The following is a 57671-nucleotide window of genomic DNA, read 5'->3' on the forward strand; positions in this document are numbered from 1 at the left end:
TTGGATTTCCTGGATTTAACAATGGACCAAGTGTATTAAAAATAGTTCTAACTCCTAATTCTCTTCTTGTCAAAGATATACTTTTCAATATAGGGTGAAATATAGGAGCATGTAAATAACAAATTCCTGCTTTATCTAATTGATTTTTTAAACTTTCTTCTTTGTTAGTAAAATGATATCCTAATCCTTTTAATATATTTGAAGATCCAGTTGTAGAGGAAGAACTATAACTTCCATGTTTAATTACTTTTTCTCCTGCTCCCGCTACTATAAAACATGCTAAAGTAGAAATGTTAAAAGTATTTTTTCCATCTCCACCTGTTCCTACAATATCAATAGCATTAAACTCTGTCAAATTGATTTTGATAGAGAGTTCCATCATGGCTTGTCTAAACCCTGCGATTTCTTCTAAAGTGGGATATCTCATATTATATATAGTAGTTATAGCTATTGCTTGAGTTTTATTAATATTGCCTTCTGATAATTCTATAAAAAGATTCTTAGCCTCCTGTTTTGTTAATTTTTTTTCTAAAAAAAGTTTTTCTAATATTTTATTCATAGTTTATTAAAATTCAACCAATTATCTATTATTTTTTCTCCATATGGGGTTAAAATAGATTCTGGATGAAATTGAACTCCACGTACGTCATAAAATTTATGACGTAAAGCCATAATTTCTCCTTTATTTCCTATAGCTGTAATTTGAAGATCTTCAGGAAAATTTTTTGGAGATATAATCCAAGAATGATAACGTCCAACTTTAATTTCTTTAGGTAATTGTTGAAACAAAATTTCTTGTGGATCTACAATTTTAATTAAACTGGAAATTCCATGATAAACTTTTTTTGTATTCAAAAGAGTGGCTCCAAATACTTCTCCAATTGCTTGTTGTCCTAAACAAACTCCAAAAATACTTTTAGTAGAAGCAAAAGTTTTTACTAAAGGTTTCAAAATATGTGCTTCATCAGGTATTCCTGGACCTGGAGAAAGAATAATTTTATTATATTTTTCTATATCCGAAAGTTTAATCTCATTATTTCTGGATACTTGTATAGGATTTTTTGTTAATTTCTTTACAGTATAAACAAGATTATAAGTAAAAGAATCATAATTATCTAATATCAATATTTTGTTGTTCATAATTCTTCATATATTTTTAGCTAATTCTATAGCTTTAAATAAAGCCATTAGCTTATTATTCACTTCTTCTAATTCTTTTTCTTCTTTAGAATCAGAAACAACACCTGCACCAGCTTGAAAAAATAGAATATTATTTTGACTCACAAAAGAACGAATCACTATAGCCGTATTAATACAAGAATTTTTTAATCCAAAAAAACCAATTGCTCCTCCGTACACTCCTCTATGTTGATTTTCAATTTTGTCAATTAATTCCATTGCTTTATATTTTGGAGCGCCAGAAAGTGTTCCTGCAGGAAAAGTATCTCCAAATACTTTTATAATTGATATATTTTTTTCCAACTTACCGGATACTTTAGACACCATGTGTAATACATGAGAAAAAAATTGAATTTCTTTAAATTCTTCTACTTTTACATGAGAAGAATTTTTACTAAGATCATTTCTTGCTAAATCTACTAACATGATATGTTCTGAATTTTCTTTTGGATTACTTATAAGATTTTCGGATAATTTTTTGTCCTTATTTTCATCTCCTGATCTTCGTATTGTTCCTGCTATTGGATTAATATAGGCTATTTGTTTATTATTTATAATGAGTTGTGATTCTGGAGAAGACCCAAATAATTTATAATTTCCATAATCGAAATAAAAAAGATATGGAGAAGGATTTATAAACCGTAAAGCGCGATATACATTAAATTCATCTCCTTTAAATTTTTGTTGAAATTGTCGAGATAATACTATTTGAAAAACATCTCCACGCAAACAAGCTTTTATGCCTAAAGACACCATTTTTTTGTACTCTACATCTGTTACATTTGAAATACGATTTCCAACAGATTGAAATGGAAAAGAAGGAAAGTTTTTCTTTTTTATTAATTCTATCAATTGATTGATGTAAGTTTTCTTTTCAATATCAGAAAATTGATGTTCAATTAAATATATTTCATGATGAAAATGATGGAATACTATCAAATTTCTATAAAAACCAAATCGTATTTGCGGAAGATTATATACTTCTTTTAGTTCAGCATGAAATTGAATATTTTCAAAATATTGTATACTATCATAAGATATGTATCCATATAAACCTGAGTAAGAAATAATCATGTTTTCACTTTCAAATTTTTGAAAAAAATCTTCAATTAAAATTTGTATATCTAATTTATCGTTTATAAAAATATGTTTTTGAACACAATTAGGATATGATATTCGCAATACGTTTTTATCTAAAATAAGTTCAGAAATAGGATTAACACAAAGAATAGAAGAATTATTTTTTGAAATTGGATGATCAGAAGATTCTAATAGTAATGTATTAGGAAAAATATCTCTTAGTTTTAAATATAATTCTATTGGTGTAGTACTATCAGCCAAAATTTTTTTTCGAATAGTTCTAAAATTAAATTTAAACATGGTTTATGGTATTTTGACGTGATAAAAAAAGGCCGTCACAAAGACAAGCCTTAGAAATATTGTTGATACAATCAATACTTAATTCTTATTTAACTTAATTAATTGTTAATTGAAGTATTTCATTTTTTTTATAGACAATGATATTTATATCATGCAAATATAAATAAATTTTTTTTCTATTTTAGACATTTAATTATAATTATAAATAGTGCAATTTATAATTCAATTTTATATTTATATATATGAAAATATTCATTTTGACTTTTTTTCTTTTTATATACAATAATAATATGAATATGGAAGAAAACAGGATGAAAAAACCCATGGATGAAAAAAAATTTGTATATAATAATATAAATAATATAAATGATGAAAAAAAAACAGAAGATGTAAAATTTTATGATCCCACTTATAAAGATTACAAATTTTGGACAGAAGAAAAAAGTATAAAAAAAAATTTTTTAGAAAAATCTTTCTCTATAAAAAACTATTATTCTCACAACTTTTTTAAAAATGATTATGTCGGATTATTTTTCAGTAATGGAAAAGATTTGTTTATTTATAATAACAGATATGAAAAATTCATGAAAGAAAATTTTAATGAAAATATGCCTAAAAAAATGCTTTTTTTTCAAGATCCTTTTTTTTACCGTGAAAAAATTAAATATTTTGATGTTAAAACTCCTATTTCAGAAATTTTTTATATAAGTGATTTTTCAAAAAAAGAAAAAACATTAGGTGGTTTTTTTTCTCAAAGTTTTGATGAAAAAACTAATTATTCTATGGAATGGAGAAGTTTTCATTTGAAAAATGAGTTTGACTTAAAAAAAAGTAAAAATTTAGTATTAACTACTTTTAATTATCAAGATTATGATAATTATCAATTATGGGGACATTATCTTTATCAAAAATTTGAAACAAAAGAAAAAGAAGAAATCAAAAAATGGGATATTAGAAATTATAAAAAAATTTTTTTATATCATAAAAAATTAATTCATAGTAGGTTTTATATAAATTTTGTTAAAAAAGTTTTCTTTGTTAAAGAAAAAGAAAGATCGTTGTTTTTGAAAACTTATATAGAATACGAAAAATATTATAAGGATCATTTCCCTCTTTTTCCTCTTTATCTTTATCCTTATTATAATTCTTATAAGAATAAATTTCAATATTTTCATAAAAAAATAAATCATTTATACTTAAGAAATGGTTTATTTTTAATTTTTAATCAAAAAAAAATTAATATAGAAGTAGGATCTATTTTTGATAAAATACATTATCAATTATTTAACAATAATAATAGCAGTTATCAAAACAAGGATATCAATAGTTTATCAATACAAACAAAAATGAATTATCCTATTAATAATATTTTTGAATTTGATTCAAACGGAAGATGGATTGTAGAAAACAATAATATTAAGAAATCTTATTTTAAAGTTAATATTATGTTAAATTCATTTTTATTTTCAAAATTTCGATTTTTAACTCGATTAAGCATCAATAAAAATGATAATGGTATTTATAATAATTTTGTTCCTTTTCATATTTTTTTAAAAAAAAATCAAGATTGTTATAATAATGGACGAAATAATATGTTTTTATTTGGAATAGAAAAAACAATGGATTTTTCTTTAAGTTCTTACGATAATGATAAACATTATGTTTCTTTTTATATATCTAATATATCTAAAAGATTAAATCATTCTTTTAAAAATCAAGAAGAAGAAATGAAAAAATTTCTATATCGTAAGTATATCCAGTTATATGGATTTAAAATTAAAACTACATATGATATATGGAAATTTCATTTAAGTAATATTTTATTATATCATAAATGGAATTCTAATCCATTAATTTTTTCTATTCCAAATTTTTTATCTAGAATTACAATATTTTATAATGATAATTACTTTCATAAAGCCTTATTTATACAAACAGGTTTTTCTTTTCATCATTTCAGTAAATTTTTTTATCAAAAAATTTCTTATCCTTTTAATTTTCAACCTTTTTCTTTTTTTGAAAAAGAGTGTATCCCTAATAAAATTATTGGAGGAACTCCTTTTTTAGATTTTTTTTTTAATTTTAAAATATATAGAACTATATTTTACTTAAGTGTCCAAAACATAGGATTATTTAACATTGATAATTCTCATAATATATTTATTAAAACTGGTTTTTTGTGGAATCTTTTTACTTGATTCAAAAAATTTATCTATAAAAACGTAATTTTATTTTAAAAATGAAAAAGTTTTTTTATTTCGTATTATTTTTTCTGTTTATGCCATTTTTTTCTTTAGTAAAAGGAAATAAAAAAGAAATAGAAAAAGAAAATGTAATTGAATATGTTAAAAAATATGCTGTTTTTGCTATTGAAGAGATGGAAAAATTTGGAATTCCAGCTAGTATTAAATTGGGTCAAGGAATTTTAGAATCTTCTAGTGGAAATAGTTCTTTATCTAAAGCTACAAATAATCATTTTGGAATTAAATGTGGTAAAAATTGGACAGGTAATGTTTATTATCATGACGACGATGTTCCAAAAGAATGTTTTCGTAAATATAATTCTGTGCAGGAATCTTTTCATGATCATTCTAAATTTTTGCAGCAACCTCGTTATTCTAAATTATTTATTCTTAAAAAAAATGATTATCAAGCTTGGGCTGAAGAGCTGAAAAAAGCAGGTTATGCCACGTCTTTTAATTATGCAAATTTATTAGTTAATCAAATTGAAAAATATTATTTATGGAAGTTTGATAAAAATACTCCTTATAATATAGAAAAAAGAATTAATCAGTATTTGAATTATATAATGAAAGAAAATAAAGATTCTTTTTTTAAGGTTTTTTGTAAAAAACTATATTTTTTTATAAAAAGTTTTTTACTCAATCAAATAAAGTCATCTAGAAAGAATTAAAATTTGTTGAATATGAACCCTGATAATTTAAGGTATAGTAAAAATCATGAATGGATAAGTATACCAAATGAAAAAAATAAAGCTTATGTAGGTATTACTCATTTTGCTCAAAATGAGTTGGGAGATATCGTTTATTTAGATATAGAAGATTCTATAATAGGAAAAAAAATGAAATTAGACAATTCATTTGGAACAATAGAAGCAGTAAAAACTGTTTCAGATTTGTTTATGCCTGTTTCGGGTTTTATTCTTGAAATAAACAAAAAATTATTATCAAAACCAGAATTAATTAATAAAAGTTTTTATAGTGAAGGATGGATTATCCGAATAGAAATTTTAGATCTAAAAGAATATAATAAATTAATGTCTTCAACAGAATATAAAAAACATATACAACAGGAATCCAACTAAACTAACTAATTGGTAAAATTAAAAATATGAAAAATAAGAAAATTTTTGATTTTCTTGATGATGAAAAAATTGCAAATAAAATAATTGATTTTAATCATAAAAACATTACTAGAGTTCGTTTTTTAATTCCTTCTATTCATTGTAGTTCTTGTGTTTTAATTTTGGAAAGATTATCTAAAATATATAAAAATATTTTTGATTCTACTGTTGATTTTTCCAATAAAAAAATTTGGATCACATTTAATAACGTTGAATTTAAACTGAGCGATATAGCTAAATTACTTGATGACATAGGATATAGCCCTTCTATAAATTTTGAATTGATAGAAAACAAAAAAAATAACACGATTTTATTCGGTAGAAAATTAATAGGAAAATTATCTATTTCTTTTTTTTGTTTTGGAAATATTATGCTTTTAGCTATACCAGAATATGTTGGAGCTAGACAAGACATATGGTTTATGGAAAATCGTAATTTTTTTCGTTATTTAATGTTAATTTTATCTTTACCTATAGTAATTTTTTCTTTTGTTGATCATATCAAATATGCTGTATTAGGATTAAAAAAGCATATTTTGAATATGAATGTTCCAATTTCCATTGGAATATTAGTGCTTTTTTTATGGAGTTGTTATGAAATTTTTTTTGACTTAGGTTCGGGATATTTTGATAGTCTTTCTAGTTTTTCATTATTTCTACTTATGAGTAGAATATTTCAAATATATACTCACAATGAAATTTTATCTTTCGATAAAAATTATAAGTATTTTTATCCAGTTTTAATTACAAAAATACATAAAAATGAAAAAGAAGAAAAAATTTTTCTTTCTTCTTTGAAGAAAGGAGATGTGATTATTATTAAAAATGAAGAAGTTATTCCTGCTGATTCTATGTTAATGAAAGGAAACGCTGTGTTAGATAATAGTTTTATTACAGGAGAATCTTATTTGATCAATAAAAAAATAGGAGAACGAATCTATGCTGGATCTAGACAAAAAGGAGAAGCTATTATTATAAAGGTGATCAAAAACGTAGATCATAGTTATTTAAGTATATTATGGAATAAAAATAAATCTCATCGAGATTGTAATAAAAAATTATTTTATTTAAATTCAATATCTACTAAATTTAGTCAGTATTTTACTCCTATTATTTTGATGATTTCGATTGTAACTGGAATATTTTGGTCTTTTGGGAATGATGTTTCAAAAATTTTTCAGACAGTTTTTTCTGTTTTGATTATTACTTGTCCTTGTGCATTAGTTCTTTCTACTCCATTAATTTTTGGAAATATTATACGTTTTTTTTCCAAAAAAGGTTTCTATGTTAAAGATATTTATACGATGGAAAAAATTTCTTCAGCTGGAACTTTAATTTTTGATAAAACTGGAACTATAACTGATCCCAATAAAGAAAAGATTTTTTTTGTAGGAAAAAGAAAGATGAAATATGAAGAAAAAAAAATTATAGCTTCTTTATTAAAAAATTCAAATCATCCCTTAAGTCAAAGAATATTATCAGAACTATCTATAAAAGATTTTTATTTAATCAAAAATTTTAGAGAAATCATAGGTAAAGGATTAGAAGGGATCATAAAAGACATACCGGTTAAAATTGGTTCTCAAAAATATTTAGGCGTTACAAAAAAAATAATTAATGAAGAAATCAATCAAACAACAGTTTTTATTTCTATAAATAATAAATTTATAGGTTATTTTTTATTTAGAAATTTCTATCGTGAAGGAATAAAAAAAATATTTCAGGATTTGAAAGAATATAAAATTCTTATTCTTTCTGGAGATCACAATGATTTAGAAAAAAAGTATTTAAAATCAATCTTACCAAAATCAAGTAAAATTTTTTTTAGTCAAAGTCCGGAAGACAAATTAGATTATGTTAAAAAATTACAAAAAAAAGGAGAAAAAATTATGATGTTTGGAGATGGAATTAATGATTGTGCTGCCTTAAATCAAAGTGAAGTAGGAGTTTCTGTGTCGGAAAATCCAACTAACTTTTTTCCAAGTTGTGATGCTTTTATACAATATAATTCTTTGAATAAAATTTTTTTATTCTTGAAAATATCTAAAATATCTGCCAAATTAGTTTTCATAAATTTTATGATTAGTTTATTTTATAATAGCATAGGAATCTTTTTTGCAGTGACTGGTCATTTAAAACCTTTTATAGCAGCTATTTTAATGCCTTTAAGTTCTTTTTCTGTAATTTTTTTTTCTGTTATATCTACTTGGATAGTTTCACGAAGATTAATATTTTTTTTATTTGTTTTGTTATGGATATATTAATTATTATGATATTATCTAGTATTTTTCTGGGAGCATTTTTTCTTATACTTTTCTTAATTGCTGTTTATTCCGGACAATTTGATGATTATGAATCTCCTGGGATTAGAATTTTAATTGATGATTTTGAAAAAAATTAAATTTTTTGATGAAATTAAAAACATATTATTATAATAACAGTATTGTCAAAGCTTTTTTATATGCTACAATATTTTGGGCTTTTATTGGATTTTTAGCTGGATTGTTTGTAGCTCTATTATTATTTTTTCCTGAAATTCCTGAACTAATTTTTGGTAATAATTTGAAAAATTCTCAAGGAGTCATGGGTTTTGGTCGATGGAGAATGTTACATACAAGTACAGCTGTTTTTGCTTTTGTAGGAAATATTATTTTTACAGGTTACTATTATTCTTTACAACGTTTGTTAAAAACAAGAATTTTTAGTGATATTCTTAGTTGGATTCATTTTTGGGGATGGCAAATATTTATTATTTCTACTTGGATCACTTTTTTATTAGGAATTAATACGAGTAAAGAATACGCTGAACACGAATGGCCTATAGATATAGGAGTATTTATTATTTGGATTATTTATGGAATAAATATGATCGGAAGTATTCTGAAAAGAAAAATTAAACACTTATATGTTAGTGTTTGGTTTTTATTAGGTACATGGGTTGCTGTGGGTATGTTGCATGTATTTAACAATCTTGAATTACCTATCTCTCTTTTATCTTTTAAAAGTTATTCTTTATATGCTGGAGTACAAGATGCTTTAATGCAATGGTGGTATGGACATAATGCCGTAGCATTTATTTTAACGACACCTATACTAGGATTAATGTATTATTTTGTTCCAAAAGCATCTAATCAACCTATTTTTTCTTATAAACTTTCCATTATACATTTTTGGTCATTAATATTTATATACATTTGGGCAGGCCCTCATCATCTAATGTATACATCTCTTCCTAATTGGGCTCAAATGTTGGGTACTATTTTTTCAATTATGTTAATCGCTCCTTCTTGGGGTGGAATGCTGAATGGATTACTAACTTTAAGAGGAGCTTGGGATCAAATGAAAACAAATCCTACTTTGAAATTTTTTGTAGTTGGAATTACTTGTTATGGAATGGCTACTTTTGAAGGTCCTATGTTAGCAACTAAAACTTTAAATTCCATAGGACATTTTACAGATTGGGTCATTGCTCATGTTCATTTAGGTACTTTAGGATGGAATGGATTTATGGCTTTTGGAATTATGTATTGGTTGACTCAAAAAATATGGAATACCAAATTATATTCTATATCATTAGCGAATATTCATTTTTGGTTAGGTGTTCTGGGTATTATTTTATATATTTTTCCCATGTATTTTGGATCTATTATACAATCTATCATGTGGAAAAAATTTAATCCTGATGGAACTTTAGCTTATAAAAATTTTTTAGATTCTGTTTTATCTATCATTCCATTTTATAAAATAAGATTTGTGGGTGGAATGATTTACTTTTTAGGTTTTGTTTTAATGATTTATAATATTTTTAAAACAATTCAACAAGGTTATTCATTAAATAATGAAGAATTTAAATGCGATCCACATTATGGTATAAAAGAGGAAATGGAAACATTTCATGGTTGGCTAGAAAAAAAACCAATACAATTTACTATTCTTTCTTTTATAGCAGTAGCTATTGGAGGATTTATAGAAATTATACCGACTTTAGTCATTAAATCTAATGTTCCTACTATTCATAATGTTAAACCTTACAAAGCCTTAGAATTAGAAGGAAGAGATTTATTTGTTAGGGAAGGGTGTAATGCTTGTCACAGTGCACAAGTTCGTCCATTTAGAGATGAGGTAGTCCGTTATGGAGAATATTCTAAAGCTGGTGAATTTGTATATGATCACCCATTTCTTTGGGGGTCTAAACGAACAGGACCTGATTTAGCTAGAGAAGGTGGTAAAAATCCTAATTCTTGGCATTTTAATCATATGTATAATCCTAGATCTACATCTCCTGGCTCTATTATGCCAAGATATCCTTGGTTAATTTATAATAAATTGGATAGATCTAATACAGAAAAAAAAATGCAAGCAATGGTAAAACTAGGAGTTCCATATACATTGGAATATATAAAAAATGTTAATCAAGATATGGATCGTCAAGCGAATAATATTGTATATGATATTTATAAAGAGTATCCAAATTTAAAAAAAGAAATAGATAAACAAAAAAAAATAGAAAAAGAAAAATTTATTCCATTGGAAAAAAGAGAAATTATAGCCCTTATTGCTTATTTACAGCGATTAGGAACAGATATAAAATCTTAATAATAGTTTTTTAAAAATGTAGATATAAAAAAAATTCATGATAAGTTTTTTAAAGCAATATTTTATAGGAGAAAAGAATATAGGGATTTTTCAATCTTTTATGTTAATTTTATTCTTATTGGCATTTTTTTTTGTAATATTTTTTGTGTTATCAAAATCTAAAAAATATTATAATAAAATAAGTTTAATTCCTTTAGAAGTAGAAGAATTAGAAAAAAATGATAAAAAAAGGAAAAGTTATGAGATCTAAAATTCCTTCTTTTATTATGATTCCTTCACTTTTATCTGTTATAATATTCATGTTTTATGTTTTTTTTGTAAGTTATAATCATATATATTATTTGGTCCATCCTATTACTATATTTTTTTTCATTATGATTACGGCATTACTATATGTTTTAGAATCTATTAATAATTTAATTTATAAAAGAAAATTACAATTTCTTTCAAAAGAAGAAAGAATAAAAATATTTAAAGAAAATGAAGGAAATTATTTTTATAGACTTTACAAATTTATATTTTACGATTTAAAAAAAATTAATCATGATGGAGTTAAAAAAATAGATCATGGGTTTGATGGAATAATAGAATTAGATAACAAATTACCTATGTGGTGGGTTCATCTTTTTTATCTTACAATTGTTTTTTCTGCAATTTATTTTTTTTCTTATTTATTAATAGATTTTTCTAATCCTTATAAAGAATATGATATTGCTTATAAAGATCAATTAAAAAAAATTGAAATTTTTGAAAAAAATACCCCACAAGTAACTATAGAAAATGCGTGTTTTAAAGAAAATTTAGTAAATCGTGGAAAAGTTCTTTTTGAGGAAAATTGCGCTACTTGTCATCAATCAGATGGGAGTGGAAATATAGGACCGAATTTGACAGATGATTATTGGATTAACAAAAAAGAAAAAGATTTATTTAAAAATATATTTTATGTCATATGGAATGGAAGCGATAATAATCCAACTATGCGGGCTTTTGGTCTATCAGGAGAAATTAAAGGAAATGATATTGAAAAAATATCCAGTTATGTTTATTTTATCAATCAAAAATCTAAAAAACCTTTAAGAGGAAAAGATCCTCAAGGAATAAAAATAACAGAATGGAGTAAGATATAATTGATTCTTTCATTATAATTTTTATATTTTAAGCTTAAAATTTTTTTTATGAGAATAAAATTCAATTGGGATATTGGAATCATGTTATCTTTAGTTATTTTTATAATTTTTATTAGTTACATTGCTTTTTTTTTTCCACATGTAGGAAGTCAACTTGTTTCGGATCGATATTATGAAGAAGAAATGAAATACCAAGAAATTATAAATGAGAAAAAAAATGTATTGAAACTTCCTGGAAAAATAAAAGTTTTAATTTTATATTCTGGAATTGAGATAATATTTCCTCCTATTAACAATGATATTCATGGTTTTTTTACTTTATTTAGATCTTCTTCTAAAGATTTAGATTTTACGCGATCTTTCAAAATATTGAAATCCTCCAAAAAAATATTATTGATTCCTAAAAAACTTTTAAAAAAAGGACTTTATAGACTGATAATCAGATGGAAAACAGATAAAAAATATTTTTTTGAAAAAGATATTTTTTGGAATCAATTAAATATTTTTTATTTGTTTTCATTTTTAATTTAAAATATAATGAGAAAAAACATAAGTAATTTTCGTGAAGAATCTTTAAATTATCATAGTCAATTTCCTTCTGGAAAAATACAAATTACTCCTACAAAAAAATATAGCAGTCAGAGAGATCTGTCTCTTGCCTATTCTCCAGGAGTTGCTGAACCTTGTAAGGAAATAGCTCGTTCTTCTATTGAAGTATATAAATATACATCTAAAGGAAATCTTGTAGCAGTAATAACTAATGGATCTGCTGTATTAGGTCTTGGTGATATCGGAGCATTAGCCTCTAAACCTGTTATGGAAGGGAAAGCTCTTTTATTCAAAATATTTTCCGGTATTGATGTTTTTGATATAGAAATAGATGCATCTGATCCAGAAAAATTTATAGAAACAGTAAAAGCAATTGCTCCTACTTTTGGCGGAATTAATTTAGAAGATATAAAAGCTCCAGAAGCTTTTGAAATAGAGAGAAGACTGAAAAAAGAACTTAATATTCCTGTTATGCATGATGACCAACATGGAACAGCTATTATTTCAGGAGCGGCACTACTTAACGCTATTACTTATGTAAATAAAAAAATTCATGAAATTAAAATGGTTGTTAACGGAGCTGGTGCTGCAGCTATTTCTTGCGCAAGAACATACAAACAACTAGGAGTTAAACCTGAAAATATTCTTATGTTTGATAGTAAGGGATTGTTACATGTTTCAAGAAAAGATTTGAATAAAGAAAAAAGAGAATTTTCCGTGAATATTGATCCAATTAAAAAATTGGACCAGGCCATTAATAATACAGATGTTTTTATAGGGTTATCTATAGGAGGAATATTAACTCCTAATATGTTAAAAAGTATGGCTAAAAATCCCATAGTATTTGCTATGGCAAATCCCGATCCAGAAATAGATTACAACTTAGCTATAAAAGTACGTCCAGATGTTATTATGGCGACAGGAAGAAGCGATTATCCCAATCAAGTAAATAATGTATTAGGATTTCCTTATATATTTAGAGGAGCATTAGATGTTCATGCTAATGTTATCAATGATGAAATGAAACTTGCTGCAGTATATGCTATTGCTTCTTTAGCAAAAGAACCTGTTCCAGAACAGGTAAATATTGTTTATAATAAAAAAAATATTTCTTTTGGAAAAGAATATATCATTCCAAAACCTTTTGACAACCGTTTAATAACTCGTGTAGCTCCTGCTGTAGCAAAAGCAGCAATGGATTCTGGAGTAGCGAAAAATCCTATTTTAGATTGGAAAATCTATCAAGAAAAACTACTAGATAGAATGGGATATGAAAGTAAAATGCTTAGAATGATTCAAAATCGAGCACGTACAAATCCTAAAAAAATTGTTTTTTGTAATGGGGAAGAATACGATATTCTGAAATCTGTTCAAATTCTTCATGAAGAAGGAATTATTTCTATTCCTATAGTTTTAGGAAATGAAGATAGGATTAAACGTTTAATTCATGAAAATAATTTAAATATTGAATTAGAAATCGTAGATCCAGAAAAAAATATAAAAGAAGTAGAAGAATTTTCTAAAATTCTTTGGAAAAGAAGAAATAGAAAAGGTTTAACATTGTATGATTCAAAAATTCGTATGCGAACTAATGATCATTTTGGAGCTATGATGGTAGATCAAGGAAAAGCAGATGCCGTAATTACAGGATATTCTAGAAGTTTTTCATTAAGTTTACGTCCTATGTTAGAGGTGATTGGAAAAGATGATTTTGTTCATAAAACAGCAGGAATGATGATTTTATTAACAAAACGTGGTCCTCTATTTTTAGCAGATACAGCTGTAATTCCAGATCCAACAACTGAAGAATTGGCTAGAATTGCTTTAATGGCTTCTCATGTGGTTAAAAGTTTTGACATTGAACCACGTATCGCTATGTTATCTTTTCAAAATTTTTCATCTAATTCAAAAACATCTTCTAAAGTTTCTAAAACAGTAGCTTTTTTACATAAAAAATATCCAAATCTAATAGTAGATGGGGAAGTCCAACCTGATTTTGCTTTGAATGAATTTTTATTGTCTAGAAAATTTCCTTTTTCAAAACTTGTTAAAAAAAGAGCAAATATTTTTATTTTTCCAAATTTAGAATCAGGAAATTTAACTTATAAATTTATTAGAGGATTAGGAGATGTTCAAACTATTGGTCCTGTTATGTTGGGGATGCGGAAACCAGCACATGTTATGCAAATGCAATCTAGCATAGAAGAAATAGTCCATTTAGCAACTTTAGCTGTAATAGATGCACAAATTAGAAAAAATTAAAAATCATGTTTTAAAAATACTTTTTTTCCAAAAAGAATTCGCACTTTTTTTTCAAAAAAAATGGGAATAGAACTAGATGTATAAAAAATAGGAAATCTATTCCAAGTAGAAATAGGATGAAAGCATAATAATTTTTTTTCATTTAATTTTTCTTTTATTTCCTGCGCCACTATTTTTGGTATATCAATTAAATGAACTTTTCCATGATAAAAATTATCTATTTCTTCTTTCAAGAAAAAATAATGAGTACAAGCTAATAATATTGCATCAATTGATTTTAAATGATTTAAATAATTTTTTATAATAGGATTTATTTTTTTCATTTTCCAACCATTTTCTATAATGGGAGCTAATAAAGGTGTAGACATTTGAACTACATCTAAATGATGATAGTATTCTTTTATTTTTTTTGTATAAAAATTGGAATGTATAGTAGCAGACGTTGCAATTATTCCTATTCTTTTATAAGAAAGAAGAACTGTATTTTTTACTACAGGATCTATGACATTAAATATTAATATTTTTCTATGAAATTTTTTTATGATCATATCCAAAGCATTAGATGCAATAGAATTACATGCGATCACTAAAGCTTTACACTTTTTTTCATAAAGAAAAGAAGCTATTTTCATAGAATTTTTTCTAATAAAATCTTTAGATTTTTCTCCATAAGGCATATTTTTAGTATCTCCAAAATAAATAAAATTTTCATTAGGCATTTGAATTTTAATTTCTTTAGCTATAATAAGTCCGCCAATTCCAGAGTCAAATATTCCTATTGGAGAAAATAGACTTGTTTTCATATATATAAATGAATTATAAAAGCTAATACAGACAAAAAAAATTGTATGAAGTATAATATAATTTTATAGTTTTACTGTAAAATTCAATACAATTCTAAAAAATCGTAAATATTTTTTACGCACTATTCCATGATGGAATAAATTTTTTTTTAAAAAAATAAAAAAATCATATAATTAATGATAAATTTTTAATAAAAAATTTCATAAACACATAAACAATTAATTAAAAATTAATTTTTTTTCAATTTTTTTTTTAAATCTTGCAGCTTTATTCATGTGTATAATATTTTTTTTTGCTAATTTATCTATCATGGAAATAACAATAGAATATTGTTTCTTATTTTTTTTATCCATTAATAATTTTTTTATAGCTGTCTTGGTACTTTTATATACATATTTGTTACGTAATCGTCTAATATGATTTTGTCTGATTCTTTTTAAAGAAGATAAATGATTAGCCATGCTATATAATTATAGCCCATAGGGGAATCGAACCCCTCTTTCCAGGATGAAAACCTGACGTCCTAACCAATAGACGAATGGGCCTCTCATCAAAAATTAATGACACAAATTAAATTTTTTTTATATTTAATACAAGTAATACAAGTATTTTGTTTACATTTGATTTTTTCTTTTTTTATCGATATTTGTTTTAAACAAGAAAAAAAAAGTTTATCATAAATTCTAAAATTGTTTTACTTATAATTTTTTATTATCATCTTATTTCTATTTCATTGTATGGAAAATTACATAGAAATGGAAATATGGAATGCTATGAAAGAATTTATTTCAGAAAAAAAAAGCAATATAAAAATAAAAATTACTTTCAATTAATAAATCAAAAACTCTGTTTTAAAAAACAGACGGAATGTATTATAGAAAATGCTATAAATTATATAAATACTCCATATAGATATGGAGGGACCAACAAATCTGGAATAGATTGTTCTGCTTTTATCAAAAATATTTTTGCTTCTTATCAGATATTTTTACCACGTATTTCTTACCATCAAGCTAAAAAAGGTTTTTTCGTTCCCAAAGAAAAAATAGAAAAAGGAGACTTATTATTTTTTGCTACAGGAACATCTAAAAAAATCAATCATGTAGGAATGGTGATCCATACTAACAATAACAATAATAACATATTTTTTATTCATGCATCTACATCCAATGGGGTAATCATATCACAACTATATCAAAAATATTGGAATCATCGATTCATTACGGCAAGAAGAATTCTTTATCCTTCATAATATGAAATTAAAAAACCTAAAGATTCTAAGTCTTTCCAAAAATTAGGATATGATTTTTCTACAACATTTGGATTTTCTATTTTTATAAAATCAGAGCATAATCCAAATGTAGAAAAAGACATAGCCATTCTATGATCTTGATAAGTTTTAATAGGGATAAAAGAATCAATTTTTTTTCTATAAAAATCTGTTATTTCTAAACAAGAATCTGTAATTTTTATTATCACTCCAAATTTTAAAAGCTCTTCTTTTAATGCTTGTAATCTATCTGTTTCTTTAATTTTCAATGTTTCTAAACCTTTTAAACTACATTTAATTCCAATTGTAGAACAAGTAACAACGATAGTTTGAGCAAGATCTGGTGTTTTATTTAAATCTAATTCAATAAATTTTGGGAATAAAAAATGTAATTTTTTCTTTAATGTTATCACATTTTTATCAAAAACGGTCGATATTCCAAAATATTTATCATATATATAAGAAACTTCTTTATCCCCTTGTAAACTCGTATTATTATATGAACGTAAAATGACATAACTTTTTTTTGCTATAGCAGCCATAGAATAATAATAAGAAGCAGAACTCCAATCTGACTCTACATAAAAATATTTTTTTCCTTTATTTTTTATGGGATAAATATGGATAATTCTTTCACCTTTCCAATCCGCTTTTATTCCAGCTATAGTCAGCAAATCGAAAGTCATTTTTATATAAGGAATAGATGTAATATTTCCTTTTAAAAAAATTTTTAAACCCATTTTAAATTTACCGGCTATTAACATCAGAGAACTTATATACTGACTACTAATTTTCGCATTCATATCTATTTCTCCTCCTAAAATTTTTTTACCAAAAATTTTTATTGGAGGAAAACCTTTTTTTTCCAAATAATAAATTTCGGATCCTAGCTTTCTTAAAGCTTCTACGAGTATAAAAATTGGTCTTTCTTTCATTCGATTTGATCCTGTTAATATTATTTTTTTTTCTTCTTGTATAGAAAAATAAGAGGTTAAAAAACGCATAGCTGTTCCAGCATGATGAATATCTAATATATTAGAAGTACTAATTAAACTTTCTTTTAATACTTCTGTATCTTCACAATTAGAAATATTTTCAATATGAATATCATCTTTATAAAGTGCTTTTAAAATTAAAAGACGGTTAGATATACTTTTAGATCCCGTTATTGATATAGAACCATATAAAGAATTTCTATTTTTGGAAACATTAATATAAGAAGACATATTTTTATTTTAATTTTTTATTATCATGATGTCTGTCATGATCCCTAATTTCCTTTTTTTTTAATTTTTTATGAAAGGATTCTTCCAAATTAATTCCAGTTTGATTTGCTAAACAAGCTATAATAAACAATACATCTGATAATTCTTCTCCAAGATCTTCATTTTTTTTACAATTTTTTTTTTTCGATTGTTCTCCATAATTTCTAGCAATGATTCTAGAAACTTCACCGACTTCTTCAGACAAAAGAATTGTGTTAGTCAATACATCAAAATAACGAATTCCATGATTCATTATCCAATTATGAACGATTTTTTGTAAATTATTGATTTCCAAAATTTATTTTTTTTTCTTCAAAACAAATTGAACATGATTTATAATAGAATAACGATCAATATTATATTTTTTTAAAAGTTCCATAGGTTTTCCACTTTCTCCAAAAGTATCGTTTACAGCTACTAAACTTTGATGGATAGACCATTTTTTAGTGGTCAATACTCTAGCTATACTTTCTCCTAATCCTCCCCAATAATTGTGCTCTTCTGCAGTAACAATACATTTTGTTTTATTAATAGATTTCAAGATAGTATCCTCATCTAATGGTTTTATCGTATGAATATTAATTACTTCACATTCTATCCCTTTTTTTTCGTATAAAATTTTAGATGCTTCTAAAGACTCCCATACTAAATGTCCTGTACTAACAATGGTCACATCTTTTCCTTCTGTCAAGACTACAGCTTTTCCAATTTCAAATATTTGATCTTGATCTGTAAAATTAGCTACAGCAGGACGACCAAAACGTAAATATACTGGACCTAAGTAATTCGAAATAGCTAAAGTTGCTGCATAAGTCTGATTGTAATCACAAGTATTAATCACAGTCATACCAGGTAGCATCTTCATCATTCCTATATCTTCTAAACTTTGATGTGTCGCTCCATCTTCTCCTAGAGTTAATCCAGAATGAGATGCACATATTTTTACATTTTTGTAAGAATAAGCAACAGATTGACGAATCTGATCGTAAACACGAGATGTTGCAAAATTAGCAAACGTACCTGCAAATGGAATATATTCTCCTATGCTCAATCCAGCTGCTATCCCTATCATATTTGCTTCAGCTATTCCTATCTGAAAAAATCTTTCAGGAAATTCTTTAGAAAACTGATCCATAAATAAAGAGGTCGTCAAATCTGCACATAATGCAACCACTTTATTATTTTTTCTACCAAGCAAAGTTAAAGCTTTACCAAAACCAGCTCTAGTTTCTTTAAATCCTTTATTTTCATATTGTTTCATATAAATAAAATTATAATGGAAAATCCCCTAAATAAGTTTCAGGAAGTTGATATAAAGCTTTTTTTAATTCTTCTTCATTAGGGGATTTTCCATGCCATGCATTATTTCCAACCATAAAATCGACACCATATCCCATTTTAGTATATAATATGATTAAAATAGGCTTTCCTTTTCCAGTTTCATTTTTAGCTTTTTTTAAAATATTAATCACTTTTTCAATATTATTTCCTTCTAATTCTTCTAAAACTTTCCAATCAAAGGATTCAAATTTTTTTTTCAAATTACCTAGAGGTAATACTTCATCTGTAGTTCCATCTATTTGGACTCCGTTGTAATCTACCGTAGCAATATAATTATCTATTTTTCTAGAACCAGCATATAAAACCGCTTCCCAAATTTGTCCTTCATTTAACTCTCCATCTCCATGTAAACTATAAATAATACTACGAAATTCTTTGTTAAGTTTTTTTGATAAAGCAGCTCCAATGGATACAGACATTCCTTGTCCTAAGGATCCGGAAGAAATTCGGATTCCAGGTAGCCCTTCATGTACAGTAGGATGTCCTTGTAAACGAGAATTTAATTTTCTAAAAGAAGACAATTCTTTAATAGAAAAAAATCCAGAACGAGCTAATATACTATAGTAAACAGGAGATATATGTCCATTAGATAAGAAAAAAAGATCTTCTTTTTTTCCATTCATAGAAAATTTATTTGGATTATAACGCATAATTTTTTTATATAACGCTACAAAATATTCTGTACATCCCAAAGATCCACCAGGATGTCCAGATTTTGCATTATTTATCATACGTAAAATATCTCTCCTTACTTGAATACACAAATCTTTTAAATAATAACGTTTATTCATTTTTTCAGTTAGTTTTGTATATTTTTGTATTTTTGTTTGATTACTTCAATTTCACAATTCACAAAAATAATAATTAATTATGAGTATTCTAAATAGAAAAGCAAGATTTAGATATGATTTTATTGAATATTATATAGCTGGAATCCAATTGTTTGGAACGGAAGTAAAATCGATACGACAAAATAAAGCCAATATAATGGAAAGTTTCTGTCAAATGAAACATGGAGAATTGTATTCTATAAATATGTATATAGCTGAATATAAATTTGGAACAAATTGGAATCATTCAAGCAGAAGAGAAAGAAAATTATTATTGAAAAAAAAAGAATTAATGAAAATTAATAAAAAATTAAAGAATACAGGTTTAACTTTAATTCCCATAGAATTATTTTTTAATGATAAAGGATATATAAAAATGAAAATAGCTTTAGCTAAAGGAAAAAAAATATATGACAAACGTGAATCTTTGCGAAAAAAAGATTTTCTTAGAGAAGTTAAGAGATCTTTAAAATTTAAAAATCGTATTTGATTTTAAAATCAAATATTTATATTTGTTTAGATTTAAAGAAATTATAGTTTTATGAAAAACGTCAATTTTTTTATTGTTATTTTATTTACTTTTTTTTCGTCTGTATTTTCCCAGAATTCGAAAGAAAAATGGTATATCCGAATAGGAGCACATGATGTTAATTATTATCCTACTAAGTCCCCTTTTAAAGATTTTTTTCTTAAACGGAATAATAATTTCATCCCCATTATTTCTAGTATAGAATTAGAACATAAAATAATGAAACATATAGGTTTATATTTAGATGCTTCATTAGGAGTAATTGACAATACGAGATGGAGAGTAGAAAATGATTTATTTGTAAAGATAAGTCCTGGAATTAGTTTATACATTTTTCCTTATCATAAAATTGATCCTTATTTAAGGTTTGGAGGAGGATATCACAAATTCAGTGATTATCTAAACAGAGAGTTAAAAGTTTCAGATGAAAAATATTTTAGAACGAATAGAAATAATTTTTTACTATTAGATGGTGGATTAGGTCTAAATTTTTGGCTATTTTCCAATTTGGGATTAAATTTAGAAAGTACTTATAATCATGTATTTGCCAAAGAATCCGGAGATTTTTTAAATTTTTGGAAACATAATATAGGATTAGTTTTTCGTTTTGGAAATATAAAAATTAGTCATGATCATAAAATCTTGATAGATGCAGATAAAAATTCTTCTTTTGTTCCTTTTTCTTCTGAAGAAAAAGAAAAAAACGGAATCAACGAAGAAAAAAAAGAAAATAAAATTTGTTGTCATCAAAAAAAGGATCAAGATCAAGAAGATCAAGAAGATTCAGATCATGATGGAATTTTAGATAAAGAAGATTTGTGTCCAGATCAATTTGGAAAAAAAGAAAATAAAGGATGTCCTGATACAGATTCAGACAATATTCCAGATCATGAAGATCAATGTCCAAATCAATTTGGAAAAAAAGAAAATAAAGGATGTCCTGATGTAGTCTTTCTCCCTATTTTATTTGATTTAGGAAAATTTTCATTATCTTATCGTTCCTTAATAAGGATTAATGAAATTGCTGAAATCATGATAAATAGTTTTCCTAATTCTAAATTTTATATAGATGGATATGCAGATGCTCATGGAAAACCTTATTATAATAAAATTTTATCTATAAAAAGAGCACATTCTGTGTTTAAAGTTTTAGTATCTAAAGGAATAGATTCTTCTAGAATTGAAGTTAGAGGATTTGGAGTCGGAAAGAAAAAAGGACGACGTGTTGAAATCACAATACGAAAATCATAACAAAAAAAAGTCTCTAATTAAGAGACTTTTTTTTTATTAGTAGTATGAAAAGATATATATACACTCACTTGATAAAGTATTAGAAGAGGAATTAAAACGATGATTGTACTTAAAATATCTCCAGGAGTTATAGCAGAAGATATAACTAACATAATCAAAAAAGCATGTTTTCTATATTTTTTTAAAAATGAGTAGGATATTAATTCCATTTTAGCAAGAAAAAATATGAAAAATGGAAATAAAAAAAGAATGCCCATAGAAAGGACTGAATGTACAATTAAAGAGATATAATCTGATAAATCGAATATATTTTTTGGAATATGACTGATTTTAAAAGAATATCCAAAATGAATTAAGAATGGACATAATATAAAGTAACCGAATAAAATTCCTAATAAAAAAAGAAAAGTGCCCATGAAAAGTATCCATATAGAATATTTTTTCTCTGCATCCGAAAGAGCCGGTTTTATAAATTTCCAGAATTCATAAAAAATATAAGGAAAAGACAAAATTACCCCTCCTATAAAACAAGTCCATACATAAATATGGAATTGCCCAAATATTTGTCTATTCTGTATCTCTAAATTTTTATATAAAAAAGAAACAGAATTTAAATGCATACCTAAAAAAGAAAAGGAATTGACTATTTTGTAAAATATACGATAAGTGATAAAATTTGTTTTTGCTGGACCAAAAATAATGCAGTCAAATATAATATTTCTATTGTTCATTAAAATAATCATTGAAATGATTATAGCACAAATACAATGAATTATATGTTTTCTTAATTCTTCAATATGTTTCCAAAACGGCATTTTATTTTCGTTCATCCATAAATCAAATTTTATAAAATAATACTTATTTTCGATAAAAACTGTAATTTTTGTTTTTATGTTAAATTTAATATAAAATGAAATGTGGAATTATCGGTCTTCCAAATACGGGAAAATCAACATTTTTTAATCTAATTTCTAACTCTAAAGCTTTATCAGAAAATTTTCCTTTTAGTACTATAAAACCTAATTATGGAATCGCAAAAATTCCGGATAAAAAACTCTACGAACTAAAAAAAATTATTAATCCTGTAAAAATTATTCCATCCGAAATAAAAATAGTAGATATAGCTGGATTAATTAAAGGATCTCATAAGGGAGAAGGTTTAGGAAATAGATTTTTATCTCAAATTCGTGAAACAAATGTCATTATACACATAATCCGTTTTTTCCACGATATAAATATTCTTCATGTAGAAGGGACTGTAAATCCTATTAGGGATAAAGAAATTATTGATATGGAATTACAGTTTAAAGATTTAGAAACGATAGAAAAAAGATTAAAAAAAATTAATAAATATCCATGTATACTGAAAAAAATTCTTTCTTTTTTAAAAGAAGGAAAAAATATCAGAATGTTTCCATTTCAAAAAGATGATAAAGAATATATAAAAGATTTACAGTTATTAACGGTTAAACCTGTTATTTATGTATGTAATATAGATGATGAGTTTAATATAAAAACTAATATACATATAGAAAATATGAAAAAAATGATACAAATAGAGAATTCGACTTTGGTAAAGTTATCATTGAAAAAAAAAAATTGTCTAGTAATAAATCAAGTACTGAAAAAAATATACAAATTATTAAGTTTACAAAGTTTTTTTACGATAGGAAAAAAAGAAATTAGATCTTGGACGATCCCCAATCCATGTACGGCTTATAATGCTTCTTCAGTTATTCATACAGATTTTAAAAAAGGATTTATTAGAGCAAAAATTATTCATTATGATGATTTTATCAAATATGGTTCTGAAGAAAATGTGAAAAAAGCAGGAAAAATATTCTTAGCAGGAAGAAATCATCTCATTCAAGATGGAGACATCATTCATTTCCGATTTAACCAATAAAAAATTGATTATTCATTGCTAGTAAAGTTTCATAAATTAGTGATACAGTTAATTCTACATCTTTTTTATGAACCATTTCTACTGTAGTGTGCATATATTTAAGAGGAATGGAAATTAAAGCAGACAATACCCCCTTATTGGAATAAGCAAAAGCTTCTGTATCTGTTCCCGTGTATCTAGATGATACTAAACGTTGAAAATATATTTTTTTACTGTTAGCAGTATTAATAATCAATTCTCTAATATTTTTATGTATTGAAGGAGCATATCCAATAACAGGACCTAATCCACATTTAATATCACCTTGTATTTTTTTATCAATCATAGGACTACAAGTATCATGTGTTACATCTGTAACAATAGCTACATTAGGTTGTATAGTTTGAGATATCATTTTAGCTCCTTTTAGCCCAACTTCTTCTTGAACTGAATTTACTATATATAATCCAAATTTTAAATCAATACTATTTTCTATTAGCATTTTTGCTACTTCTGCTATAATAAAACCTCCTATTTTATTATCTAATGCTCTAGATACAAAATAATTATGATTCATAATAAAGAACTGATCAGGATAAGTAATGACGCACCCTACATGAACACCCATATTAATTGCTTCTGTTTTATTGGAAACACCAATATCTACAAATATATTATCTACATTAGGAGATTTTTCTTCTGAAGATTTTCTTGTATGAATTGCAGGCCATCCAAATACTCCATGTACAAATCCTTTTTCCGTGTGAATAATGATTCTTTTAGATGGAGCAATTTGGTGATCAGATCCTCCATTACGAGAAACATATATTATTCCTTCTTCTGTGATATAATTAACGGACCATGATATTTCATCAACATGAGCTTCAATAATTAATTTATACGTAGAATCAGGATTAATGATTCCTACTGCTGTTCCATATAAATCTGTTTGTATTTTTTCTACATAAGGACTAATATGATTGATCCATATTTTCTGTCCTTCCCTTTCGTCTCCTGTTGGAGAAAATTCATTTAAATATTTTTCAAGAAATTTAATAGAATCACTATTCATTGAATAATTAATCATTATTTATATTTTTTTTTAAATCAGAATATATCCTTTAAATATAAATTTAACATTTCCGGTCAAGTAAACGTTTTGATATTCATTTTTCGTTTTTGTCAATGAAACCCATAATTTTCCTCCAAGAGTTTGAACTAAAATTTTCTCCACATGATTTTTAATTTTATTTGTTTCACATGCGGCAATGACAGAGGCAACAACTCCTGTTCCACAAGATAAAGTCTCGTCTTCCACTCCTCTTTCGTAAGTACGAACTTGTAACATATTGTTTTCAAGTATTTTTACAAAATTCACATTGACTCCTTTTTCACAATAATCTTTTTGAAATCTAATTTTTTTACCTTCTTTATATACGTTTTTTTCTTTTATATTTTCTACAAATTGAACATGATGCGGAGATCCTGTATTTATAAATACATATTTTGGATGAATTTCTATTGTCTTTTTATCTATATTAAGCATATTTATAGAAACTAAATTATCTATGATAAATCCATCATGATATCCATCTACAGCTCGAAAATGAATTTTATTTATTCCTAATCTATTAGCAGCAAAAGAAATAGCGCATCTTCCCCCATTTCCACACATTGTGCTTTCTTTTCCATCTGAATTACAATATTTCATATAAAAATGACTTTCATCATTTTCATCATCATTTTGAATCAAAATAATTCCATCGGCTCCAACTCCAAAATGTCTATCACACAATTTTTTGAATAAAAAAGAATTTCCTATTTTATCTTGTTTTTGTCTAGAATCTATAATAATGAAATCATTTCCCGTTCCTTGATATTTATAAAAATTCAATTCCATAACAACGAAGTTAATATTATTTTTATAACTGTGAAATTATTAATTTACATATATTTGTTTTGTTTGTTTAAATAAAATTGTTTAAAACACATATTAAAGTATGAAGAAAATAGTTTTTTATATTGTGCTAAGCAGTATTATGAGTTCAATCATAACTATTGCTGCATATAAACAATACACTAATAAAGAAGAGCCTTTAGTTTTTCCATATTCATCATCGAAAACAAGGTTATCCTCATTAGGTTCAGGTTCTTCATCATTGGTCAGTTCTGCAGGATTTCCTGATTTTACTAGAGTTGTATCCAAAACCATACATGCAGTAGTCAATGTAAAAAATTATTCAAAAAAATATAACAATCAATTTGATCCATTTGATTTCTTTTTCGGATTTCCTGATGATTTTGGAAATAATAGAGGGAGAAAACCTCAAAAAAATGATATTCCTGGACTTCATGGATCTGGAGTCATCATATCTCCTGATGGATATATTGTAACTAATAATCATGTTATAAAAGATGCAGAAAAAATAGAAATTACTTTGAGCGATCAAAGAACTTATAAAGCAAAATTAATAGGAACAGATCCTAATACTGATATCGCTTTATTAAAAATTAATGAAAAAAATTTACCTTTCATTTATTTTTCTGATTCTAATAAAGTACAAGTAGGAGAATGGGTTCTAGCTATAGGAAATCCTTTTGATTTAAATTCTACTGTAACAGCTGGAATTATTAGCGCTAAAAATAGAAGTTTGGGAATATTAAGAGGAGAAACCTCTTCCGCCATTGAATCTTTTTTTCAAACAGATGCCGCTGTAAATCCTGGAAATAGTGGAGGAGCATTAATTAATACTAATGGAGAATTGATTGGAATTAATACAGCCATTTCTTCAGCTTCAGGTAATTTTATAGGATATAGTTTTGCTGCTCCTTCTAACTTAGTAGCAAAAGTGATCCAAGATATCAAAAAATATGGAACCGTACAACGTGCATATTTAGGAGTGAGAGGAATGGATCTTTCTAAAACAGAATATTTGAAAGCTTATAATAAAGAAACACATCAAAGTATAAAATCACAACAGGGTTTTTTAATAGGAGAAGTATTTGAAAAAAGTGGAGCATCAGATGCCGGACTTAAAAAAGGAGACATCATAAAAAGCATAGATGAAAAACCGATACAAAATCTTGCCGATTTGTCATTTATTGTGGGAACAAAATATCCAGGAGATAAAGTAAAAGTGAATATAATACGAAACAGACAGAAAAAAACTTTTCATGTTATTTTAAAAGATTTACAAGGAAGAACAAAAATAAGAACTAAGGAAGAAATTACTCCATCTGAATTATTAGGGGCGATATTTGAACCACTAAGTCAAGAATGTAAAAAAGATTTTGGAATAGGTTATGGAATTAGAATCATAGAAATAAAAACAGGTCGTTTAAGTGCTATAGGGCTGGAAGAAGGAGACATCATTTTATCTATTAATGGAGAAAAAATGAAAAAACCTAATGACGTTGATCGAGTTTTAAAAAAATACTCAGGAGATGTGACCATAAAATCTATTAAACAAAACGGACAAGTATACATAGCAGGATTTGAAATGAATTAATTGATATTTCTATTCCAATAAAATAACATTGTAATTATTCCATAAATCACATTAGGAAGCCAAACAGCTAAGTAAGAAGGGATATAATCCTTGGTGGAATATATTTTTGTAATTTCTATAAAAAAAATATAAAAAAAAGCTAATGCAATTCCTATAATCATATTATAAGCAATTTCTCCTTTTTTTCTTTTTGTAGATATAGATAATCCCAAAATGGTAAATATGAAAGTAGAAAAGGGCAAACTTGTTCTTTGATAATATTCATTTAAATGCATATTTATATTTCTTTTGTTTTTTTCTACATCAATAAATTTTTTCAATTCATGAATATTCATAGTTTCTGCTATGTATTCCTCTGGTAAAAGTTGTTCAGGAGTTATGGGTAATTTTATAATCTTATAATCTCCTTTAATAAAAAAATCATGATTTTTTTTGATTATAGTTTCTCTGTAATCAAATAAAATATATATTTTATGTTTTTTAGACCAAAAAATGTTTCTACATTTTAAAATGTACGCTAATTTATTTTCATTGAATTTTTGATATACACATTCTTTTCCTATATTTTCTCTTTTTGAAAAATTTCGAATAAAAATATATTCATTTTTTGAAATTTGAGCGCTTATTGTTTGATTATTTTCATATTTATTTTTATATTTTGGACTCAAAAGATATTGATAATGGAATTGATTTTTTTTTTTGTTAGCTATAGGTAAAAAATAATAATTTGTTATTAAAGCTACAATTCCTATCATAATAGATGATATCAAATAAGGAAGAGCCAATCTTCTAAAACTGATCCCACTTGATAAAATAGCTGTGATTTCTGAATTATGGTTTAATTTAGATGTGAAAAAAATAACAGATAAAAAAACGGAAATAGGAGAAAAAGTGTTAATTAACCATATGGACCAAAAAGGATAATAAAAAATTAAAGCCTCTTTAATTGATCCTTGATTATTTTCTAAACGATGCATACGTTGTGAAATATCTATAATCACAGACAGAAATTGTAGCGAAAGAGTAATAAATATAAAAGTCTCAATGAAATTACGAATAATATAACGATCAATAATTTTCATGTTATAAACGTTTTTTTAACAAAGGAATCATATATTTTTTCCAATGAAAAAAATTATTGTGCATAATATGTATTTTTGCTTCTTGAATAAGATGAAAATAAAAAGAAAGATTATGAATAGAAGCGATTTCTTTTGCTAAATTATCTCTAGATAAAAAAAGGTGTCTTACATAAGATTTACTATATAATTGATCTACGTAAGAATTTCCAAATTCATCTAAACAAGAATAATCTTTTTCCCATTTTTTATTTTTTATATTTATGATTCCCTTCCATGTAAATAGCATTCCATGACGTCCATTTCTTGTCGGTAAAACACAATCGAACATATCTATACCGAGAGCGATTCCTTCTAAAAGATCTACAGGATTCCCTATTCCCATTAAATACCTAGGTTTTTTTTTAGGTAAAATATCTGTTACTAAATTAGTAATACTATGTGTTTGTTCTTTTTCTTCTCCTAAACTTAATCCACCTATAGCGTAACCTTCCGCTTCTAACAAAGAAATCTCTTCTGCAGAATATTTTCTTAAATCCGTATAAATACTTCCTTGTATAATCGGAAAAAAACTTTGTTGATAATTATATATTTCTGGATTATTTTGTAAATAGGAATAACATTTTTTTAACCAATGATGTGTTTTTTTTACCGATTTTTTCGCTTCTGTATGACTGCAGGGAAAGGGGGGGCAATCGTCAAAAGCCATAATAATGTCTCCACCTATAAAACGTTGAATTTCCATAGATTTCTCAGGAGAAAAAAAATGATAAGATCCGTTTATAATAGATTTAAATACAACTCCATCTTCAGTTATTTTATTTAATTTTCTCATGGAAAAAATTTGAAATCCTCCACTATCTGTTAATATAGATTCCTTCCAATTCAGAAAAGAATGAATTCCTCCTGCTTTATGTAATACTTCAATACCTGGCTGAAAATGTAAATGATAAGCGTTTCCAAGAATGATTTTAGATATTTTATAAAGTTCATGTATTGGAACAGATTTAACATAACCTTTTGAAGCTACTGGCATAAAAATAGGGGTTTCTATTTTACCGTGATCTGTTTCTAAAATTCCTATTCTTGCTTTGGAATGGCAATCCGTTTTAATTAAGTTAAATTTCATTTGAACAATTTTGAAAATTTCAACGATATATGCAAAAATATAGTTCTTATAAAACATAATTTCGTTAAAAAATGAATAATCAATCCCATCATAAATCAGTTCTTACAAAAGAAAGTATAGAAAATTTAATTACAGATCAAAATGGTATTTATGTAGATGCCACATTTGGAGGGGGAGGCCATTCTTATGCTATTTTAAAAAAATTAAATAAAAAAGCAACCTTGATCGCTTTGGATCAGGATAAAGAATCCATAAAAAAAAATTGGATTGAAGATAAACGTTTCCATTTATTTCACAATAATTTTATTCATATACGTGATATTTTGAATCGAAATCATATTGGTAAAGTATCGGGAATATTAGCGGATTTAGGAATTTCTTCTTTACAAATAGATAATCCTGAAAGAGGATTTTCGAATCAATTAAATTGTATTTTAGATATGAGAATGAACCAGGAATCTTCTTATTCTGCTCAAAATGTCATAAATGAATGTTCAAGGGAAGAGTTATTTCATATATTTTATGAATATGGAGAATTTAAAAATGCAAAAAAAATTGTAGATAAAATATTTAAAAAACGTTTTAAAAAAAATATTACAACGACTTCGGATTTAATTCATCTTTTTTTTATAAAAGGATCTTTTAAAAAGAGAAAAAAATTTTTTGCTAGACTTTTTCAGTCTATACGAATAGAAGTTAATAATGAAATAAATATTTTAAAGAATTTTTTATTAGAATCTTCTAGGATTTTATTCCCAGGAGGAAGAATTGCTATGATTTCGTATCATTCTATAGAAGATAGAATCATTAAATATTTTTTTAAAAAGGGAATTATAATAAATAAAAAAAAATTAAAAACTCTTCCATTTAGAATGATACATAAAAAAGTAATCAAACCAAATATTCAAGAAATCATAAATAATCCACGATCTAGAAGCGCTAAATTAAGAATTGCAGAAAAAAACTTGTAAAAAAATGAAAATAAATATACAAGATATTCTAAAAGGAAAATTTTTAGTAAAAGAAGACGCTTATCGTAGTTGGAATTTTATTGTTTTTATTACTGTATTATCTTTAATAAGCATTACCAGTTCACATATGATGGACCGAAAAATTAGAAAAATAACTAAAATTAGTGAAGAAATAAAAGAATTAAAATCTGAATATGCAGATATTCATAGCAAATGTATGAAAATGCAATTAGCCTCTTTTATAAAAAAAAAATTAGTTAATGGATTAAAAAATTTAGAATCTCCTCCATACGAATTAGTCATAGAAAATAAAAAAAATATGGATAAAACACAAGAAAATAAATAATGAAAGAAAAAAGATATATTTTATTATATAAATCTTATTTAATTGGTTTTTTATTCACATTTATTGCCGCATTAATTATTTTCAATTTATTATATATTCAAAATTATTCAGAAGGATACAAAAAATATGTCATAGAAAAAACGATTCGAACCAATTTAATTAAGGCTAAACGTGGAAACATTTATGCGTCAGATAATAGTATATTAGCGATGTCTGTTATAAGATATGACATTCACATTGATTTTAGGTCTATATCTGAAAAATTATTTCAAGAAAATATTTATTCTTTATGTAATTCTTTAGAAAATTTATTTAAAAAACCAAAATTTTTTTTCTATAAAAAATTTCAATATGAGAAAAAAAAGGGAAATAGATATTTTTTATTATCGAAAAATTTAGATTATCCACATTTTAAAATATTACGAAATTTTCCTATTTTCAATAAAGGACAAATACGAGGCGGTTTCATTGTTGAGAAAAAGATATGTCGAATTTCCACATTGGAAAATATTGGAAAAAGAACATTAGGATATGATGATCATAGAGGAAAAGCAGGATTAGAAGGAGCTTTTAGTAAATATTTGAAAGGGAGAGATGGAAAAAGATTAGAACAACGTATTAGTTTTAAAATATGGAAACCATTGAAATCAGAAAATGAGATCCATCCAGAAGATGGAAAAGATGTTTATTCTACTATAAATATATATTTACAAGACATAGCCTACCATGCATTACTTCAAGAATTATCCATATCTAAAGCAGATCATGGATGTGTGATTTTAATGGATATAAAAAGTGGAGAAATTCCTGCTATGATCAATTTGGAAAAAACTAAACAAAATACTTATGAAGATTTAAGAAATTTTGCCGTATGGGAAGGAAATGAACCTGGATCGACTTTTAAAACGATGGCTATTCTTGCTGCTTTAGAAGACAAAAAAATAGATGTTGATATGATCGTTAATACTAAAGGCGGAGTTATGAAATTAAAAGGAAAAAAAATACGCGATAGTCATTACAATGGATATGTTAAAATGAATCCAAAGCAAATTTTAGAATTATCTTCAAACGTAGGCATTGCAAAAATTATTTATGAAAATTATAAAGAAAATCCGGAAAAATTCATAGAACACTTACGAAAATGGAAATTGGATAGAAAAATCGGGATAGACATTCCAGGGGAAAGCATGCCTTTTATCCCAAGTCCTGGAAAAAAAAATTGGAGTAGCATAACCTTGCCATGGATGACTTTTGGATATAATATTAAACTAACTCCTTTACAAATACTTACTTTTTATAATGCTATTGCAAATCAAGGTAAAATGATAAAACCTCTATTTATTCGAGCAATAAAACATCATGGAAAAAATATAAAAAAATATACCAAACCTATCGTTATGAATCCTTCTATAGCTGGAAAATCTTCTTTAATTAAAATTCAAAATATGTTAGAAGGAGTTGTCAAAAATGGAACAGCTAAAAAATATTATAATCCAGAATATCCTTATGCAGGAAAAACGGGAACAACACAGTTAAATTACTGGAAGAAGGGGACTCCTGTTTCTTATAATAGTTCTTTTGTAGGATATTTTCCTGCTAAAAATCCTAAATATTCTTGTATAGTAGTCATTTCAAAACCAGAAAAAGGATACTACGGAATTGAAGTAGCCGTTCCTGTATTTGACCAAATAGCTAAATCTATTTATACCAGAATAGGAAGAAAAACATTTTTAAAAAATAGAAAAAACCAAGAAGATTTACTAAATAAAATTATGAAGTCAAAAAATTTTTTTATTGACAAATGGATCATGCCTAATGTAATGTCTGTTCCTGGAAAAGAAATCATCCCTATATTGGAAAATAGGGGGTTTCATATTCAATATGAAGGGATAGGAAAAGTGGTGACTCAATCTGTTCTTCCAGGAAGAAAATTGAAAAAAAATCAGATTATATTTTTGAAATTAGAAGAATGAAAAAATTCTTAAAAGATGTTCTGAAAAAAGTACATGTGTTAAAAATGATAGGAAAAAATACTTCTAAATTTATAGAAGGAATTTCTATAGATTCAAAAATAGTACAATCTAATATGATTTTTGTAGCCAAAAAAGGAAAAATAACAGATGGACACAAATTTATTGTAGATGCAATCCAAAAAGGTGCCAATACTATAATTTGTGAAAACAGTCCTTTTTTCATTCATCAACATATAACCTATGTTCTGGTTAAAGATTGCATGGAAGCTTTAGGGATTATTTCATCTAATTTTTATGATCATCCTACAAAAAAAATTAAATTAATAGGAATAACCGGGACAAATGGAAAAACCTCTGTAGCTACGATACTTCATCAGTTATTTTCTAAAATGGGAGAAAAAAATATTCTTATTTCTACTATGGGAATCAAAATATTATCTAGAAAATATCCGACGACACATACAACTCCAAATATTATTGAAATTAATAAATATTTAAACATTTCAATCCAAAAAGGATGCAAATACGCTTTTATGGAAGTAAGCTCACATGGAATATATCAAAAAAGAATAGCAGGATTATTATTCGAAGGAGGAATTTTTACTAATATTACACATGATCACTTAGATTATCATAAATCTTTTGATCATTATTTATATACTAAAAAATTTTTTTTTGAAAATTTGTCTAAAAAAGCTTTTGCATTAATTAATTTAGATGATGAAAATTCGCATAAAATAATAAAAAAAATTTTAGCGAAAACCTATTTTTATGGTATAAAAAAAAATGCCAATTTTAAAATTAAAATTTTGAAAGAAAATATGAATGGAAATCAATTACTAATTAATGGTCATAAAATTTTTACCCATTTAATAGGAAGATTTAATATTTATAATTTATTAGCCAGTTACGCGACAGCAATTTTATTAGGAATAAATAAAAATGATATTCTGAAAAAAATAAAAGATATTAAACCTATAAAAGGTCGTTTTGAGCAATTTATATCCCGTTCTGGTATTCAAATTATTATAGATTATGCCCATAATCCAGATGGATTAAAATCTATTTTTAATACTCTTAAAATAATAAAAAAAAATGATGAAAAATTAATTTGTGTCATAGGTTGTGGAGGAAATAGAGATGTAAAAAAACGTTCTTTAATGGGTAAAATTGTTTATGAAACATGTGATATATCTATTTTTACATCTGATAATCCTAGATATGAAAATCTGAACAAAATATTCAATGATATGAAAAACTTTAAATCATATATAAAAAAAAAATCTATTTTAACTTTTGTTAATCGAAAAAAAGCTATTCAAACTGCAATCCAAATTGCCAAAAAAAAAGATATTATTTTAATAGCAGGAAAAGGACATGAAACTTTTCAAGAAATCAAAGGAATACGTTATTCTTTTAACGATATGAAAATCGCTAAAAATTTATTAAAAACTTACAACAAGTAAGAAATAAGATGATTTATTTTTTTATTTTTTTTAAATCCATAATTGCTATCTCTTTTTTTATCAATATAAATTCTGTTTATTCCAGAGCGATTATAGCTTTTTTTTTATCGTTTTGTATAGCTTTGATTTTGTATCAAAAAATTATATGTTTGAACCGAAAAAATAGCATTATAGGAGAAAAAATACGAGATCTTGGACTTTTTGGTCAAAAAGAAAAAGAAGGGACCCCAACCATGGGTGGTATCGTCATGATATTTTCCACATTAATTTCTACAATATTTTTTTCTACCTTAAATAATGTATATGTATTAATGTTGATAATGACTACATTGTATATGGGTTGTATTGGATTTATAGATGATTGTATTAAAATAAAATATAATAAAAAAGGACTTAGTATAATGTTAAAAATATTAAGTCAAATTTTATTAGGAATTTTTGTTGGAATCACTATGTACTTTAATACAAGTATTTCTATTCAAAAACAAAAAATAGAATCACAAAATTCACATTTTTCTAAAAAAAAAGAATATGGGTTCAAAACCTCTTTACCCATTTTTTCTTCTTGTCATAATTATGAATTTGACTATGCTTATCTTTTGAGTTGGTATCATCAAAAATGTAAAAAATATGCATGGGTTGTTTTTATTCCGATTGTTATTGGAATTATTACATTTTTATCCAATGGAGCAAATATAACTGATGGAATCGACGGATTAACAGCTGGAATTTCTTCTATCATTTTTGCCACATTATCTTTATTATCTATAATTTCCAGTAATAAAATATATTCATACTATTTTCATTTTATATATATTCCTCATATAGAAGAAATTATCATATTCTCTTTTTCTTTTTTAGGATCTTTGATAAGTTTTCTTTGGTATAATACTTATCCAGCTCAAATTTTCATGGGAGATACTGGTAGCTTAACTATAGGAGGAGTCATTGCTACACTAGCTATTATAAATAGAAAAGAATTAACATTGCCTATTTTATGTGGAATTTTTTTTATAGAAAATATTTCTGTAATCATACAAGTACTATATTTTAAATATTCTAAAAAAAAATATGGCATAGGAAAAAGAATTTTTCTCATGGCTCCTTTACATCATCATTTTCAAAAAATAGGATATCATGAAAATAAAATTTTCAATCGTTTTATTATCATACAAATGATGCTTTCTATGTTAGTATTTATTTTATTAATTATATAATATACAAATGAAAAAAAAAATTATAGTTGTGTTAGGTGGAGGAGAAAGTGGAGTAGGAGCAGCTTTATTAGCTAAAAAAAATGGATTAAAAACATTTTTATCCGATTCTGGAATTATTTTAAACAAATACAAAAAAGTTTTAATAAAGAATCAAATTCCTTTTGAAGAAAAAGGACATACAGAAAATATCATCATTCAAAATGCTATTAAAATAATAAAAAGTCCTGGAATTTCTTCTAAAAAAAATCCTTTGATAACAAAAATCAATTCTTTGGGGATTCCTATACAATCCGAATTAGAATTCGGTAAAAGTTATATCGAAAATTCTTATGTAATTGGAATTACAGGAAGTAATGGAAAAACAACAACTTGTTCCATGATTTATGAAATTCTTAAAAAAGAAGGAATGAATGTAGGAGTAGCAGGAAATATTGGACATAGTTTTTCTAAAGAAGTTATAAAAAAAAAAGATATTTATATATTAGAAATGAGTAGCTTTCAATTAGATGATTGTTTAAATTTTCGTTCAAATATTGCAGTATTATTAAACGTGACAAGGGATCATTTAAATAGATATAATAATATTGAAAATTATATCGATTCCAAATTTAAAATAGCAATTTTTCAAAAAAAAAAAGATATTTTTATTTATAATTATGATGATCCTATTATCAGAAAGGGATTAAAAAAGTATCCTGTCATGTCTCATTGCATTCCTTTTTCTATAAAAGAAGAATTACATACAGGCGCTTATATAAAAAATAACAAAATATTTATTCGAAATCAAAAAAATCAAGAAATATATTTCCTTAATGTAAAAGATATTCCCTTAATAGGGGATCATAATCTCTATAATATTTTGGCTTCATTAATTATATTCGAAATATTAAACGTAAAAAAAGAATCAATAATTTCCATACTATTAAAATTGAAATCTATAGAACATCGTATGGAAAAAATACGAAATATAAATGGAATACAATTCATTAATGATTCTAAAGCTACTAATGTAAATGCAGTTTTTTATGCATTAAAAAGTATAAATGCGCCTATTATATGGATAGCAGGAGGAGAAGATAAAGGGAATAATTATATAGAATTAATTCCTTTGGTTAAAAAAAAAGTAAAAGCTATAATTTGTTTAGGAAAAAATAATAAAAAAATTATAAATTTTTTTAAAAATATAATTGATATTATTTTGGAAACAAAAAATATGAAAAAAGCTGTTTATATGGCTTATATATTATCTTCTCATGGAGATCATGTTTTATTCTCTCCTGCTTGTTCTAGCTTTGATCTTTTTAAAGATTATAAGGAAAGAGGAAATAAATTTAAACAAGAAGTAAGAAAACTGATTTATGAAAATTTCTGAAAAAATAGACCTATTTTTAAATAAATATATAAAAGGAGATAGATATTTATGGGCATTCATATCTTTGTTGGCTATATTTTCTTTTTTACCAGTTTATTCTGCGAGTACAAACTTAGTGACAACATATGGAGGAACAAATACAGTATTTAGTTATTTATTAAAACATGCTATTTTTTTGTTGGTTGGGTTTTGTATCCTTTTTTTTACTCAATTTATAGACTATAAATATTTTTACCGGATGTCTATTATTTCCATGCCTATAATATTCATTTTATTAATCTTTACTATGAGTCAAAGAAAAGAGTTAGATGGTGTGAATGCTTCTCGTTGGTTACATATTCCTATTATTAATATATCTTTTCAAACTTCTAGTATTGCTGGGTTAGCCCTATTCATTTATTGTGCCAGATATTTAGCTAAAAAAAATAAAAAACAAATAAATTTTATAAATTCTTTTTTACCATTGTTATTTCCAATATTTTTTATTATTGGACTAATTTTTCCTGCAAATGGCTCTACTGCTGTTATTGTTTTTATATCCGTTTTAATTTTACTTTTTATAGGAGGATATCCATTAACAAGTGTGATAGGAGTTCTTTTAATGGGTGTTTTATTTGCAGGAATATATATTTATTCTGTAATAAAATGGGGTTATAAAAAACCTATAAATAGGGTTTACACATGGAAAAGTCGTATAGAACAATTTTTGGATCATGAATCGGAAGAAAGTTATCAAATGAAACAATCTAAAACGGCTATTGTTTTAGGAAATAAATTTGGTCGTGGTCCTGGAAAGAGTGTTTTAAAAGCTTTTTTACCACAATCTTCTTCAGATTTTATTTATGCTATTATAATAGAAGAATATGGATCTGTTGGAGGTGTCATCCTTTTATTCATTTATATATTAATTCTGATGAGAATTATGATAATAGCTACGAAAGTACAAAATTATTTTTGTTCTTTGTTGGTTCTTGCTGTAGGGTTCCCTATTGTCAATCAAGCGCTCATTAATATGGGAATAGCCGTTGGGTTATTTCCAGTTACAGGACAAACTTTACCTTTGATTAGTGCTGGAGGAACTTCTATGTGGGTTACTTTTTTTAGTTTTGGTATTATATTAAATGTCAGTCGTCTGATATATAATAAAAATTCGAATAGAACCACTAAAATGATAATTTGTCATGACCCATGATTTTTCACATAAATCACCTAGAATCATTATTGGAAGTGGAGGAACAGGAGGGCACATTTATCCGGGAATTGCTATTGCGAATGAACTTAAAAAAAAAATTCCAAAAACCGATATTTTGTTTATCGGATCTAAAAATCATATGGAAATGCGAGAGATTCCCAGATTTGGATATTCCATTGAGGAAATTTGTCTTTCAGGTGGAAAAAATAAATTTTTTTCCATATCAGGTTTTATTTTATCTATACAATTAATATATAGTTTTTTTTTGGCAAATAAAATTATTAAAAAATTTTCTCCAGATATAGTTATCGGAACAGGTGGATTTGTAAGTTTTCCTACCTTATATGCTGCAAAAAAAAATAAGATACCTATTCTGATTCAAGAACAAAATTCTTTTCCGGGATTGACCAATAGAATATTTTCTCATTATGCGAATAAAATATGCATTGCTTATGAGCAAGCAAAAAAATATTTTCCTCAAAAAAAAACTATCATAACTGGAAATCCAGTAAGATCTGAAATATTACAATTACCTAGTAAAGAAAAAGCTTGCATTCACTTAGGATTAAAAATTACAAGACCTATTATTTTATCTATAGGAGGAAGTCAAGGTTCCAATAGTATGAATAATGCTTGGATTAAAGGATTAAAAAAAATAATAGAATTGGATATGCAACTTATTTGGCAGATAGGAAAATTCGATCTTCATAAGATTAAAAAAAATAAAATGTCTCATCATTCGAATATCATTTTCATGGAATTTATTGAAAATATACCAATATGTTATGCTGCTGCAGATATTATTGTATCTAGGGCTGGAGCTTTAACCATATCAGAAATATGTTTAATAGGAAAACCATATATATTAATTCCTTTTCCTTGGGCTTCAAATGATCATCAAAATCAAAATGCTAAAATATTAGAAGAAAAAAAGGCTGCTTTAATTATAAAAAACGAGGAAATAGAAAAAAAATTAGTGAATTCTGTTATTCAATTAATGAATAATTCTAGCATGAAAAAAAAAATGAGTAAAAATATATTAGAATTAGGAAAACCTAAAGCAACAAACGATATTGTAAACGAGATTTTACAAATTATTTTATGAATTTAAACCAAATTGATTTTTTTTATTTTATAGGAATAGGAGGAATGGGGATGAGTTCCCTAGCTAGATACTTTCATACTATGGGTAAAACTGTTTATGGTCATGATCAAAATAGAACTTTTTTAACAAAAGAATTAGAAAAAGAAGGTATATCCATAAATTATCATGATAGGATAGAAATATTACCAAAATGGGTATTATCTAAACAATGTTTGATTGTGTATACTCCAGCTATTCCAAGTCATCATAAACAATGGATATATTTAAAAAAACATGGTAAAAATATAAAAAAACGTTCTCAAGTATTATCTTTAATTACAGAAAATGAAATTTGTATAGCCATAGGAGGAACACATGGAAAAACAACTACTTGTACCTTGTTAGGCCACATTTTATATAGTGTAGGAATAAATGTTACAGCTTTTTTAGGAGGCATATCTGAAAATTATCAATCTAATTTGATATTCAGTAATGGATTGAATAGAAAAAAAATTATTTTGGTAGAAGCCGACGAATTTGACCGTTCTTTTTTATATTTATCTCCTAATATAGCATGTATAATGTCTTTTGATCAAGATCATGTAGACACTTATCCAAGAAAAGAATCCTTGAAAAAGGCTTATATAGCTTTTTCAAATAGAATAAAAAAACCATATAAAAAAATATTTCTTTGTCAAGAAGAATCTTTTCGATTTAATAACGCTATATATTATTCTATGATGCGAAAAGAAGAAAATTATTATTCCGATCATCTTTATATAAAAAAAAATAAATGGTATTTCGATTTTCATACTCCTAGAGAAACATGGAAATCGTTGCCTTTGCCTATTCCAGGTCAACATAATTTAAAAAATGTGACTGCAGCATTAGCTATATCTGACTATCTAAAAATTCCTAAAGAAAAAATCAGAAAAGCTTTATTTTTATTTAAAGGAATCAAAAGAAGATATTCCATTCATTTTCAATCTTCAGAAAAAATATATATAGATGATTATGCGCATCATCCTACAGAGATTAATGCTTTGATTTCTACTGTAAGAGAATGTTTTCCAAATAAAAAAATATTGGGGATTTTTCAACCCCATTTATTTAGTAGAACTAAATTTTTTGAAAAATATTTTGCAAAAAGTTTAGAACATCTTGATATTTTAATTTTACTAGATATTTATCCAGCTAGAGAATTTCCCACAAAAAATGGAATTCATTCCAATAGTTTATTAAAAAAAATAAAAATGAGTTCTAAAGAAATATCTACTTTATCAAAAGTTTTAGAAAAAATTAAAAAAAAACATTTTGATATTATTCTTACAATGGGAGCTGGGGATATAGATACCTTAATTATTCCTATTAAAGAATGGTTGTTAAAAAATCAACGATATGGACAAATAAAAATAAATGAGAAATAATAAAACATCCTTTATCCTTATTTTATTATTATATATGATTTTTATGATATTCCTTTTTTATTTTTCTCAAAAAACACATCGAAACAGAACTTTAAAAAAATTTAATATTGTCATTGATTCCTCATCTAAAAATCATTTTGTAAATGAAAAAATAATTAAAAATATTCTGTTTTATAAAACAGAAAAAATTGAAAAAAAAATCGGTCAATTATGTATATTGAGAATGGAAAGAAAATTAAATAATTATCCTTTTATAAAAAAATCTGAAGTATTTCTTAATGTAGATGGGAGTCTAAACATTAAAATTTGTCAAAAAGAACCCATATTAAGAATTAAAAATGTAAATAAAGAATATTATCTTACTAAAGATGCGGAAAATTTAGATCTTTCTTCTTTTTATTCATCAAAAGTCATCTTAGCGAAAGGACCTTTTTCAAAAGAAGAAAAAAAATATTTAACGAGTTTAGTCAAATTCATAAACTCAGATGAGTTATTAAGAAATCAAATTATTAGTATAAAAAAAAATAATAAAAATTCATTTGTTTTAATCCCAAAAATCGGAAATCATCATATTATATTAGGAAATATAAAAAATTTTAAAAATAAATTGAATAAATTAAAAGCATTTTATAAACAATACCTTAATAAGATAGATATTAATCAATATAAAAGTATTGATTTACAATATAAAGACCAAATAGTCGCAAAAAAAAGATAAGTCTATGGAATATCAAGATATAGCTATAGGTCTTGATGTAGGAACCACGAAGATTGTAGCTATGGTAGGAAGGAAAAATGAATATAATAAAATTGAGATCTTAGGCATAGGTAGATCTAAAAGTGTAGGTGTGCATAGAGGAGTTGTGAATAATATAACTCAAACAATTGAAGCTATTCGTGAAGCTATATCTGAAGCCGAGCATAGTTCTGGTTTAAAAATAAAAGAAGTTATTGTTGGAATAGCAGGACAACATATTAGGAGTCTACAACATAATGATTATATTACTAGATTAGATTTTGAAAATGTTATCAGTCAAAAAGATATACAAAAATTAATAGATCAAGTTCATAAGCTGGTCATGCTACCAGGAGAAGAAATCATTCATGTTCTTCCACAAGAATATAAAGTCGACAGTCAAACAGAAATATTAGAACCAATCGGAATGTATGGAAGTCGTTTAGAAGCAAATTTTCATGTAGTCGTAGGACAAATTTCTTCTATACGTAATATTGGAAGATGTGTAAAAGCTGCAGGATTAAATTTATCTGGAATGACTTTAGAACCTTTAGCTTCTGCTGAAGCGGTATTAAGTACCGAAGAGAGAGAAGCAGGTGTTGCTTTAGTGGATATAGGAGGTGGAACTACGGATCTTGCTATATTTAAAGATAATATAATTCGTCATACTGCCGTGATCCCTTTTGGAGGAAACGTCATTACTGAAAATATAAAAACAGATTGTTTGATCATTGAACGGAAAGCCGAATTACTAAAAATAAAATTTGGATCTGCATGGCCAGGAGAAAATAAGGAAACAGAAATTGTTTGTATTCCTGGATTAAGAGGTCGTGATCCTAAAGAAATTTCTTTAAAACATCTTTCCAAAATTATTCATACACGAGTATGTGAAATTTTGGAACAAGTAAATGTAGAAATAGAAAATTATGGAAATGAAGAACAAAAGAAAAGACTAATTGCAGGATTGGTTATGACAGGTGGAGGGTCACAACTTAACCATATTCGTCCATTAACAGAGTATATTACTGGAATGGACGTTCGTATAGGTTATTCTAATGAACATATTGCAGGAGGAGAAAACGGTCTTATAAGTCATCCAGAATATGCAACGTCTATAGGATTAGTAATTAAAGGACTTGATGATAAAAAAAAATATACAACAGATATGGGACAACAACATAGAGATGTTGAAAATTCTGAGTTGATTTCTACAAAATTTTACAAAAATCGTAGATTCAATTATGAGGAGGATCATAAAAAAAATAAAAAAAATAAAACAAAATCAAAATCTTTTCTTGAAATTTGGGCAGATAAGTTCCGTCAAATATTAAATGATACAGAATAACAAACCATGAAATGAAAAAAGAAGATTTTATACGACCAAAAAAAGAAAACGTTGGATTTATAAAAAATCGTTCAGCTTCCATCAAAGTAATTGGAGTAGGAGGAGGGGGAAGTAATGCTTTAAGCCATATGTTTGAACAAGGAATTACTGGAGTAGATTTTATAGCGTGTAATACAGATGCACAAGCATTAAATAACAATCCAGTCCCTATAAAAATTCAATTAGGAGCTTCAATTACAGAAGGATTAGGCGCTGGAGCCGATCCAGATGTAGGAGAAAAAGCCGCATTAGAAAGTTTGGAAGAAATAAAAAGTATTTTAGATTCTAACACTAAAATGACCTTTATTACAGCAGGAATGGGTGGTGGAACGGGAACTGGGGCTGCTCCAATTATTGCTGGTATTTCTAAAGAAAAAGGAATTCTTACTGTAGGCATCGTAACAATTCCATTTCATTTTGAAGGAAAAATGAGATTACAACAAGCTCAAAAGGGAATAGAAGCGTTAAGAAAAAATGTGGATTCTCTGATCGTGATTAATAATGATAAATTGAGGGAATTATATGGAAATTTAGGATTTAAAGCTGGATTCGCAAAAGCAGATGAAGTTTTAACGACTGCAGCTAAGGGGATTGCAGAAGTCATCACTCATCATTATAAACAAAATATAGATTTAAGAGATACAAGAACCGTACTCAAAGAAAGTGGAACGGCTGTTATGGGTTCTGCTATTGCTGTTGGAGAAAATAGAGCTAAGGAAGCGGTTGTACAAGCTTTAGATTCTCCATTATTGAATGATAATAAGATTACGGGAGCCAAAAATGTTCTTCTTCTCATTGTTTCAGGAAAAATAGAAATTACTATAGATGAAATAGGAATTATCAGTGATTATATACAAGCGGAAGCTGGGAACAATGCCAATATTATTATGGGTCTAGGAGAAGACGAAAGTTTGGAAGAAAGTATTTCAGTCACTATAGTGGCAACGGGATTTCCTACGGAAGTACAACGGGCTATTAATCACGAAGAAAAAAAAATATTTCATAGATTAGAAGAACCTTATGAACAAAGATTAAACAAAATGGAAGAAATTCATTCTAATTCTAAACGTATTGATTCTTATTTTTCAAAAACTTATTCTAAATCAAACTATTTAGATAAATCTTCTTATAAGAATAAAAATAAAAAAAACGATTTTTCATCGAATCAAAAACAAAACATTTTTGATCAGTCTATAAATTTATTTATAGAAAAAAAACATAAAAAATATATGTTAGAAGATAGTTTTGATCTTCCTATTTCATACAATGAAAATGAAAATAAAAAAAGATCAACAAATCGTATTCATAAAAAAGAAAATAATACAAATCAAGAGTTCAATTGATGTTGCCTAATATTCCCAAAGGAACTAGAGATTTTTCATACATTGAGATGAGTAAACGAAATTATTTAATTCAAACTATTCGAAAACAATTTGAACTTTTTGGTTTCTGCTCTATAGAAACTCCTTCTATTGAAAATATTTCCACTCTTGTTGGAAAATATGGAGAAGAAGGTGATTCCTTAATATTTAAATTGTTACATTCAGGTAATTTTTTAAAAAAGAGAATTTTAGATTTTATAAAAAAAAAAGAAATTCATCATGATAAAAAAACGATTTCAAAATGTTTAATTAAATATATGTCTAATAAAGCTCTTAGATATGATTTAACGGTTCCTTTTGTCCGTTATGTGGTTATGCATAAAAATAAAATCGTTTTTCCCTTTAAAAGATCCCAAATACAACCTGTATGGCGTGCAGATAAACCTCAAAAAGGAAGATTTAGAGAATTTTATCAATGTGATGCGGATATCATATCATACTCTTGGTCTTTATGGGAAGAAATTGAATTAATTCAACTTTGTGACGAAATTTTTACTAAATTAAATTTTCCTATCATTATCTACATAAATCATAGAGATATATTAAGAGGATTAGTTGATATGGCTGGTATAGAAAATAATTTATGGAAAGATTTTACTACATCTTTAGATAAATGGAAGAAAATTGGACGAGATTTAGTAAAAAAAGAAATGCTCAACAAAGGAATTTCATCGAAATCATTTGATCAAGTGGCATTTTTTTTCGATATGAAAGAAAATTTCTATAATAAAGAAAAACATTTGACTGTCGCTTTAAAAAATTCTGAAAAAGGAAAAAAAGGGATACAGGATCTGAGTTTTATTTATAAAAATATAAAGAATATTTCTTTACAAAAGACAAAATTGGAATGGAATCTTTCTTTAGCTAGAGGAATGAATTATTATACAGGAACAATATTAGAAATTGTACCATTAAAAAATAAGAATTCTATTTCGATTGGAGGAGGAGGTAGGTATGATCAATTAGCTAATTTATTTGGAATGAATAATATTTCTGGAGTAGGAATTTCTTTAGGTTTGGATAGAATTTATTTAGCAATGGAACAAGAAAATTTGTTTAAAACTATTTCTAATTTGAATTATCCTTCAAAAGTTTTATTTATTAATTTTGGAAATGAAGAGGTTTTGTATGCATACAAAATAATAAAATTTTTGAGAGACAAAGGAATTTCTACTCAATTATATCCTAATGTAGATAAAATAGGAAAACAGTTTAGATATGCTAATGACAACAACATTCCATTTGCTATTAGTATAGGAAAAAACGAAATCAATAAAAATAAAATCAGAATGAAAAATATTCAAAAAAGAATAGAGAAAGAATATGATAACATTCACGACGTTGTGAATCAATTAACGAAAAAACTTTGATTCAGCGCTTTTTTCTTCCAAATCAAAAATCCGAATATAGCCAATAGAACAAGAATAATAAACAAAATTCCTGTCAATACAAAACCCTTAAAAAAATAAATAGGTACGGAAATTACATTTCCCACCGTCCAAAATATCCAATTTTCTACTTTTTTCATGGACATTTGATACATACCAGAAAAATAAATACCTGTAGTCAATACATCCATCCAATCATAATGAGATTGAAGTTTACCATAAAAAAAATAAATCATCATACTGAAAATACAAGTAAATAAAAACAAAATTGAGGTATAAAAATAATCTTTTTTATTACAAAAAGTAATAGGTATTTTTTTTTTATACTTTTTATATTTATACATCCATGTATACCATCCATAAAAACTCATCAACGTGTAATACAAGTTAATAACAAAATCTCCATAAAGAGAAGTCACAAAAGTTAAATAACTATATATGATAGTGCTGACTATTCCTATTGGATATCCCCATATATTATTTTTTTGAGCACAAAAAACACTAAATATAGTAAATGATACAGCCGTAAATTCTAAAATTATGTGAAAATAACTATTATGATAATAGGGGGATAAAAGAATATCTATCCAATTACAATTATTCATCATTTGTCTATAATATAAACTAAGTAATATTCTTCTATTTTTCTATAAAAAGCATAAAACCGTTTACTGTAGGAATTTTTTATAATCCAGCATGATACAAAAGAATCTTTTTTAAGGCAAAAAGGAGAAACTTTATAATGATTTAAAAAACTATAAAAAATTCCTCCTTCCAGTTTATATAAACTTTCTTTAATTCCCCATATAATATGCAAATAATCTTCTTCATAATTTGGATGAATAAAAGTAGATTCATCCTCTCTAATAAATTTTTTCTTGATCCTTACTATTTTTTTATTTTTTCGTAATTTTTCTATATCTATTCCTATATGATAATAGCTTATAGCTATGGCTATTTTTTCAAAAGAATGACTAAAAGAAATATGTTTTCCTTCAGAAAAAAGAAAAGGTTTTCTTTTTTCATTATAAAAAATATTCATTTTTATACCTATATATCTTAAAGCATAACGTATTCCTAAAAATTCTCTTCTTCGTTTTTCTGATAATGATAAAAAAAATACTTTCTCTTTATTTGAAAGAAAAAGTTTTCTTAAAAACATAGTTTTTAAAGAACATTTCCATTTAAAAACTATGATCCTTGTATGAAGGGTATTATAGGGATAGAAATTCATTCTATTAAATCTAGACATTTTTTTTGTACTATTGTGAATTAATATATATGTGTATGAAAAAGAAAATTGAAAAAGCGTTAGAAAATGTTATTATTTTTGACAATAAAAATATTGTAGAGTCTGGTTTAGTAAAAAAGATAGATTTATTAAGTAATGAAATAAGAATCTATTTGAGTTTATCCAATCCTGCTATGCATATAAAAAATAGACTCATAAAAGAGATTACTCATTCTATAAAAAATCAAAATATTTTAGATACAATACGCATAAAAATAGAAATAAAATCAGATAAAAAAATGAAATCTGTAATAAAAAATATAATCGCTATAGCCTCTGGAAAAGGAGGTGTAGGAAAATCCACAATAGCAACAAATATAGCAGTTTCTTTAGTTCAAAAGGGTTTTCATGTTGGATTATTAGATGCGGATATTTATGGCCCTTCTATTCCATTAATGTTTAATATTGAAGAACAATCTGTAAATTTTCAACATCAAAATGGAATGATGAATCCTATTACTAGTTATGGAGTTAAAATTCTATCTATAGGTTTTTTTTCAAAATATGGACAAGCTATTGTTTGGAGAGGCCCCATGGTGACTAAAGTTTTAAGACAATTTATGCATGAAACCAATTGGGGAAAATTGGATTTTTTAATTGTAGATTTACCACCAGGAACAGGGGATATTCATTTATCTCTTTTGCAAGAGATTCCATTAAAAGGAATTATTATAGTCAGTACATCTCAAAAGATTGCCTTATCGGATGTAAATCGTTCTGTAGGAATGTTTCGTATCAGATCTATTTATGTTCCTATCCTTGGAATTATAGAAAATATGTCTTACGTTATTTCAAAAGAAACTAAAGATAAATGCTATTTTTTTGGAAAAAATGGAGTCAGAGATTTTTCAAAAAAAATGAATATTTTTTTTCTTGGCGGAATTCCTATGTTACAAGAAATACGAGAATATTCAGATTTAGGAATTCCTGTTGTTTTAGATAACGAGTATATTAGAAATATATTTCTAAAAATTACGGAAAAGATTATTCATAAATTGCATGAATAAGAATCAATATTTTTTTGTTCATAAACAAAGTTTTATAAATTCTTTTACTATTAATATTAGTAGAGATATAGATTTTTCTATTTCTTTATAAAAGGGATTAAAAAAATTGATTTCATCTGAATTATATTCCTTATATTTAGATTGTTCATATAATCCCATTACAATAGATATAGCAAATACTCGTAAATTTATACATCTGGCTGTTATGACATCTGTTACTATATTCATTCCTACACTATCCCCTCCCATAGATCGTATCATAGCATATTCTGCATAGGTTTTGTAATTAGGATAAGGATAAGCAACATATACTCCTTTTTGAATAATGATATTATGATTCATTGCAATGTTTTCTGCAATTTCTATCATTTTTTTATCATATGGTTCTGTAATTTTAAAAAATCTATTTTTTATAAATTCTTTTATATTAGGATTTTCCGGAAAAAAATTGATATGATCCTTAATCAACATAACATCTCCTATTTTGTAATTTGGATTTACTCCTCCAGAAATATTAATTAATATTAATTTATCTATTCCTAGATCTTTACATAATACAATAGGAAAATGATTTGTTTTTTTTTCTTCAAAAAAAGGTTCTATTAAAAAAACCACATTTTTATCTTCTATTTTCCCAAAAAAAATTTTTCCATGTAAATTTTTTTTTGAAAAAATGGGTATTTCTTCATAAGAAATGCATACAGGATTTTTGATCTCCTCTATCAGTTTATCAAATTGATTTCCTAATAATAAAATTCCAAAATCAGGTTTTTCTTTGATTTTTGTTTGTATGTATTGTTTTGATTTTTCTAAACTCATAGTCATTTACATAAATAAATTCAAGTTATTATCAAATTATACGAATACCCCATAAAAAAAACTGTGTTTTATCATTTGATTCATTCTTTATACTTATTGTATGACATTTACTTCTCTTGATAAAGAAATACCAAACTTTTTTTTTATATTTTTTGTTATTCTTTCTGAAAAAGAATATATATCCATTCCAGTAGCTTTTCCATAATTGACTAAAATGATAGGTTTTTTTTTATATATCCCTACATTTCTAATTTTTTTTTCTTTCCATTCTATATTTTCAATTAATGAATTAGCAGAGAGCTTGACTTTGTGATTAGAAATATTATAACCTATAATAGCGGGATATTTATGTTTTAGTTTTTTAAACTCTAAGATCCCTACTACAGGATTTATAAAAAAACTACCAGCATTTCCAATATTTTTTGGATTTGGAAGTTTTCTATGTCTAATATTAAAAATCGCCTGATTTAAATTGTGAATAGTAGGGATTTTAACATTCATATTTTCTAATTCTTTTTGAATTTCCACATAAGATGTATTTAATTGTTTATATTTCTTTTTTAGAAGAAAAAAAACAGACAAAATTAAAAATTTATTTTTATAATAAGGACGATTAAAAAAAGAATAACGATATTTTAGTTGACATTCTTCACGTGTAAATTCTCTTATTTTTCTATTATTTGTTTCATATGCTTGTACTTTTATTAAAGTATCTTTTACTTCTGCTCCATATGCTCCAATGTTTTGAATGGGTGCAGCTCCAACTGTCCCAGGAATAAATGATAAATTTTCTAAACCATTAAATCCTTTTTTTATCGTCCAGTTTACAAATTCATTCCAATTTTCTCCAGCACAAGCTTGAACAATGACTTGATCATCATTTTCTTTGATCACTTTTTTTCCTTTCATTCCCATTTTTATTACTAGTCCCGGATAATAATTTTTTAAAAAAAGAATATTACTTCCATTTCCTAAAAAAAGTTTTGAAATGGATGTATACATATCAAAAATTTTTTGAATTTCTTCTATACTTTTCACTTCTACAAAATAACGAGCATAAACATTTATTCCAAATGTATTGAATTTTTTTAGAGAAAAGTTTTTTTTTAAGTTTTTTTTAATGAACATATGAAAAATATTTCATAAATACATAAATACAATTTTGTACGTAAATATTGTATGATTAAATTTATCCAGTAAAAATATAAAATTGTTATTCTTTATGAAAAAAGGAGTAAGTTTTTTTTGGGGAGTTATTTTAGGAACCATGGCTGGTTTAATAGTGGGAATGATATTAAATCCAAGAAAAGAGGAAAAAATAAAAAATATATTAGGAAAAAAAACAGAAGAACTAAGAGATCATTTACAGGAAATTGGTAAAAAAATTGGAAAAAAAGTACATAAAATTAAATTAGACTTTGAAGCTAAATGGAAAAAAAATAAAATAGAAAAAATGGATCAAGTAGAAGATGAATTAGGAACTTAAAACTTAATAAGTTTTTATTGTTTTAAAATGTTCATTTTTATTAGAAATTTTATCCATAAGAAATGGTGTATTTTTAGAAATGAAATCATTAAAATATTGATTTCTATCATGACAGAGGTTTTTTTGAATTTTTTATTATTGATATTTTGTATTATTGTTTTTTTTTTAGTAAGTTTTTCTTTATGTTTTTTTCTTTCTTTTTATTTTGGAAATTATGTTATAGGATTTGGAATTTTAACTATTTTATATTTTTTAATTTTTATAATTATATTTTGTTTTGGCAGGGATATTACACGATTTATTATCAAGGATTTATTAAATAAATCTTTTATTAAAATTTTTGATGATAAAAAATAATAATTATGAAAAAATTAGAAATTGTTTATGGAATACATCCATTGATAGAAGCGATTGTAGCTAAAAAAACTATTGATAAGATTTTTTTTAAAAGAGGATTGAAAAAAGTATCAAATGCTCACAAAAAATTAATAAATCTTTCCAAAAAAGAGCATATTCCAATTAAAATTGTTTCAAAACAACAATTTTTTCAATTGAAAAATAAGAATCATCAAGGTGTTTTTGCTGTTCTTCCTCCTATAAAAACTTATTACATAGAAGATTTACTTCCTATATTTTATGAAAAAGGTAAAAATCCACTTTTGATCATTTTAGATAGAATTACAGATGTAAGAAATTTTGGATCTATAATCCGGACTGCTGCATGCGCAGGAGCAGATGCTATCATTATTCCAAAACAAGATACAGCCATGATTGGATCTGATTCGATCAAAACTTCTTCAGGTGCATTATTTCAAGTTCCAATATGTAAAGAAAAAAATATATTGAACACAATAGAGTTTTTGAAAAATTCTGGATTAAAAATCGTTTCTGCTACAGAAAAATCCAATATATATTGGTATAATATTGATTTTTCAGGACCAACAGCTTTAATACTAGGAAATGAAGAAAAAGGAATTTCTTCAAAATATTTAAAAATTTCTTACGAAAAAGCAAAAATTCCAGCAATAAAAGGAATTTCATCTTTAAACGTATCTGTAGCTTGTGGTGTGATTTTATATGAAATTTTTAGACAAAGAAAATATAAATCTAAAATTCGCTTTTAAATTGTTTTAAAAAACGAATATCATTATCAAAATAAATTCTAATGTCTTTTATTTGATAAATTATTAGAGCTAAACGTTCAATTCCCAACCCAAAAGCAAATCCAGAATAAATTTCTGAATCAATATTTACGTTTTCCAAAACTTTGGGATCTATCATTCCACAACCCATGATTTCTAACCATCCATTATTACAATAGATATCGACTTCAGCACTAGGCTCCGTGAATGGAAAATAAGAAGGACGAAATCGGATTTTTGCATTTCCAAAAAGAGAAATAATAAAATAATGAATCGTTTGTTTTAAATCAGAAAAAGAAACTTTTTTATCTATATAAAATCCTTCTGCTTGATGAAACATAAAATTGGAACGTGATGAAATGGTTTCATTTCTATATACTTTTCCGATAGACAATACACGAAAAGGTGGACAATGTTTTTTCATATACCGTATTTGCACAGAGGAAGTATGTGTCCGTAACAAAATATCTGGATTTTTGCACAAAAAAAATGTATCTTGCATTTCTCTGGATGGATGAGAAATAGGAATATTTAAAGCTGTAAAATTATGCCAATCATCCTCTATTTCAGGTCCATCTACATAAGAAAATCCAATTTTTATGAAAATATCTATTATTCTCTTTTTTATAAGAGACAGGGGATGTCTGGATCCGATTTCTATCGATCTTCCCGGTATAGTAGGATCTAATTTTAGTTTTTTATCATTTTGAATATCATTTTTTGATTGAAAAACCTTTATTTTATCTTGAACTTCTTTTTTTAACTCATTAATAATTTTTCCATAAATTTTTCTTTTATAAATGGAAATTTTTTTTAATTCTTTAAATAAAATTGTTAAAATTCCCTTTTTTTTACCTAAAAATTTAATTCTGAATGTTTCTAAATCATTATATGTTTTAATGTGAAAACATTTGATTTCTTCTTTAATTTTGTCAACTTTTTGAGTCATCTTTTTTATTCAAGAATATTTTCGTCATTCATATAACGAATAATAGCTCTTTTAATTAAAAATAATTGTTTTTCCTGATTAAAAGGAATTTTATTTTTCAATATATAATGAGGCCATCCTTCCTTATCTTTTCCAAGAAACAAATAATACCCAAAAGGTTCTAGTATTCTACATATTGCAATATGTAGAATATTGATTTTATCTTCTTTATTGAAAAATCGATTCTTTCCTTTTCCTAATTCTTGAATTCCTATTATATAAATAATTCCAATTATATCAATTTTTCCTTCTATAGAAAAATTTTTTTGTATATATGACATGACTTTATTCCAATTGATATAAAATTGTTGCATAAATTTTGTTTCCATATATATTATTTATTCATAAGTTATGTTAGATGTAATTATTATAATTCTAGTTTTATATGGCGGATTTCGTGGATATCAAAAAGGATTAATTTCTCAATTTTTCATATTCATGATATTTTTTATGTTTTTTTTCAAAGGTTTTTATATTTTTGATTTTATAAAAAAAATATTAAAAGAAGTCAATATAGTAAACGAAAAATCCTATATTTTTATAATTTATTCTCTAATAATTACGCTTTTTTCTATTATTTTTATAACTTTTATAACTAAAAAAATTATAGAATTCATAATGATTGTCACGTGGATGAAACCTATAGATAGATTGGGAGGAGTAATATTAGGTATGATTAAATATTTTTTTTGTCTTTCAATATGTATTTTTTTACTAAAAGAAGCAAATAAAAAAATAGATCTTTTTCCTTATAATTTTTTACAAAGTTCCTTTGAAAAAGAATTTCAATTTTTTTTCTCTCAAAAAGAATCTTTATTGAATAAATTGAATAAACTGAAAGAATTATATTTTAAATTTTATGAATTTTAAAAAAAAGATTTTTTCTATATTATCAAAAAAAGAATTTGATCATTTAACATGGGATATATTCCATTATCAAATTAAAAATAACAAAATTTATAAAAACTATCTTAAATCCTTAGAGGTCGATCCATTTGAAATCAAAAATATTTCTGAAATTCCTTTTTTACCTATTTCTTTTTTTAAAACGCATCGTATTTTGAGTAGTAACAGTAATATAACGGATTGTTACGATGTTATTTTTACCAGCAGTGGGACTACTGGAATTAAAAGTAAACATTATGTAAAAAATTTAAGTGTTTATATTGATAGTATTAGAAATAGTTTTGAATTTTTTTATGGTCCAATAGAAAAATTTAAGTTTTTAGGATTTTTTCCTACGAAAGATCGAAAAGATTCTTCTTTAATTTATATGGTAAAATATTTTATACAAAAAACTTATCAAAATGGAAGTCATTTTGTCCCTTTTACTTCAGATAAAGATAAAAATATACATATGGGTTCTAATCAAAATGATAAAAATATTTTAATTTTTGGACCTAGCTTTTCTTTATTGGATTTTATAGACAAATATCATCATAATAAATATAAAAAAAAAGAAAAAGTAATAATTATGGAAACAGGAGGAATGAAAGGGAAAAGAAAAGAAATCATTAGAGAAGAATTACACGATATTTTAAAAAAATTTTTTTGTGTTAAGGAAATTCATTCAGAATATGGAATGACAGAATTACTTTCTCAAGCATATGCAAAAAAAAACGGAATATTTAAATGTCCTCCTTGGATGAAAATATATATAAGAGATCCTGAAGATCCTTTTATACATGTAGATAATAATAAAATAGGAGGGATTGATATTATAGATTTATCAAATTATTTATCTTGTCCTTTTATTTCTACTGAAGACTTGGGGAAAAAAATCAATGAAAATGAATTCGAAGTATTAGGAAGAATGGATTTTTCAGATATGCGAGGATGTAATCTAATGACTATTTAATTTTTTATGTTATTAATTATTAAGCAAGATTGCTAAAAAGTATGCATCTTTTTTTTATGAAAAAATGCATTGTGATACAATAGAATAAGATCTTCTATACTTTCCGTGATTTTTTTCGATTGTAAAAGAATATCTAACATTAAAAATGTATTTTTTGTTCCATATTTTTTATGTATGATTCCCATCACCTGTTGATTCATTTGTTCCTCAATTTTTTTTATAATTTGATTCTGTATTATACAAGGAAATTGAATTGTTTTACAATTTTTATCTTTTGTTATTCTTTTTATAACGTTAAAATGTTCAATCATAAGATGTTCAAGTGTTAATAAATTTTTCTTTTGTTGATATTTTAAAGGTTTATGGCTATTTATGACATGAAACAATGTATGGTTCGTAATGATATCTGAAGAATCAATGATTTCTTTAGTTTTATTGTATATATGTAGATAAAGAATTCCAGCTATTGGTTCTCGATTCTTCGTTTTTCTAATCACTTTGATTAAAGAGTTATGTATACTTGTAAAAATTTTTTTTACTTTAAAAAAATTATTTCTACTGTCTTGAAGAATTTTTAAATTTTCTTGAATAATTCCTTCTATACTATTTTTGTAAATAGTTTCAATATATTCAAGTATCGGGTTTAGAATATCGAAAGTTTTGTTTAAGGAGTTTTCTAAAGTTAAATTCCCTATTCCAAAAAACGGTTTTTCTTCTATTTTTTGATCTTGCATTTGATGATAAGTTTTATAACTTCTGTAAAAAACAAATAAAATCAAAAAAATAAGAAAGGATAGAGCCCATGCTTTAAAAAAGTATAAAAAAGAAGCCGTGATTCCTGCCATAGTAAAGGCGATTAATCCTGTTAAAAACCATCCTCTTATGACTTTTAAAACACCTGAAACTCTATAAACAGCGCTTTCTCTGTCCCATGCTCTATCTGAAAGAGAAGTACCCATAGATACCATAAAAGTGACAAAAGTGGTAGATAATGGCAGTTTTTGAACTGTAGCTATAGATATCAATATACTGGATATCGTTAAATTTGCAGAAGCTCTAACTAGATCAAAAGCTATGTTTTCTTCTTTTTGTATTTTTTTTTGCTTAAAATTTTTTTCTATTTTAACCAGAAGTCTTTTAGGAAACAATTTAAAGAAATGATTTCCTGAATATAAAAAAAACCGAACAATTCCTCTAGAAAAAGAATTGGATAAAAATTTTTCTGGTCCTTCATTTTGTCTACTTAAATTAATTTCTGTACTCGTGATGTTTTTTGTTTTTTTGGAAAACCAAAGAGTGAATATCATAATCATTCCTGCAAAAATTAAAACGGAAGACGGAACCTGTACATTTCCAGATAAACTTTTCATATTGAATTTTTCAGCAGGAGGACTCCCTGATTCTTTCCATATATTATAAGATTGTATACTCGCTATAGGAATTCCGATAAAATTTACTAAATCATTTCCTGCAAAAGCCATAGCTAAAGAAAAAGTCCCATATAATACAACAAATTTTAATATGTTATATCCTAAAGAAACAAATATCTTTGCTATAATTGTCCATGTTGAAAATAATATAAGAAAAAAAATAAAAAAATTATGGTGAATCCATTTTATGAAATGTTGAATAAATAAGTAAAATCCTGTTAAGTTTTCATCAATTGAACCTTGAAAAGTACTATGAAATCCTTTTATAACAAGAAAATAAGTCATACTGCTCAATGAAATGGCCGTCCATATCACTCCTACATGTTTTAATCTACTTTCATATTCGAAACTGAATAAAAAACGAATGAAATAGTGAATAAAAGCACCGGAAGTAAAAGAAATGAGAATCGATAAAAAAATACCTATACTAATAGTAAATGTTTTTTCCGCTTTAATGTATAGAGTTAAATGATGAAAAGGTTCGTTATTAAATGGAGAAGTCATTTTTATCATGGCAATACTGAAAGCGGCGCCTAATAAACAAAAAACCATAGAGACTGTAGTCGAAGTAGGTAATCCTAAAGTGTTAAAAATATCCAATAAAATAATATCGGATATCATGACCGCTAAGAAAATAAAAATAATGTCTGAAAAATAAAAATAAGAAGGATCAAAAACTCCTTTTCTTGCCACTTCCATCATTCCACTAGACAAAAAAGCTCCTAGTAAAATACCTAAACTAGAAAAAATCATAATAATTCTACGAGAAGCAACTTGAGATCCAATAGCAGAATTTAGAAAATTAACGGCATCATTAATTAAACCAACAATCAGATCAAATATAGATAAGAAAAAAATAACCACTATAATTGAGAGGTAAAAAAATTTCATAATAAGAGGTATTGAGGTATTATTGAATTCACAAAAAAAAAAAAAAGACAAAAGTATATTATTAAGGTTTGTTTTTTTTATATTTTAAATGGTGAATAATTTTTATGATTTTACAATTTTTTTAAAGATTCTTTAATGAGATTTTCTACAGAAAATTCTGGATTTTCATTCAAAATATCATCTAAAACTTTTTTAGATTCTTTAGGAGAAAATCCAAGCACACTCAAAGCACTTAAAGCTTCTTTTTTTATATTATAAGGTGTATTTTCCAATAGTTTTACGTTTTTTTCTTTTTTATAAATTATTTCTTTAATAATTTTATCTTTTAGTTCAATAATAATTCTTTTAGCTGTTTTGGTCCCAATTCCTTTAACTTTGTTAAACACTTTTATATCTTCTTTAGATATAGATTCTTCTATTTCATATGGAGTGAGAGAAGATAATAACATAATAGCAGAACTTGGCCCTATTCCATTAACGGATATCAAATAAGAAAATATTTGTCTTTCTTTTTTGTCAAAAAAACCATATAAAACATGTTGATTTTCTTTTATAAATAAATAAGTGTATATGAAAATATTTTTTCCTTCTTTTTCTAACAAAGAACAATAAGTATATGAGGATATATGAATATGATATCCTACTCCATGACAATCTATAATTAAATCAGATTGATTTTTTTCTATTAACTTTCCTCTTAAGTGTGTTATCATGATATTATCAGTAAGCAGATAATAAATTCTAAAAAAGTTATTTTTTTCTAAAAAAAATTTGTATGGGAACTCCTATAAAATCAAAGTAATAACGAATTTTATTTTCAACAAATCTTTTATAAGATTCTTTTATGTATTGAGGAAAATTAGAAAAAAAAATAAATTTTGGCGTGCATGAAGGTAACTGAGTACAATATTTTATAGTTATATATTTATTTTTTTTATTAGTAGTAGGAGGATTTTTTTTCAGAATTGGTAACATAATTTTATTTAAAATATTCGTTTTTAATCTGTTTTTACGGTATTTTAAAACCTGATAAGCCATGGGAAGGATATTGTGTATTCCATCTTTATTTTTAGCGGATATAAAAAGAATGGGAACATTATAAAATGGATAAATTTTTTTTCTTATAAAAAATTCGTAATCTTTTTGTGTATAATAATTATTTTTGTGAAATAAATCCCATTTATTAATAAGAATTATGATTCCTTTATGATTTTTTTCCACTAATTTAAAAATATTCATATCTTGTCTCTCCCATCCACAATATGCATCTACCATTAAAAGACAAACATCCGCATATTCTATTGTTTTAAAAGTTCTCATAGTAGAATAAAATTCAATGTTATCTTTTATTTTTGATTTTTTTCTAACTCCAGGGGTATCTACTAAAATACACTCATATTCACATTTTTTGTATAATACATCTAAACTATCTCTGGTTGTTCCCGAAATACTTGTCACAATATGATGGTTTT

The 57671-nt window shown here is 25.4% G+C and carries 56 protein-coding genes and 1 tRNA gene (2 of these 57 running past the window's edge); 33 read left to right on the forward strand and 24 right to left on the reverse strand.

The genetic code is table 11. The features are described from left to right. The 3 genes in view from trpD to BGIGA_RS01080 are tightly spaced (at most 6 nt apart) and all read right to left on the reverse strand, a layout consistent with a single transcriptional unit that may run on beyond the window. Positions 1–559, reverse strand: the 5' portion of a protein-coding gene (gene trpD / locus BGIGA_RS01070) for an anthranilate phosphoribosyltransferase (protein WP_014726535.1). 440 nt of this gene lie to the left of the window's left edge; the window shows 559 of its 999 coding nt (coding positions 1–559); its start codon is at positions 557–559; the stop codon falls past the left edge of the window. Continuing rightward, entirely contained in the window at positions 556–1140 is a 585-nt protein-coding gene (locus tag BGIGA_RS01075) for an aminodeoxychorismate/anthranilate synthase component II (protein ID WP_014726536.1), read from the reverse strand. Before BGIGA_RS01075 ends, trpD begins: the two co-directional genes overlap by 4 nt. A 6-nt stretch (positions 1141–1146) precedes the next feature. Continuing rightward, complete coding sequence (locus tag BGIGA_RS01080; RefSeq protein ID WP_014726537.1) at positions 1147–2559, reverse strand: anthranilate synthase component I family protein; 1413 nt, start codon at positions 2557–2559, stop codon at positions 1147–1149. A gap of 290 nt (positions 2560–2849) precedes the next feature. Here BGIGA_RS01080 and BGIGA_RS01085 point away from each other — a divergent pair, with 290 nt between their 5' ends. The 10 genes from BGIGA_RS01085 (at position 2850) to BGIGA_RS01130 (ending at position 14457) form a co-directional block, all read left to right on the forward strand. Then, positions 2850–4757, forward strand: a complete 1908-nt coding sequence (locus BGIGA_RS01085) for a putative porin (protein ID WP_167884941.1) — start codon at positions 2850–2852, stop codon at positions 4755–4757. Between the two features lie 80 nt (positions 4758–4837). Then, complete coding sequence (locus BGIGA_RS01090; protein WP_238526741.1) at positions 4838–5473, forward strand: glycoside hydrolase family 73 protein; 636 nt, start codon at positions 4838–4840, stop codon at positions 5471–5473. Between the two features lie 12 nt (positions 5474–5485). After that, the gene (gene gcvH, locus BGIGA_RS01095) at positions 5486–5884 is read left to right on the forward strand and encodes a glycine cleavage system protein GcvH (protein ID WP_014726540.1); all 399 of its coding nucleotides are present in this window, start codon (positions 5486–5488) and stop codon (positions 5882–5884) included. A 26-nt stretch (positions 5885–5910) separates the two neighbouring features. Then, the gene (locus BGIGA_RS01100; RefSeq protein WP_014726541.1) at positions 5911–8187 is read left to right on the forward strand and encodes a cation-translocating P-type ATPase; all 2277 of its coding nucleotides are present in this window, start codon (positions 5911–5913) and stop codon (positions 8185–8187) included. 5 nt (positions 8188–8192) lie between these two features. Beyond that, on the forward strand, positions 8193–8324 hold the full coding sequence (ccoS, locus tag BGIGA_RS01105) for a cbb3-type cytochrome oxidase assembly protein CcoS (RefSeq protein ID WP_238526742.1): 132 nt from the start codon (positions 8193–8195) through the stop codon (positions 8322–8324). An 8-nt stretch (positions 8325–8332) separates the two neighbouring features. Then, positions 8333–10519: a cytochrome-c oxidase, cbb3-type subunit I gene (gene ccoN / locus BGIGA_RS01110; RefSeq protein WP_014726542.1), complete on the forward strand. Its 2187-nt coding sequence runs from the start codon at positions 8333–8335 to the stop codon at positions 10517–10519. Positions 10520–10556: 37 nt separating this feature from the next. After that, positions 10557–10769, forward strand: a complete 213-nt coding sequence (locus BGIGA_RS01115; protein WP_041178340.1) for a CcoQ/FixQ family Cbb3-type cytochrome c oxidase assembly chaperone — start codon at positions 10557–10559, stop codon at positions 10767–10769. After that, positions 10759–11646, forward strand: a complete 888-nt coding sequence (locus tag BGIGA_RS01120; protein WP_041178380.1) for a cbb3-type cytochrome c oxidase N-terminal domain-containing protein — start codon at positions 10759–10761, stop codon at positions 11644–11646. The genes BGIGA_RS01115 and BGIGA_RS01120 overlap by 11 nt, the downstream gene beginning before the upstream one ends. A gap of 48 nt (positions 11647–11694) precedes the next feature. Then, positions 11695–12177 carry a FixH family protein gene (locus BGIGA_RS01125; RefSeq protein WP_014726544.1) on the forward strand — a complete coding sequence of 161 codons (483 nt, stop codon included), beginning with the start codon at positions 11695–11697 and terminating at the stop codon, positions 12175–12177. Positions 12178–12183: 6 nt separating this feature from the next. Next, complete coding sequence (locus BGIGA_RS01130; RefSeq protein ID WP_014726545.1) at positions 12184–14457, forward strand: NADP-dependent malic enzyme; 2274 nt, start codon at positions 12184–12186, stop codon at positions 14455–14457. Here BGIGA_RS01130 and murI read toward each other — a convergent pair. The 3 genes from murI to BGIGA_RS01145 form a co-directional block, all read right to left on the reverse strand. Further along, positions 14454–15260, reverse strand: coding sequence for a glutamate racemase (gene murI, locus BGIGA_RS01135; protein WP_014726546.1), 807 nt, complete (start codon positions 15258–15260; stop codon positions 14454–14456). The genes BGIGA_RS01130 and murI overlap by 4 nt on opposite strands. A gap of 219 nt (positions 15261–15479) precedes the next feature. Further along, complete coding sequence (gene rpsT / locus BGIGA_RS01140) at positions 15480–15722, reverse strand: 30S ribosomal protein S20 (protein ID WP_014726547.1); 243 nt, start codon at positions 15720–15722, stop codon at positions 15480–15482. A 12-nt stretch (positions 15723–15734) separates the two neighbouring features. Continuing rightward, a tRNA-Glu gene (locus tag BGIGA_RS01145) sits at positions 15735–15806 on the reverse strand. 218 nt (positions 15807–16024) lie between these two features. Here BGIGA_RS01145 and BGIGA_RS01150 point away from each other — a divergent pair. Continuing rightward, positions 16025–16513, forward strand: a complete 489-nt coding sequence (locus tag BGIGA_RS01150) for a C40 family peptidase (protein ID WP_014726548.1) — start codon at positions 16025–16027, stop codon at positions 16511–16513. Here the strand turns inward: BGIGA_RS01150 and BGIGA_RS01155 are convergent. Genes BGIGA_RS01155 through BGIGA_RS01170 form a run of 4 tightly spaced genes read right to left on the reverse strand, consistent with a single transcriptional unit; the run spans position 16501 to position 19928 of the window. Further along, positions 16501–17757 (reverse strand): 3-phosphoshikimate 1-carboxyvinyltransferase, encoded by a 1257-nt coding sequence (locus tag BGIGA_RS01155; RefSeq protein ID WP_014726549.1) that lies wholly within the window; start codon positions 17755–17757, stop codon positions 16501–16503. The two genes, BGIGA_RS01150 and BGIGA_RS01155, sit on opposite strands and share 13 nt — an antisense overlap. Positions 17758–17761: 4 nt before the next feature. After that, on the reverse strand, positions 17762–18091 hold the full coding sequence (locus BGIGA_RS01160; protein WP_041178341.1) for a nucleotide pyrophosphohydrolase: 330 nt from the start codon (positions 18089–18091) through the stop codon (positions 17762–17764). 3 nt (positions 18092–18094) lie between these two features. Continuing rightward, positions 18095–19057: a transketolase family protein gene (locus BGIGA_RS01165; protein WP_014726551.1), complete on the reverse strand. Its 963-nt coding sequence runs from the start codon at positions 19055–19057 to the stop codon at positions 18095–18097. A gap of 10 nt (positions 19058–19067) precedes the next feature. Continuing rightward, on the reverse strand, positions 19068–19928 hold the full coding sequence (locus BGIGA_RS01170; RefSeq protein ID WP_014726552.1) for a transketolase: 861 nt from the start codon (positions 19926–19928) through the stop codon (positions 19068–19070). 79 nt (positions 19929–20007) lie between these two features. Here BGIGA_RS01170 and smpB point away from each other — a divergent pair, with 79 nt between their 5' ends. Beyond that, positions 20008–20457, forward strand: coding sequence for an SsrA-binding protein SmpB (gene smpB, locus BGIGA_RS01175; protein WP_014726553.1), 450 nt, complete (start codon positions 20008–20010; stop codon positions 20455–20457). A 51-nt stretch (positions 20458–20508) separates the two neighbouring features. Next, entirely contained in the window at positions 20509–21747 is a 1239-nt protein-coding gene (locus tag BGIGA_RS01180; protein WP_014726554.1) for an OmpA family protein, read from the forward strand. Between the two features lie 17 nt (positions 21748–21764). On the opposite strand, the gene BGIGA_RS01185 is transcribed toward BGIGA_RS01180, so the two are convergent. Beyond that, positions 21765–22577: a twin-arginine translocase subunit TatC gene (locus BGIGA_RS01185; protein WP_014726555.1), complete on the reverse strand. Its 813-nt coding sequence runs from the start codon at positions 22575–22577 to the stop codon at positions 21765–21767. A gap of 80 nt (positions 22578–22657) precedes the next feature. Here BGIGA_RS01185 and BGIGA_RS01190 point away from each other — a divergent pair, with 80 nt between their 5' ends. Then, positions 22658–23653, forward strand: a complete 996-nt coding sequence (locus BGIGA_RS01190; RefSeq protein WP_014726556.1) for a redox-regulated ATPase YchF — start codon at positions 22658–22660, stop codon at positions 23651–23653. Here BGIGA_RS01190 and BGIGA_RS01195 read toward each other — a convergent pair. Beyond that, on the reverse strand, positions 23643–24719 hold the full coding sequence (locus tag BGIGA_RS01195; protein WP_014726557.1) for a M42 family peptidase: 1077 nt from the start codon (positions 24717–24719) through the stop codon (positions 23643–23645). The genes BGIGA_RS01190 and BGIGA_RS01195 overlap by 11 nt on opposite strands. Positions 24720–24734: 15 nt before the next feature. Continuing rightward, positions 24735–25532 (reverse strand): diaminopimelate epimerase, encoded by a 798-nt coding sequence (dapF, locus tag BGIGA_RS01200; protein WP_014726558.1) that lies wholly within the window; start codon positions 25530–25532, stop codon positions 24735–24737. A gap of 100 nt (positions 25533–25632) precedes the next feature. Between dapF and BGIGA_RS01205 the strand changes: the two genes are divergently transcribed. Continuing rightward, positions 25633–27141 (forward strand): Do family serine endopeptidase, encoded by a 1509-nt coding sequence (locus BGIGA_RS01205; protein ID WP_014726559.1) that lies wholly within the window; start codon positions 25633–25635, stop codon positions 27139–27141. Here BGIGA_RS01205 and BGIGA_RS01210 read toward each other — a convergent pair. Together BGIGA_RS01210 and tgt are read right to left on the reverse strand one after the other, a co-directional pair. Continuing rightward, positions 27138–28223 carry an LptF/LptG family permease gene (locus tag BGIGA_RS01210; protein ID WP_014726560.1) on the reverse strand — a complete coding sequence of 362 codons (1086 nt, stop codon included), beginning with the start codon at positions 28221–28223 and terminating at the stop codon, positions 27138–27140. The two genes, BGIGA_RS01205 and BGIGA_RS01210, sit on opposite strands and share 4 nt — an antisense overlap. A 1-nt stretch (position 28224) precedes the next feature. Further along, a complete protein-coding gene (gene tgt, locus BGIGA_RS01215) occupies positions 28225–29349 on the reverse strand; it encodes a tRNA guanosine(34) transglycosylase Tgt (RefSeq protein WP_014726561.1) in 1125 nt (374 codons plus the stop codon). A 71-nt stretch (positions 29350–29420) separates the two neighbouring features. Between tgt and rsmH the strand changes: the two genes are divergently transcribed. From rsmH to hisS, 13 genes are read left to right on the forward strand one after another with little or no spacing between them, the layout of a single operon-like run. After that, a complete protein-coding gene (gene rsmH, locus BGIGA_RS01220) occupies positions 29421–30320 on the forward strand; it encodes a 16S rRNA (cytosine(1402)-N(4))-methyltransferase RsmH (RefSeq protein ID WP_014726562.1) in 900 nt (299 codons plus the stop codon). Between the two features lie 4 nt (positions 30321–30324). After that, entirely contained in the window at positions 30325–30666 is a 342-nt protein-coding gene (locus tag BGIGA_RS01225) for an FtsL-like putative cell division protein (RefSeq protein WP_014726563.1), read from the forward strand. Then, positions 30666–32639: a penicillin-binding protein gene (locus BGIGA_RS01230; protein ID WP_014726564.1), complete on the forward strand. Its 1974-nt coding sequence runs from the start codon at positions 30666–30668 to the stop codon at positions 32637–32639. Before BGIGA_RS01225 ends, BGIGA_RS01230 begins: the two co-directional genes overlap by 1 nt. Then, complete coding sequence (locus BGIGA_RS01235; protein WP_014726565.1) at positions 32636–34105, forward strand: UDP-N-acetylmuramoyl-L-alanyl-D-glutamate--2,6-diaminopimelate ligase; 1470 nt, start codon at positions 32636–32638, stop codon at positions 34103–34105. The genes BGIGA_RS01230 and BGIGA_RS01235 overlap by 4 nt, the downstream gene beginning before the upstream one ends. Before the next feature lie 8 nt (positions 34106–34113). Next, complete coding sequence (gene mraY, locus BGIGA_RS01240) at positions 34114–35322, forward strand: phospho-N-acetylmuramoyl-pentapeptide-transferase (protein ID WP_014726566.1); 1209 nt, start codon at positions 34114–34116, stop codon at positions 35320–35322. 7 nt (positions 35323–35329) lie between these two features. Continuing rightward, positions 35330–36694 (forward strand): UDP-N-acetylmuramoyl-L-alanine--D-glutamate ligase, encoded by a 1365-nt coding sequence (gene murD / locus BGIGA_RS01245; protein WP_014726567.1) that lies wholly within the window; start codon positions 35330–35332, stop codon positions 36692–36694. Then, positions 36681–37886, forward strand: coding sequence for an FtsW/RodA/SpoVE family cell cycle protein (locus BGIGA_RS01250; RefSeq protein WP_014726568.1), 1206 nt, complete (start codon positions 36681–36683; stop codon positions 37884–37886). Before murD ends, BGIGA_RS01250 begins: the two co-directional genes overlap by 14 nt. Then, positions 37876–38991, forward strand: a complete 1116-nt coding sequence (gene murG / locus BGIGA_RS01255) for an undecaprenyldiphospho-muramoylpentapeptide beta-N-acetylglucosaminyltransferase (protein WP_014726569.1) — start codon at positions 37876–37878, stop codon at positions 38989–38991. Before BGIGA_RS01250 ends, murG begins: the two co-directional genes overlap by 11 nt. After that, positions 38988–40397 carry a UDP-N-acetylmuramate--L-alanine ligase gene (gene murC / locus BGIGA_RS01260; RefSeq protein WP_014726570.1) on the forward strand — a complete coding sequence of 470 codons (1410 nt, stop codon included), beginning with the start codon at positions 38988–38990 and terminating at the stop codon, positions 40395–40397. The genes murG and murC overlap by 4 nt, the downstream gene beginning before the upstream one ends. 43 nt (positions 40398–40440) lie before the next feature. After that, positions 40441–41115 carry a cell division protein FtsQ/DivIB gene (locus BGIGA_RS01265; RefSeq protein ID WP_238526743.1) on the forward strand — a complete coding sequence of 225 codons (675 nt, stop codon included), beginning with the start codon at positions 40441–40443 and terminating at the stop codon, positions 41113–41115. Between the two features lie 4 nt (positions 41116–41119). Next, positions 41120–42478, forward strand: coding sequence for a cell division protein FtsA (gene ftsA / locus BGIGA_RS01270; protein ID WP_014726572.1), 1359 nt, complete (start codon positions 41120–41122; stop codon positions 42476–42478). 11 nt (positions 42479–42489) lie between these two features. After that, complete coding sequence (gene ftsZ, locus BGIGA_RS01275; RefSeq protein WP_014726573.1) at positions 42490–43860, forward strand: cell division protein FtsZ; 1371 nt, start codon at positions 42490–42492, stop codon at positions 43858–43860. Then, complete coding sequence (hisS, locus tag BGIGA_RS01280; RefSeq protein WP_014726574.1) at positions 43860–45269, forward strand: histidine--tRNA ligase; 1410 nt, start codon at positions 43860–43862, stop codon at positions 45267–45269. The genes ftsZ and hisS overlap by 1 nt, the downstream gene beginning before the upstream one ends. Here hisS and pnuC read toward each other — a convergent pair. Together pnuC and BGIGA_RS01290 are read right to left on the reverse strand one after the other, a co-directional pair. Further along, entirely contained in the window at positions 45248–45895 is a 648-nt protein-coding gene (gene pnuC, locus BGIGA_RS01285; protein WP_014726575.1) for a nicotinamide riboside transporter PnuC, read from the reverse strand. The two genes, hisS and pnuC, sit on opposite strands and share 22 nt — an antisense overlap. Next, positions 45892–46521, reverse strand: coding sequence for a 4'-phosphopantetheinyl transferase superfamily protein (locus tag BGIGA_RS01290; protein WP_014726576.1), 630 nt, complete (start codon positions 46519–46521; stop codon positions 45892–45894). Before BGIGA_RS01290 ends, pnuC begins: the two co-directional genes overlap by 4 nt. Positions 46522–46574: 53 nt before the next feature. Here BGIGA_RS01290 and BGIGA_RS01295 point away from each other — a divergent pair, with 53 nt between their 5' ends. Continuing rightward, a complete protein-coding gene (locus BGIGA_RS01295) occupies positions 46575–47585 on the forward strand; it encodes an Mrp/NBP35 family ATP-binding protein (RefSeq protein WP_014726577.1) in 1011 nt (336 codons plus the stop codon). Positions 47586–47603: 18 nt separating this feature from the next. Here the strand turns inward: BGIGA_RS01295 and BGIGA_RS01300 are convergent, their stop codons facing one another. After that, entirely contained in the window at positions 47604–48404 is an 801-nt protein-coding gene (locus tag BGIGA_RS01300) for a purine-nucleoside phosphorylase (RefSeq protein WP_238526745.1), read from the reverse strand. Positions 48405–48497: 93 nt separating this feature from the next. Further along, complete coding sequence (gene murB / locus BGIGA_RS01305) at positions 48498–49532, reverse strand: UDP-N-acetylmuramate dehydrogenase (protein ID WP_014726579.1); 1035 nt, start codon at positions 49530–49532, stop codon at positions 48498–48500. Positions 49533–49626: 94 nt separating this feature from the next. Between murB and BGIGA_RS01310 the strand changes: the two genes are divergently transcribed. Both BGIGA_RS01310 and rlmB read left to right on the forward strand, forming a co-directional pair. Continuing rightward, entirely contained in the window at positions 49627–49890 is a 264-nt protein-coding gene (locus BGIGA_RS01310) for a YtxH domain-containing protein (RefSeq protein ID WP_014726580.1), read from the forward strand. A gap of 362 nt (positions 49891–50252) precedes the next feature. Then, entirely contained in the window at positions 50253–51014 is a 762-nt protein-coding gene (gene rlmB, locus BGIGA_RS01320) for a 23S rRNA (guanosine(2251)-2'-O)-methyltransferase RlmB (protein ID WP_014726582.1), read from the forward strand. Here rlmB and pheS read toward each other — a convergent pair. Beyond that, on the reverse strand, positions 50998–51981 hold the full coding sequence (gene pheS, locus BGIGA_RS01325) for a phenylalanine--tRNA ligase subunit alpha (RefSeq protein ID WP_014726583.1): 984 nt from the start codon (positions 51979–51981) through the stop codon (positions 50998–51000). The two genes, rlmB and pheS, sit on opposite strands and share 17 nt — an antisense overlap. 5 nt (positions 51982–51986) lie before the next feature. Then, a complete protein-coding gene (locus BGIGA_RS01330) occupies positions 51987–52349 on the reverse strand; it encodes a hypothetical protein (RefSeq protein WP_014726584.1) in 363 nt (120 codons plus the stop codon). 22 nt (positions 52350–52371) lie between these two features. Between BGIGA_RS01330 and BGIGA_RS01335 the strand changes: the two genes are divergently transcribed. Then, positions 52372–52890, forward strand: a complete 519-nt coding sequence (locus tag BGIGA_RS01335) for a CvpA family protein (protein WP_014726585.1) — start codon at positions 52372–52374, stop codon at positions 52888–52890. Then, entirely contained in the window at positions 52880–53878 is a 999-nt protein-coding gene (locus tag BGIGA_RS01340) for a LuxE family acyl-protein synthetase/acyl-CoA reductase (protein ID WP_014726586.1), read from the forward strand. The genes BGIGA_RS01335 and BGIGA_RS01340 overlap by 11 nt, the downstream gene beginning before the upstream one ends. A gap of 32 nt (positions 53879–53910) precedes the next feature. Here BGIGA_RS01340 and BGIGA_RS01345 read toward each other — a convergent pair whose 3' ends face one another. The 3 genes from BGIGA_RS01345 to der form a co-directional block, all read right to left on the reverse strand. Then, complete coding sequence (locus BGIGA_RS01345) at positions 53911–56199, reverse strand: inorganic phosphate transporter (RefSeq protein WP_014726587.1); 2289 nt, start codon at positions 56197–56199, stop codon at positions 53911–53913. A gap of 110 nt (positions 56200–56309) precedes the next feature. Then, the gene (gene ruvA / locus BGIGA_RS01350) at positions 56310–56912 is read right to left on the reverse strand and encodes a Holliday junction branch migration protein RuvA (protein WP_014726588.1); all 603 of its coding nucleotides are present in this window, start codon (positions 56910–56912) and stop codon (positions 56310–56312) included. A gap of 37 nt (positions 56913–56949) precedes the next feature. Beyond that, positions 56950–57671: the 3' portion of a ribosome biogenesis GTPase Der gene (gene der / locus BGIGA_RS01355; RefSeq protein ID WP_014726589.1), read on the reverse strand. It continues 610 nt past the right edge of the window; only the last 722 of its 1332 coding nucleotides appear in the window; its start codon lies beyond the right edge, outside the window; the stop codon is at positions 56950–56952.

This window comes from Blattabacterium sp. (Blaberus giganteus), from assembly GCF_000262715.1.
In the GTDB taxonomy this organism is placed as follows: domain Bacteria; phylum Bacteroidota; class Bacteroidia; order Flavobacteriales; family Blattabacteriaceae; genus Blattabacterium.

Bases quoted from the DNA above. Each gene is read 5' to 3' on its own strand.
- BGIGA_RS01075 (WP_014726536.1), bottom strand. From the start codon at position 1,140: ATGAACAACAAAATATTGATATTAGATAATTATGATTCTTTTACTTAT.
- BGIGA_RS01080 (WP_014726537.1), bottom strand. From the start codon at position 2,559: ATGTTTAAATTTAATTTTAGAACTATTCGAAAAAAAATTTTGGCTGAT.
- BGIGA_RS01085 (WP_167884941.1), top strand. From the start codon at position 2,850: ATGAATATGGAAGAAAACAGGATGAAAAAACCCATGGATGAAAAAAAA.
- BGIGA_RS01090 (WP_238526741.1), top strand. From the start codon at position 4,838: ATGCCATTTTTTTCTTTAGTAAAAGGAAATAAAAAAGAAATAGAAAAA.
- gcvH (WP_014726540.1), top strand. From the start codon at position 5,486: ATGAACCCTGATAATTTAAGGTATAGTAAAAATCATGAATGGATAAGT.
- BGIGA_RS01100 (WP_014726541.1), top strand. From the start codon at position 5,911: ATGAAAAATAAGAAAATTTTTGATTTTCTTGATGATGAAAAAATTGCA.
- ccoS (WP_238526742.1), top strand. From the start codon at position 8,193: ATGATATTATCTAGTATTTTTCTGGGAGCATTTTTTCTTATACTTTTC.
- ccoN (WP_014726542.1), top strand. From the start codon at position 8,333: ATGAAATTAAAAACATATTATTATAATAACAGTATTGTCAAAGCTTTT.
- BGIGA_RS01115 (WP_041178340.1), top strand. From the start codon at position 10,557: ATGATAAGTTTTTTAAAGCAATATTTTATAGGAGAAAAGAATATAGGG.
- BGIGA_RS01120 (WP_041178380.1), top strand. From the start codon at position 10,759: ATGAGATCTAAAATTCCTTCTTTTATTATGATTCCTTCACTTTTATCT.
- BGIGA_RS01125 (WP_014726544.1), top strand. From the start codon at position 11,695: ATGAGAATAAAATTCAATTGGGATATTGGAATCATGTTATCTTTAGTT.
- BGIGA_RS01130 (WP_014726545.1), top strand. From the start codon at position 12,184: ATGAGAAAAAACATAAGTAATTTTCGTGAAGAATCTTTAAATTATCAT.
- murI (WP_014726546.1), bottom strand. From the start codon at position 15,260: ATGAAAACAAGTCTATTTTCTCCAATAGGAATATTTGACTCTGGAATT.
- rpsT (WP_014726547.1), bottom strand. From the start codon at position 15,722: ATGGCTAATCATTTATCTTCTTTAAAAAGAATCAGACAAAATCATATT.
- BGIGA_RS01150 (WP_014726548.1), top strand. From the start codon at position 16,025: ATGGAATGCTATGAAAGAATTTATTTCAGAAAAAAAAAGCAATATAAA.
- BGIGA_RS01155 (WP_014726549.1), bottom strand. From the start codon at position 17,757: ATGTCTTCTTATATTAATGTTTCCAAAAATAGAAATTCTTTATATGGT.
- BGIGA_RS01165 (WP_014726551.1), bottom strand. From the start codon at position 19,057: ATGAAACAATATGAAAATAAAGGATTTAAAGAAACTAGAGCTGGTTTT.
- BGIGA_RS01170 (WP_014726552.1), bottom strand. From the start codon at position 19,928: ATGAATAAACGTTATTATTTAAAAGATTTGTGTATTCAAGTAAGGAGA.
- smpB (WP_014726553.1), top strand. From the start codon at position 20,008: ATGAGTATTCTAAATAGAAAAGCAAGATTTAGATATGATTTTATTGAA.
- BGIGA_RS01180 (WP_014726554.1), top strand. From the start codon at position 20,509: ATGAAAAACGTCAATTTTTTTATTGTTATTTTATTTACTTTTTTTTCG.
- BGIGA_RS01185 (WP_014726555.1), bottom strand. From the start codon at position 22,577: ATGAACGAAAATAAAATGCCGTTTTGGAAACATATTGAAGAATTAAGA.
- BGIGA_RS01190 (WP_014726556.1), top strand. From the start codon at position 22,658: ATGAAATGTGGAATTATCGGTCTTCCAAATACGGGAAAATCAACATTT.
- BGIGA_RS01195 (WP_014726557.1), bottom strand. From the start codon at position 24,719: ATGATTAATTATTCAATGAATAGTGATTCTATTAAATTTCTTGAAAAA.
- dapF (WP_014726558.1), bottom strand. From the start codon at position 25,532: ATGGAATTGAATTTTTATAAATATCAAGGAACGGGAAATGATTTCATT.
- BGIGA_RS01205 (WP_014726559.1), top strand. From the start codon at position 25,633: ATGAAGAAAATAGTTTTTTATATTGTGCTAAGCAGTATTATGAGTTCA.
- BGIGA_RS01210 (WP_014726560.1), bottom strand. From the start codon at position 28,223: ATGAAAATTATTGATCGTTATATTATTCGTAATTTCATTGAGACTTTT.
- tgt (WP_014726561.1), bottom strand. From the start codon at position 29,349: ATGAAATTTAACTTAATTAAAACGGATTGCCATTCCAAAGCAAGAATA.
- rsmH (WP_014726562.1), top strand. From the start codon at position 29,421: ATGAATAATCAATCCCATCATAAATCAGTTCTTACAAAAGAAAGTATA.
- BGIGA_RS01225 (WP_014726563.1), top strand. From the start codon at position 30,325: ATGAAAATAAATATACAAGATATTCTAAAAGGAAAATTTTTAGTAAAA.
- BGIGA_RS01230 (WP_014726564.1), top strand. From the start codon at position 30,666: ATGAAAGAAAAAAGATATATTTTATTATATAAATCTTATTTAATTGGT.
- BGIGA_RS01235 (WP_014726565.1), top strand. From the start codon at position 32,636: ATGAAAAAATTCTTAAAAGATGTTCTGAAAAAAGTACATGTGTTAAAA.
- mraY (WP_014726566.1), top strand. From the start codon at position 34,114: ATGATTTATTTTTTTATTTTTTTTAAATCCATAATTGCTATCTCTTTT.
- murD (WP_014726567.1), top strand. From the start codon at position 35,330: ATGAAAAAAAAAATTATAGTTGTGTTAGGTGGAGGAGAAAGTGGAGTA.
- BGIGA_RS01250 (WP_014726568.1), top strand. From the start codon at position 36,681: ATGAAAATTTCTGAAAAAATAGACCTATTTTTAAATAAATATATAAAA.
- murG (WP_014726569.1), top strand. From the start codon at position 37,876: ATGACCCATGATTTTTCACATAAATCACCTAGAATCATTATTGGAAGT.
- murC (WP_014726570.1), top strand. From the start codon at position 38,988: ATGAATTTAAACCAAATTGATTTTTTTTATTTTATAGGAATAGGAGGA.
- BGIGA_RS01265 (WP_238526743.1), top strand. From the start codon at position 40,441: ATGATATTCCTTTTTTATTTTTCTCAAAAAACACATCGAAACAGAACT.
- ftsA (WP_014726572.1), top strand. From the start codon at position 41,120: ATGGAATATCAAGATATAGCTATAGGTCTTGATGTAGGAACCACGAAG.
- ftsZ (WP_014726573.1), top strand. From the start codon at position 42,490: ATGAAAAAAGAAGATTTTATACGACCAAAAAAAGAAAACGTTGGATTT.
- hisS (WP_014726574.1), top strand. From the start codon at position 43,860: ATGTTGCCTAATATTCCCAAAGGAACTAGAGATTTTTCATACATTGAG.
- pnuC (WP_014726575.1), bottom strand. From the start codon at position 45,895: ATGATGAATAATTGTAATTGGATAGATATTCTTTTATCCCCCTATTAT.
- BGIGA_RS01290 (WP_014726576.1), bottom strand. From the start codon at position 46,521: ATGAATTTCTATCCCTATAATACCCTTCATACAAGGATCATAGTTTTT.
- BGIGA_RS01295 (WP_014726577.1), top strand. From the start codon at position 46,575: ATGAAAAAGAAAATTGAAAAAGCGTTAGAAAATGTTATTATTTTTGAC.
- BGIGA_RS01300 (WP_238526745.1), bottom strand. From the start codon at position 48,404: ATGAGTTTAGAAAAATCAAAACAATACATACAAACAAAAATCAAAGAA.
- murB (WP_014726579.1), bottom strand. From the start codon at position 49,532: ATGTTCATTAAAAAAAACTTAAAAAAAAACTTTTCTCTAAAAAAATTC.
- BGIGA_RS01310 (WP_014726580.1), top strand. From the start codon at position 49,627: ATGAAAAAAGGAGTAAGTTTTTTTTGGGGAGTTATTTTAGGAACCATG.
- rlmB (WP_014726582.1), top strand. From the start codon at position 50,253: ATGAAAAAATTAGAAATTGTTTATGGAATACATCCATTGATAGAAGCG.
- pheS (WP_014726583.1), bottom strand. From the start codon at position 51,981: ATGACTCAAAAAGTTGACAAAATTAAAGAAGAAATCAAATGTTTTCAC.
- BGIGA_RS01330 (WP_014726584.1), bottom strand. From the start codon at position 52,349: ATGGAAACAAAATTTATGCAACAATTTTATATCAATTGGAATAAAGTC.
- BGIGA_RS01335 (WP_014726585.1), top strand. From the start codon at position 52,372: ATGTTAGATGTAATTATTATAATTCTAGTTTTATATGGCGGATTTCGT.
- BGIGA_RS01340 (WP_014726586.1), top strand. From the start codon at position 52,880: ATGAATTTTAAAAAAAAGATTTTTTCTATATTATCAAAAAAAGAATTT.
- BGIGA_RS01345 (WP_014726587.1), bottom strand. From the start codon at position 56,199: ATGAAATTTTTTTACCTCTCAATTATAGTGGTTATTTTTTTCTTATCT.
- ruvA (WP_014726588.1), bottom strand. From the start codon at position 56,912: ATGATAACACACTTAAGAGGAAAGTTAATAGAAAAAAATCAATCTGAT.